The sequence below is a fragment of the Ralstonia sp. AU12-08 genome, from assembly GCF_000442475.1.
Taxonomy (GTDB): Bacteria; Pseudomonadota; Gammaproteobacteria; order Burkholderiales; family Burkholderiaceae; genus Ralstonia; species Ralstonia insidiosa.
Genome location: NZ_ASZV01000042.1, coordinates 1 through 56,228, shown reverse-complemented (window position 1 = coordinate 56,228; position 56,228 = coordinate 1). Strand labels below are relative to the sequence as shown.

57 protein-coding genes (1 of these 57 running past the window's edge) are annotated in these 56,228 nt (G+C 64.7%); 31 read left to right on the top strand and 26 right to left on the bottom strand.

Annotated elements, in window-relative coordinates:
- Together C404_RS49710 and C404_RS49705 are read right to left on the bottom strand one after the other, a co-directional pair.
- Positions 1-158, bottom strand: partial view of a hypothetical protein gene (locus tag C404_RS49710; RefSeq protein WP_021196290.1) — the beginning only. It extends 301 nt beyond the left edge of the window; the window shows 158 of its 459 coding nt (coding positions 1-158); its start codon is at positions 156-158; its stop codon lies off the left edge, out of view.
- 301 nt (positions 159-459) lie between these two features.
- Positions 460-732 (bottom strand): hypothetical protein, encoded by a 273-nt coding sequence (locus C404_RS49705; protein ID WP_031329795.1) that lies wholly within the window; start codon positions 730-732, stop codon positions 460-462.
- 231 nt (positions 733-963) lie between these two features.
- Here C404_RS49705 and C404_RS49700 point away from each other — a divergent pair, with 231 nt between their 5' ends.
- On the top strand, positions 964-1,353 hold the full coding sequence (locus tag C404_RS49700; RefSeq protein ID WP_052027482.1) for a LysR substrate-binding domain-containing protein: 390 nt from the start codon (positions 964-966) through the stop codon (positions 1,351-1,353).
- 58 nt (positions 1,354-1,411) lie between these two features.
- Here C404_RS49700 and C404_RS49695 read toward each other — a convergent pair whose 3' ends face one another.
- From C404_RS49695 to C404_RS49685, 4 genes are all read right to left on the bottom strand, one after another.
- On the bottom strand, positions 1,412-1,714 hold the full coding sequence (locus tag C404_RS49695) for a CBU_0592 family membrane protein (protein ID WP_021196288.1): 303 nt from the start codon (positions 1,712-1,714) through the stop codon (positions 1,412-1,414).
- Between the two features lie 63 nt (positions 1,715-1,777).
- Positions 1,778-2,587 carry a TorF family putative porin gene (locus C404_RS0130250; RefSeq protein ID WP_080981262.1) on the bottom strand — a complete coding sequence of 270 codons (810 nt, stop codon included), beginning with the start codon at positions 2,585-2,587 and terminating at the stop codon, positions 1,778-1,780.
- Entirely contained in the window at positions 2,587-4,320 is a 1,734-nt protein-coding gene (betA, locus tag C404_RS49690; protein ID WP_021196286.1) for a choline dehydrogenase, read from the bottom strand. The genes C404_RS0130250 and betA overlap by 1 nt, the downstream gene beginning before the upstream one ends.
- 16 nt (positions 4,321-4,336) lie before the next feature.
- Positions 4,337-5,860, bottom strand: a complete 1,524-nt coding sequence (locus C404_RS49685; RefSeq protein WP_021196285.1) for an aldehyde dehydrogenase family protein — start codon at positions 5,858-5,860, stop codon at positions 4,337-4,339.
- A 268-nt stretch (positions 5,861-6,128) separates the two neighbouring features.
- Between C404_RS49685 and C404_RS0130245 the strand changes: the two genes are divergently transcribed.
- From C404_RS0130245 to C404_RS49675, 3 genes are all read left to right on the top strand, one after another.
- The gene (locus C404_RS0130245) at positions 6,129-7,574 is read left to right on the top strand and encodes a helix-turn-helix domain-containing protein (protein WP_021196284.1); all 1,446 of its coding nucleotides are present in this window, start codon (positions 6,129-6,131) and stop codon (positions 7,572-7,574) included.
- A 198-nt stretch (positions 7,575-7,772) separates the two neighbouring features.
- Positions 7,773-8,861, top strand: a complete 1,089-nt coding sequence (locus tag C404_RS49680; RefSeq protein WP_021196283.1) for a DMT family transporter — start codon at positions 7,773-7,775, stop codon at positions 8,859-8,861.
- Complete coding sequence (locus C404_RS49675) at positions 8,858-9,160, top strand: hypothetical protein (protein WP_021196282.1); 303 nt, start codon at positions 8,858-8,860, stop codon at positions 9,158-9,160. Before C404_RS49680 ends, C404_RS49675 begins: the two co-directional genes overlap by 4 nt.
- A 189-nt stretch (positions 9,161-9,349) precedes the next feature.
- Here C404_RS49675 and C404_RS49670 read toward each other — a convergent pair whose 3' ends face one another.
- The 6 genes from C404_RS49670 to C404_RS49645 form a co-directional block, all read right to left on the bottom strand.
- On the bottom strand, positions 9,350-11,455 hold the full coding sequence (locus C404_RS49670) for a phosphocholine-specific phospholipase C (protein ID WP_031329789.1): 2,106 nt from the start codon (positions 11,453-11,455) through the stop codon (positions 9,350-9,352).
- Positions 11,456-11,896: 441 nt separating this feature from the next.
- Positions 11,897-13,087 (bottom strand): VanZ family protein, encoded by a 1,191-nt coding sequence (locus C404_RS49665; RefSeq protein WP_021196279.1) that lies wholly within the window; start codon positions 13,085-13,087, stop codon positions 11,897-11,899.
- Between the two features lie 89 nt (positions 13,088-13,176).
- On the bottom strand, positions 13,177-13,845 hold the full coding sequence (locus C404_RS49660; protein ID WP_021196278.1) for an ABC-type transport auxiliary lipoprotein family protein: 669 nt from the start codon (positions 13,843-13,845) through the stop codon (positions 13,177-13,179).
- 9 nt (positions 13,846-13,854) lie between these two features.
- Positions 13,855-14,826: an MlaD family protein gene (locus C404_RS49655; RefSeq protein ID WP_021196277.1), complete on the bottom strand. Its 972-nt coding sequence runs from the start codon at positions 14,824-14,826 to the stop codon at positions 13,855-13,857.
- A gap of 9 nt (positions 14,827-14,835) precedes the next feature.
- The gene (locus C404_RS49650; RefSeq protein ID WP_021196276.1) at positions 14,836-15,711 is read right to left on the bottom strand and encodes an ABC transporter ATP-binding protein; all 876 of its coding nucleotides are present in this window, start codon (positions 15,709-15,711) and stop codon (positions 14,836-14,838) included.
- Complete coding sequence (locus C404_RS49645) at positions 15,708-16,832, bottom strand: MlaE family ABC transporter permease (RefSeq protein WP_021196275.1); 1,125 nt, start codon at positions 16,830-16,832, stop codon at positions 15,708-15,710. The genes C404_RS49650 and C404_RS49645 overlap by 4 nt, the downstream gene beginning before the upstream one ends.
- Before the next feature lie 187 nt (positions 16,833-17,019).
- Here C404_RS49645 and C404_RS49640 point away from each other — a divergent pair, with 187 nt between their 5' ends.
- The 3 genes from C404_RS49640 to C404_RS49630 all read left to right on the top strand — a co-directional run bounded on the left by C404_RS49640 (position 17,020) and on the right by C404_RS49630 (position 19,636).
- Positions 17,020-17,904, top strand: coding sequence for a biotin--[acetyl-CoA-carboxylase] ligase (locus C404_RS49640; protein ID WP_021196274.1), 885 nt, complete (start codon positions 17,020-17,022; stop codon positions 17,902-17,904).
- Positions 17,901-18,767: a type III pantothenate kinase gene (locus C404_RS49635; protein ID WP_021196273.1), complete on the top strand. Its 867-nt coding sequence runs from the start codon at positions 17,901-17,903 to the stop codon at positions 18,765-18,767. The genes C404_RS49640 and C404_RS49635 overlap by 4 nt, the downstream gene beginning before the upstream one ends.
- A gap of 92 nt (positions 18,768-18,859) precedes the next feature.
- The gene (locus tag C404_RS49630) at positions 18,860-19,636 is read left to right on the top strand and encodes an SPOR domain-containing protein (protein ID WP_021196272.1); all 777 of its coding nucleotides are present in this window, start codon (positions 18,860-18,862) and stop codon (positions 19,634-19,636) included.
- 4 nt (positions 19,637-19,640) lie between these two features.
- On the opposite strand, the gene rfaE2 is transcribed toward C404_RS49630, so the two are convergent.
- Positions 19,641-20,138: a D-glycero-beta-D-manno-heptose 1-phosphate adenylyltransferase gene (gene rfaE2, locus C404_RS49625; protein WP_031329787.1), complete on the bottom strand. Its 498-nt coding sequence runs from the start codon at positions 20,136-20,138 to the stop codon at positions 19,641-19,643.
- An 83-nt stretch (positions 20,139-20,221) separates the two neighbouring features.
- Positions 20,222-21,082, bottom strand: a complete 861-nt coding sequence (locus tag C404_RS49620) for a ferritin (protein ID WP_021196270.1) — start codon at positions 21,080-21,082, stop codon at positions 20,222-20,224.
- Positions 21,083-21,522: 440 nt separating this feature from the next.
- On the opposite strand from C404_RS49620, the gene C404_RS49615 reads away from it, so the two are divergent.
- Positions 21,523-22,209, top strand: coding sequence for a glutathione peroxidase (locus tag C404_RS49615; protein WP_021196269.1), 687 nt, complete (start codon positions 21,523-21,525; stop codon positions 22,207-22,209).
- A gap of 4 nt (positions 22,210-22,213) precedes the next feature.
- On the opposite strand, the gene C404_RS49610 is transcribed toward C404_RS49615, so the two are convergent.
- From C404_RS49610 to C404_RS49585, 6 genes are all read right to left on the bottom strand, one after another.
- Entirely contained in the window at positions 22,214-23,398 is a 1,185-nt protein-coding gene (locus C404_RS49610; RefSeq protein ID WP_021196268.1) for a patatin-like phospholipase family protein, read from the bottom strand.
- A gap of 3 nt (positions 23,399-23,401) precedes the next feature.
- Entirely contained in the window at positions 23,402-24,301 is a 900-nt protein-coding gene (locus C404_RS49605) for a PhaM family polyhydroxyalkanoate granule multifunctional regulatory protein (protein ID WP_021196267.1), read from the bottom strand.
- Positions 24,302-24,339: 38 nt separating this feature from the next.
- Positions 24,340-25,161, bottom strand: coding sequence for an enoyl-CoA hydratase/isomerase family protein (locus C404_RS49600; RefSeq protein ID WP_021196266.1), 822 nt, complete (start codon positions 25,159-25,161; stop codon positions 24,340-24,342).
- Between the two features lie 62 nt (positions 25,162-25,223).
- Positions 25,224-26,393: an ABC transporter substrate-binding protein gene (locus C404_RS49595; protein WP_031329784.1), complete on the bottom strand. Its 1,170-nt coding sequence runs from the start codon at positions 26,391-26,393 to the stop codon at positions 25,224-25,226.
- Between the two features lie 100 nt (positions 26,394-26,493).
- The gene (locus tag C404_RS49590) at positions 26,494-27,147 is read right to left on the bottom strand and encodes a hypothetical protein (protein ID WP_021196264.1); all 654 of its coding nucleotides are present in this window, start codon (positions 27,145-27,147) and stop codon (positions 26,494-26,496) included.
- 92 nt (positions 27,148-27,239) lie between these two features.
- A complete protein-coding gene (locus tag C404_RS49585; RefSeq protein ID WP_021196263.1) occupies positions 27,240-28,244 on the bottom strand; it encodes an LLM class flavin-dependent oxidoreductase in 1,005 nt (334 codons plus the stop codon).
- Positions 28,245-28,350: 106 nt separating this feature from the next.
- On the opposite strand from C404_RS49585, the gene C404_RS49580 reads away from it, so the two are divergent.
- Complete coding sequence (locus tag C404_RS49580; RefSeq protein WP_021196262.1) at positions 28,351-29,271, top strand: IclR family transcriptional regulator; 921 nt, start codon at positions 28,351-28,353, stop codon at positions 29,269-29,271.
- A 3-nt stretch (positions 29,272-29,274) separates the two neighbouring features.
- Here the strand turns inward: C404_RS49580 and C404_RS49575 are convergent, their stop codons facing one another.
- Positions 29,275-30,267, bottom strand: a complete 993-nt coding sequence (locus tag C404_RS49575; RefSeq protein WP_031329783.1) for a fumarylacetoacetate hydrolase family protein — start codon at positions 30,265-30,267, stop codon at positions 29,275-29,277.
- 85 nt (positions 30,268-30,352) lie between these two features.
- Between C404_RS49575 and C404_RS49570 the strand changes: the two genes are divergently transcribed.
- The 4 genes from C404_RS49570 to C404_RS49555 all read left to right on the top strand — a co-directional run bounded on the left by C404_RS49570 (position 30,353) and on the right by C404_RS49555 (position 33,734).
- Positions 30,353-31,246, top strand: coding sequence for an IclR family transcriptional regulator (locus tag C404_RS49570; protein WP_021196260.1), 894 nt, complete (start codon positions 30,353-30,355; stop codon positions 31,244-31,246).
- The gene (locus tag C404_RS49565; RefSeq protein WP_031329781.1) at positions 31,212-32,318 is read left to right on the top strand and encodes a DUF3108 domain-containing protein; all 1,107 of its coding nucleotides are present in this window, start codon (positions 31,212-31,214) and stop codon (positions 32,316-32,318) included. Before C404_RS49570 ends, C404_RS49565 begins: the two co-directional genes overlap by 35 nt.
- Positions 32,315-33,154, top strand: coding sequence for an alpha/beta fold hydrolase (locus C404_RS49560; RefSeq protein ID WP_021196258.1), 840 nt, complete (start codon positions 32,315-32,317; stop codon positions 33,152-33,154). Before C404_RS49565 ends, C404_RS49560 begins: the two co-directional genes overlap by 4 nt.
- A 322-nt stretch (positions 33,155-33,476) precedes the next feature.
- Positions 33,477-33,734, top strand: a complete 258-nt coding sequence (locus C404_RS49555; protein ID WP_021196257.1) for a BTH_I0359 family protein — start codon at positions 33,477-33,479, stop codon at positions 33,732-33,734.
- A 150-nt stretch (positions 33,735-33,884) separates the two neighbouring features.
- Here the strand turns inward: C404_RS49555 and C404_RS49550 are convergent, their stop codons facing one another.
- Positions 33,885-34,277 (bottom strand): rhodanese-like domain-containing protein, encoded by a 393-nt coding sequence (locus tag C404_RS49550; protein ID WP_021196256.1) that lies wholly within the window; start codon positions 34,275-34,277, stop codon positions 33,885-33,887.
- A gap of 151 nt (positions 34,278-34,428) precedes the next feature.
- Here C404_RS49550 and C404_RS49545 point away from each other — a divergent pair, with 151 nt between their 5' ends.
- From C404_RS49545 to C404_RS49515, 7 genes are all read left to right on the top strand, one after another.
- Positions 34,429-35,469, top strand: a complete 1,041-nt coding sequence (locus C404_RS49545; protein WP_021196255.1) for a homocysteine S-methyltransferase family protein — start codon at positions 34,429-34,431, stop codon at positions 35,467-35,469.
- An 8-nt stretch (positions 35,470-35,477) separates the two neighbouring features.
- A complete protein-coding gene (locus C404_RS49540; protein WP_021196254.1) occupies positions 35,478-35,831 on the top strand; it encodes a bleomycin resistance protein in 354 nt (117 codons plus the stop codon).
- An 18-nt stretch (positions 35,832-35,849) separates the two neighbouring features.
- Complete coding sequence (metH, locus tag C404_RS49535; protein ID WP_021196253.1) at positions 35,850-38,567, top strand: methionine synthase; 2,718 nt, start codon at positions 35,850-35,852, stop codon at positions 38,565-38,567.
- Positions 38,568-38,806: 239 nt separating this feature from the next.
- Complete coding sequence (locus tag C404_RS49530; protein ID WP_021196252.1) at positions 38,807-39,235, top strand: hypothetical protein; 429 nt, start codon at positions 38,807-38,809, stop codon at positions 39,233-39,235.
- Between the two features lie 294 nt (positions 39,236-39,529).
- Positions 39,530-40,162 carry a response regulator gene (locus C404_RS49525; protein WP_009277190.1) on the top strand — a complete coding sequence of 211 codons (633 nt, stop codon included), beginning with the start codon at positions 39,530-39,532 and terminating at the stop codon, positions 40,160-40,162.
- A gap of 124 nt (positions 40,163-40,286) precedes the next feature.
- Positions 40,287-40,727: a response regulator gene (locus C404_RS49520; RefSeq protein WP_031329778.1), complete on the top strand. Its 441-nt coding sequence runs from the start codon at positions 40,287-40,289 to the stop codon at positions 40,725-40,727.
- 78 nt (positions 40,728-40,805) lie between these two features.
- Positions 40,806-40,946, top strand: coding sequence for an entericidin A/B family lipoprotein (locus tag C404_RS49515; RefSeq protein WP_021196250.1), 141 nt, complete (start codon positions 40,806-40,808; stop codon positions 40,944-40,946).
- Positions 40,947-41,024: 78 nt separating this feature from the next.
- Here C404_RS49515 and C404_RS49510 read toward each other — a convergent pair whose 3' ends face one another.
- The gene (locus C404_RS49510; RefSeq protein WP_031329777.1) at positions 41,025-42,473 is read right to left on the bottom strand and encodes a sensor histidine kinase; all 1,449 of its coding nucleotides are present in this window, start codon (positions 42,471-42,473) and stop codon (positions 41,025-41,027) included.
- Positions 42,474-42,723: 250 nt separating this feature from the next.
- Between C404_RS49510 and C404_RS59525 the strand changes: the two genes are divergently transcribed.
- Together C404_RS59525 and C404_RS49500 are read left to right on the top strand one after the other, a co-directional pair.
- Entirely contained in the window at positions 42,724-42,897 is a 174-nt protein-coding gene (locus C404_RS59525; protein ID WP_021196248.1) for a DUF1328 family protein, read from the top strand.
- A 154-nt stretch (positions 42,898-43,051) separates the two neighbouring features.
- A complete protein-coding gene (locus C404_RS49500; protein ID WP_021196247.1) occupies positions 43,052-43,480 on the top strand; it encodes a DUF883 family protein in 429 nt (142 codons plus the stop codon).
- Positions 43,481-43,661: 181 nt separating this feature from the next.
- Here C404_RS49500 and C404_RS49495 read toward each other — a convergent pair whose 3' ends face one another.
- Positions 43,662-43,982: a DUF1840 domain-containing protein gene (locus tag C404_RS49495; protein ID WP_021196246.1), complete on the bottom strand. Its 321-nt coding sequence runs from the start codon at positions 43,980-43,982 to the stop codon at positions 43,662-43,664.
- A 175-nt stretch (positions 43,983-44,157) separates the two neighbouring features.
- Here C404_RS49495 and argS point away from each other — a divergent pair, with 175 nt between their 5' ends.
- From argS to C404_RS49470, 5 genes are all read left to right on the top strand, one after another.
- Positions 44,158-45,942: an arginine--tRNA ligase gene (argS, locus tag C404_RS49490; protein WP_021196245.1), complete on the top strand. Its 1,785-nt coding sequence runs from the start codon at positions 44,158-44,160 to the stop codon at positions 45,940-45,942.
- A 69-nt stretch (positions 45,943-46,011) separates the two neighbouring features.
- Positions 46,012-46,743, top strand: coding sequence for an SPOR domain-containing protein (locus C404_RS49485; RefSeq protein ID WP_031329775.1), 732 nt, complete (start codon positions 46,012-46,014; stop codon positions 46,741-46,743).
- A gap of 135 nt (positions 46,744-46,878) precedes the next feature.
- Positions 46,879-47,535, top strand: a complete 657-nt coding sequence (locus tag C404_RS49480; protein WP_021196243.1) for a thiol:disulfide interchange protein DsbA/DsbL — start codon at positions 46,879-46,881, stop codon at positions 47,533-47,535.
- 115 nt (positions 47,536-47,650) lie between these two features.
- Entirely contained in the window at positions 47,651-48,442 is a 792-nt protein-coding gene (locus tag C404_RS49475; RefSeq protein ID WP_021196242.1) for an SDR family oxidoreductase, read from the top strand.
- On the top strand, positions 48,442-49,290 hold the full coding sequence (locus C404_RS49470) for a helical backbone metal receptor (protein ID WP_021196241.1): 849 nt from the start codon (positions 48,442-48,444) through the stop codon (positions 49,288-49,290). Before C404_RS49475 ends, C404_RS49470 begins: the two co-directional genes overlap by 1 nt.
- A gap of 71 nt (positions 49,291-49,361) precedes the next feature.
- Here C404_RS49470 and C404_RS49465 read toward each other — a convergent pair whose 3' ends face one another.
- Together C404_RS49465 and C404_RS49460 are read right to left on the bottom strand one after the other, a co-directional pair.
- Positions 49,362-49,748 carry an antibiotic biosynthesis monooxygenase family protein gene (locus tag C404_RS49465; protein ID WP_021196240.1) on the bottom strand — a complete coding sequence of 129 codons (387 nt, stop codon included), beginning with the start codon at positions 49,746-49,748 and terminating at the stop codon, positions 49,362-49,364.
- Between the two features lie 23 nt (positions 49,749-49,771).
- Positions 49,772-50,851 carry an MBL fold metallo-hydrolase gene (locus C404_RS49460; RefSeq protein WP_021196239.1) on the bottom strand — a complete coding sequence of 360 codons (1,080 nt, stop codon included), beginning with the start codon at positions 50,849-50,851 and terminating at the stop codon, positions 49,772-49,774.
- 163 nt (positions 50,852-51,014) lie between these two features.
- On the opposite strand from C404_RS49460, the gene C404_RS49455 reads away from it, so the two are divergent.
- The 4 genes from C404_RS49455 to can all read left to right on the top strand — a co-directional run bounded on the left by C404_RS49455 (position 51,015) and on the right by can (position 55,611).
- Positions 51,015-51,512, top strand: a complete 498-nt coding sequence (locus C404_RS49455) for a MerR family transcriptional regulator (protein WP_021196238.1) — start codon at positions 51,015-51,017, stop codon at positions 51,510-51,512.
- Between the two features lie 187 nt (positions 51,513-51,699).
- The gene (locus tag C404_RS49450; RefSeq protein ID WP_021196237.1) at positions 51,700-52,881 is read left to right on the top strand and encodes an isovaleryl-CoA dehydrogenase; all 1,182 of its coding nucleotides are present in this window, start codon (positions 51,700-51,702) and stop codon (positions 52,879-52,881) included.
- Positions 52,882-53,056: 175 nt separating this feature from the next.
- On the top strand, positions 53,057-54,907 hold the full coding sequence (aceK, locus tag C404_RS49445) for a bifunctional isocitrate dehydrogenase kinase/phosphatase (protein ID WP_021196236.1): 1,851 nt from the start codon (positions 53,057-53,059) through the stop codon (positions 54,905-54,907).
- 23 nt (positions 54,908-54,930) lie between these two features.
- Positions 54,931-55,611 carry a carbonate dehydratase gene (gene can, locus C404_RS49440; RefSeq protein WP_021196235.1) on the top strand — a complete coding sequence of 227 codons (681 nt, stop codon included), beginning with the start codon at positions 54,931-54,933 and terminating at the stop codon, positions 55,609-55,611.
- The last annotated feature ends 617 nt before the right edge of the window (positions 55,612-56,228 follow it).

Here is a 56,228-nt window from a genome sequence, read left to right as displayed (position 1 = left end):
GGGTCAGCCTTGGCGACAGCGCCTTGCGTGTAGGGATCAGCGCTTTGCACGGCAGCTGCAGCCGGTTGGGCCGACAGCAGTGCAGCAGAAGCGGACACAGTGGCCACCAGGGCCAGCAGGGTGTTGCGGGAGAAAGCGGTTGCGAGACGGGTGTTCATGATCGGCTCCTTTTATGTGCCTGGATGTTCGGTTGCGCTCAGTTCGTTGCGCTTGAGGTGAGAATAGATCGTTGCCACCGAAGAATAAATGGCACTTCAAAGAAAAGACTGTTCTTCCATTATCAACAATATGCCAACGCAGCAGACATTGGTGCAGAGGCGCTTGCATCACATGCTCACCGCATCACGGCAACTTGGTGCACAGAGCCGGCGTCGTCAGATCGCCGCGTGCAAAATGCCGCGCAAACAGAAAAGCCCTGGGTTTCACCTCCAGGGCTTTTTCTTTTTTTAAGCGACCGGATCAGGCACGCGCGTCAGAAGTCGTCGGATACGTCGTATCGCGGTTCCACGACAGGTAGCCATAAGTGTCGGCCTGGCGATCGGCACCATCGGTGTACGGGTCGACCTTGGCGGCGGCGCCATCCGTGTACGGATCGGCCTTGGCGACGGCACCTTGCGTGTACGGGTCGGCCTTCGTCTGTTCGGCGACGGCCGGTTGGGCCAGCAGTGCGGCAGAAGCGGACACGGCGGCCACTAGGGTCAAGAGGGTGTTGCGGGAGAGACGAGTGTTCATGGTCGGTTCCTTATATGGCTGGATATTCGGTGGCGCTCAACGTGTCGCGCTTGAGATCAGAATAGATAGTTGCCACCACCGACAAAATAAGAAACGTCCTAAACGATAGTTCCAAAAGCAGCATCAATACGTCGATGTGGTGGACGAAGCCAATGACGCGGTGACCCGCATCGCGCCGCTGGCCGACTCCGGCCTGATCGCGCAGGCATTGATGTCGTATCGGTTGGTGGTGTGTACCTCGCCCGCGTACCTCTGGCCGTGCACGGTACGCCGCGGCATCCGAGCGAACTGGCCGAGCACGAATGCCTGGGCTTTGCATACTGGGCGCTGCCCACCGCGCTCGACTGGCAGTTCACCAATGCACATGGGCCGGAACATGCGGTGCGCGTGAAAAGCCGCTTCTCGATCGACAACGGCGCCGGGCTGCGCATGGCGGCGCTCGAAGGGTTGGGCATCAGCCTGCAGCCGATGCAGAAATATCTTTCGAGCGGCAGGCTGGTCCTGCTGCTCGCCGATGATGAACCGCCGTCTCGGCCGATCCACCTGCTCTACTCGCCCGACCGGCGGCCGACGCCCAAGCTGCCCAGCTTCATCGATGCCGTGATCGCTGCATTCGGCTAATAGCGCGAGCGAAAAAAAACCGCGCTCGAAAGCGCGGTCTTGCCAAAACAACACGAACCTATTGCTGCGCTGGCTGCCCTGGGCGCGGCGCGCCAGGCGCTTCCGCCACCGGCCGCCCTGCCTGCTTGTTCCGCCACCAGCCCATCAGCGTCAACGCAAGCCAGAAGAATTGCGTCAGGAACGATGACAGGTTGAATGAACCCATCAGCGAAATCAGGATGCAGATCGGCCCGATCATGTTGAGCCGGACGGCAAATGCGCTGGTTGGCGATTTATGCAAGACCTGCACGCCGAAGTGCGCAGAAACATAAGCGGCGACGCCGACCAGACCGACAACGTCGGTAAAACCCAGGGAGGCCATGGTGTGTTGCTCTCAGAGCGAAGGTTGTGGGGAAAGGGTTGAAGGAAAGACGCCGCCTGCCGCTCAGTACGCCGCCGTCAGCTTGAGCACGACCGTGCGCCGGCCGAGCGTCATGCGGTCGGCGCCGTTACGCGCCGACTCCTGGTTGGCATAGGCAGACGCGTCAGCACCGGTGAGGGCAGCGGACAGCGTCAGGAACTTGTTGATGGGCCGCGACAGCTCGACGCGGTAGTCGGTAAAGCTGAATGCGCTGTGGTTGCGCACGTGCTCATGGCCGATGTGCAGGCCGAGCGTGAAATCGTTGGGCAGCGGCACGTCCCAGTTGGCCTCGGCATAGGTCGAGCCACGGCTGCCTTTGTCGATGCCATCGGCCAGCGAGTTGCCATCAAAGCCGAAGTAATTCGACAACGATGTCCACAGCTTGACCGACACGCCGCGCCAACCGGTGCCAACCATCCACTCCGTGTAGCCGTAGCCCGTGGCCGGGCCGCCCGCAAAGGCCTTGTCATAGCGGGCACCCGGATACCAGTAGCGATACAGCCCGGTAGTCAGCTCGATGTCGTGCGCGACGGTGGTCGCATAGCCCACGTAGGTGTCGATTTCCACATGGCCGCCGGCGATGACGTGGTCGCTGATCTGCGAGCCCCATGCGCCGATGTAGAGGCCGTTCGGCATCGTGTAGTCGACGCCCGCCTGCAGCGCGGGCTTGCCCCATGTCTGGCGCAGGCCGCGCGACACGTATTGCGAGACGACGGAAGCGTTGGCCGACCAGCGCTTGTCGTCGCTGGCCGGAGCCTCGTCGGCAAACACAGGCAGCGCGGCAGCGCATGCCGCCGCCCCGCCCAGCATCGTCGCGACCCTCGGCCAGCGCATCAGGCCGTCACCAGTTCGCTGGCAACCAGCGGCGCGCTCGTGTCCTTCTGCGGCGCCTGCAGTGGCGACTTGCCATGCACGTAGAACGCCGCATCCGAACGCGCCAGCGGCGCCACACCGCGAATACGATCGGCGATCTTCTCGGCCATCATGATCGTCGGCGCGTTCAGGTTGCCGGTGACGATGCGCGGCATGATCGACGCATCCACCACGCGCAGGCCTTCCAGCCCATGCACGCGGCCCTCGTTGTCGACCACGGCCATCGGGTCATCGGCCGAGCCCATCTTGCAAGTGCAGGACGGATGCAGCGCGGTCTCGGCATGGTCGCGCACGAAGGCGTCGATCTCGGCGTCGGTCTGCACGCTCGGGCCGGGGCTGATTTCACGGCCGCGGTATTGGTCGAATGCGCGCTGCGCGATGATGTCGCGCGTGATGCGCACGCCGGCGCGGAATTCGCGCCAGTCCACGTCGTGCGCCATGTAGTTGAACAGGATGCGCGGCTTGTCACGCGGGTCGCGCGAGGCAAGCTTCACGTAACCCGTGGACGGCGAACGCATCGACCCGACGTGGCACTGGAAGCCATGCATCTTTACCGGGTTGCTGCCGTCGTAGTTCACCGCCAGCGGCAGGAAGTGGTACTGGATGTTCGGCCACTCGAAACTGTCGTCACTGCGGATGAAGCCACCCGCCTCGAAGTGGTTGCTGGCACCGGCGCCCGTGCCATGCAGGTACCACTCCAGACCGACCTTCGGCTTGTTGTACCAGAGCGTGTTTTCGTAGATCGACACCGGACGCAGGCACTCGTACTGGATGTACATCTCCAGATGGTCCTGCAGGTTCTCGCCCACGCCAGGAAGATGCGCGACCGAGTGGATGCCCATGGCACGCAACTCATCCGCATTGCCCACGCCCGAGCGTTGCAGCAACTGCGGCGAAGCGATGGCGCCGCTGGTGACGATCACCTCGCGGCGCGCACGCCACGTTTCGCGGTTGCCATCCATCAGCGCTTCGACGCCCACGGCACGCGTGCCCTCGAAGATCACGCGATCCGCCAGCACGCGCGGCAGCACCGTCAGCGTGGAACGCTTGCGCGCGGTATCCAGATAGCAGAGCGAGGTGCTGGCTCGGCGCCCCTTGGCGGTCACGGTGCGGTCCATCGGGCCAAGGCCTTCCTGACGATAGCCGTTCAGATCGTCGGTGGCCGGAATGCCAGCCTGCTCACCGGCTTCGATAAAGGCGTGGAACAGCAGGCTGTTGTCCTGCTTGGGCGTGGTGACCTGCAGCGGGCCAGCATCGCCGTGCCAGTCGTTGGCACCCTTGTCGTACGTTTCCGACTTGCGGAAGTACGGCAGGCAGTCGGCGTAAGTCCAGTCCTCGAGTTGGAAGTCGCTCGCCCAGCGCTCGTAGTCCATCGCGTTGCCGCGGATGAAACACATACCGTTGATGAGCGACGAGCCGCCCAACCCCTTGCCGCGGCCCTGCGCCATACGGCGGTTGTTCATGTGCGGCTCGGGCTCGGTTTCGTAGGCCCAGTTGTACGTCGTGCCCTGCAGCGGATAGGCCAGCGCAGCCGGCATCTGCGTGCGGAAGTCCCAGCGATGGTCGGGGCCGCCCGCTTCGAGCAGCAGCACGGTCACGTCCGGGTCTTCGGTCAGGCGCGCGGCCAGCACGCAGCCCGCCGAACCCGCGCCCACGATGATGTAGTCGTATTCCTGTACGGTATTTGTCGTCAAAACTAGCCCTCCCTGGTTACGCAGCGTCCGTGCCAAACCAGCCCATCGGGGCCGGTGCGAGGTTGATGTAGCTGTGCTTGAGTTCGGTGTACTCGTCCAGGCCACCGCGGCCGAGTTCACGGCCAATGCCGCTGGCCTTGTAGCCGCCCCACGGTGCCTCTGGGAAGTACGGGTGATAGTCGTTCGCCCACACCGTGCCGAAGCGCAGTGCGCGCGAAACGCGGTTGGCGCGGTCCAGATCGCGCGTCCACACGGCGCCGGCCAGGCCGAATGGCGTGTTGTTGGCGCGGCGCACGGCCTCTTCTTCGGTAGTGAAGCGCTCGATGGTCAGTGCCGGGCCGAAGATTTCTTCGGTGGCGATCTTCATGTTGTCGTTCACGTTGGTGAGCACGGTCGGCTCCAGCCAGAAGCCACGCTCGAACTGCGTGCCTTCCGGCGCCTTGCCGCCACAGCGCAGCACTGCGCCCTCGGCCACACCGGCTTGCACCATGTTGACGATCTTCTGGCGCTGGAAGGCCGATTGCACCGGGCCCATCTGCGTGCCATCGTCAAAGCCGTTGCCGATGCGGATGCGCTTCACGCGCTCGACCAGCGCTTCGACAAAGCGATCATGAATGCCGTCTTGCAGCATCAGGCGCGAACCCGCCGAGCACACCTGGCCGGCGTGGAAGAACGCAGCGTTGACGGCGTGGTCGACAGCGGCATCGAAGTCCGCATCGTCAAAAATGATGTTCGGGTTCTTGCCGCCCAGCTCCAGGCCGATCTTCTTGAAGTTGCCGATGGCGGCATTCATGACCGCCGCACCCGCAACAGCCCCACCCGTGAACGAGACCAGATCCACGTCCAGGTTGCGCGACAACTCGGCACCGGCTTCACCGGCACCCGTGATCAGGTTGAACACGCCCGCCGGCACGCCCACTTCAATCAGCAGTTCGGTAAAACGGTGCGTGGTCAGCGGCGTCAGGTTGCTCGGCTTGATGACGATCGTGTTGCCCGCGCCCAGTGCGGGGGCGATCTTCCACGCGGCTTGCAGCAGCGGGTAGTTCCACGGCGTGATCAGGCCGCACACGCCCACCGGCTCGCGCAGCGTGCGGCTGATGACGTGCGACGGAGCTTCGTTGACGAGGCCCGACTCGGTGGCGACCAGGCCCGCAAAGTAGCGGAACGTGGCGGCAATGCCGTCCATGTCCCAGCGGCTTTCGATGATGGTCTTGCCGGTGTTCAGCGATTCGAGCGTGGCGAGGTTTTCCGCATCGGCGTCGATCGCGTCGGCAATGCGGTTGAGCAGGCGGGCGCGCTCGCGCGTGCCGGTGTTGCGCCACGGGCCTTCGTCAAAGGCGCGGCGGGCAGCGGCGATGGCGCGCTGTGCGTCGGCCACGGACGCGTCGGCGGCCTGCGTCAGGACGTTTTCGTTGGCAGGATCGACGATGTCGCGGTACACGCCGCCTTCGGGCTGCACCCACTGGCCGTCGATATACAGATCAAGACGGGGTGCCAGCGTGGCGGAACGAAAATCGGTGGAAAGAGAAGCTTGCGTCATATCCAGTAGCCCTGTTGATGGCTGGCGCACACAGAAGACGGCGCCCGAAATGCCGACACCGTAGCGCCTGAACAGGCGGGATTCGGTGCGGCGACCCATAAATTCACTGTTGGTGTTTTTATTTACCTTTAGAGAATTATGGACTAGTCTAGGAAAAATTAGTTGCCTCAGGCCAATCGTTAAGACCTATCAATCACATAATTGGATAGTTTTTCGCTATTTTTGAGGCGTTATACTGTCGCGAATTACTCTCAGTAAATTCCGCTCCATGACCGCTGCTTCACTCCCGTCGTCTGACGGACCGCTCGATGACGACAGCTTTGCCGGCCGCCTCAAAGGCGTGCTGACGCGCGGCCGCATCCAGCTCAAGCAGGTGGCGGCGGCGCTGGGGGTGTCGCCCTCGGCGGTGCATAAGTGGACGCGCGGCGGCGAGATCGAATACGCCAACCTGCTGGCGCTGGCGCGCTTCCTGAACGTGAACTGGCTGTGGCTGCGCTACGGTGATCGCGCGCTGGCCGACCTGGAAGCCAACCTGAGCACCGACACCCGCGCCCGTGAAGGCCGCCAGAAGCACCTGGCCGCCATCATGGAAAGCGAGGCACGTATGACCTTCGCGCAGGAGATTTCCGGCGTGGTCACGTGGGAGTGGAATCTGCTGACGGATGCGGTGGCGTATTCACCGAACGCCGCGCGCCTGTTCGGCCGGCCGATCCGTACGCTGGAAGATTTCTGGCACTGCGTCGCGGCCGAAGACGCGCCGGGTGTACAGGCCGCCATCGCGCAGAACCTGGCCGAAGGCGGTGTCTACGCCCATGAATTCCGCATCAACCCGGCGCCGGATACGGTGCGCTGGATCGTCTCGCGCGCCACGCTCGTGCGCGATGCGCAGGACCGCCCAGTCAAGATGATCGGCCTGAGCCTGGACATTACCGAGCGCCGCACGGCCGAGGCCGCGTTGCGCGATTCGGAAGCGCTGCTCGCCAAGGCACAGCAGATCGCCCGCCTGGGAAGCTGGGTCTGGGAGCCCGGCAGCGATGCCTGCCGCTGGACCGACGAGGCGTATCGCATCTTCGGCTGGGTGCCGCAGGCTACGCCGGTGACGATGGCACGCTACCTGGAAGCCATCGTTCCCGCCGATCGCGCTCGCGTGCAGGCCGTGCTGGACCAGGCCGTGACCACACGCCAGCCGTATCGCGTGGAATACACCATCGCCCTGCCCGATGGCACGCGCCGTCATATCCATGAGGAAGGCGAGGCGCAGGACCCAACGGCTGCCACGCCCACCATGATTGGCGCCGCGCAGGACGTGACCGCCGAGGTGGAAGCGCAGGCCGCCTTCCGCGACAGCGAAGCCAAGCTGCGCACGCTGTTCGAGCAAGTACCGGTCGGCATCGCGCAAGTCAGCCTGGAGGGCCGCTGCCTGCGCGCCAACCCGTGGCTGTGCAAGCTGCTGGGGCAGCCCGAGGCCGCGCTGCAGCAGCGCACGCTGCTCGACCTCACACACCGAGATGACCTTGCGCGCCACCTGCGCCAATACGGCGAGCTGCTCGCCGGCACGGTGCCAACCTATGCGCTCTCGCTGCAACTGGTACGCGGCGATGGCTCGGCCGTACCGGTGCGCGTGACCACCTCACTGGCGCGTGATCCGGCCACTGAGGCGCCGTTGCACCTCATCACCGTGGTGGACTTGGTGCCTGAGGCAGGTGCTTCCTAACGCACCACCGTCACTTGACGTTGCATACGTCAACTTCTGACAAACCCGTCAATCGTTGCGACTGATTTTCCGGCATGCCTGGAGGGCCGGCTTAGACTCACCCCGAAATACCTTCAGTTAATTTATGCACCTCCAGTAACTTACGCACCACCCGCATGATGCATCGCGGGCACGGCGCACAGAACAAGGAGACCGGTTTTGGCTTCATCTTCCGCCGCCCGCGCGGCACATCATCGACGTACGCTGCAGTGGGGCTACCGCTGGGCGCTATGGGCCGCGATTCTGTGGGGCGCCTGGTACGTGCCGGGCACGGCCGTCTGGCATGAATCGCCATTCGGTGCGCTGGACCTCTCCGATCCGCGCGTCTTCCTGACCTGCGCGGCCGTCATTACGGCATTCCACAGCTGCATGGTGGTGCTGTTCCAGTGGGTGTGGCTCGGCACGCTCGGCAAGCTGGGTGATTACTTCCGCACCATCGGCCAGTTCCGCAAGATCTCACGCTGGTACTTCATTGCCGCCGTGGCCGGCGGGCTGATGGCCAACTTCGGCTCGTACCTGGCGATGGGCTACGTGGGCGCGGTGTTCGCGGCGGTAGCCGGCCTCCTCTACCCCGTGGTGGGCGCGACGGTGGCCAAGCTTTGGTACAACGAGCGCATCAGCGCGCGGGCGGCGGTGGGCATCGCCATCATCATCCTGGGCGGCGTGGCGATCTACGCGCCGGCGCTGATGGCCGAGTCGCACAGCGGCGGCAACCAGTGGATCGGCTACCTGGGCGGCGCCATGGCCGCCATCGGCTGGGGGCTGGAAGGCGCGATCGTCGGCCGCGCGATGGACGTGACCGACCCCGACTGCGGCGTCTCCATCCGCTACACCGCCGAGGCCATCTACTGGGTCGTCCTCATCCTGCCGGCCATCGCGCTATTCGCACATGTGCCAGTGCCCGTCACAACCATCGTCTCCGGCATCGTGCACAGCAAGGCCCTGCTGTGGCTGGCGGTGGGCGGGCTCACCTTCTCGTTCTGCGCGGTGGCCTGGTACAAGTCCTTCCCGCTGATCGGCGTCGGGCGCGGGCAGGCGCTGGGGGCGTTCTACGCGATGTTCGCCACGATCTTCACCGCCGTCTTCACGCTGCAGTTTCCGGAGTGGTACTTCCTGATCGGGCTGGCGCTGGTGATCTTCGGCGGCTTCGTGATGGTGTCGGAAAGCTCGGAAAACCTTGAAGTGATCCGCGGCACGGCACCTGCCATTCCCACCACAACAACAGCAACCACGGAGACACACGCATGAAGCTGCACATGAAGGGCTACATCCTGCAATTGCTGGCCGACGGCGACGGCCTGTGGGACAGCGACATCGCCCATCGCACCTGCATCGAATACGGCAAACCCGAAGACGAGTACTGGACGGGCAGCATCCGCGCCATCCTGGCCGACCTGTACTCCGGCGGCCTGGTGCAAACCCCCGAAGACACGCTGGACGAAGCCACCGGCAAGGTGCACTTCCGCTATGTCATCACCGAGTTTGGCCGCCAGCGCATGGCAGACACCGGCCTGATCGAAGTCGAACCGAAGGAGACCACGCAATGAACTACTGGGGCTATCCGTTTGCCGACGTGCTGGCGATCGCGATGATCGTCGGGTTGAGTGCGCTGGCGCTGTATCAGGCACGCACGTATACGAAGCAGCTCTGACGCTGCGCATCCTATCGATGCAAGCAAAACGGCCCGCTGACGTCACTGTCAGCGGGCCGTTTTGATTGGGTTCTGCCGCTTCTTCTTAGGTGCCCAGTGCCGGGTCCGACACGCTCGGGCGATCCGTCTCGACGTGGCCGGCCAGGCGGCGCTGGAAGCCGGCATCGGTGCTGGCCGTGATGGTCAGGTCGTACCAGGCGTGCTGGCCGCGCAGGTCCAGGTACACCGAGGCATCATCCCCGCCACGCACTTCACGCTGCACGGTGGCGCCCGTATAGGCGTTCTTGATCGTGAAAGTCGTGTGCGCACGGCCGTGGTTGATCAGGCGCAGCTCCAGGTTGCCGTTGGCCACGTCGTAGCCTTCCTTCACTTCCAGCGCGCGGCGGCCTTGCGGATGCAGCAGGCCCGACAGCGTGAGCTTGCCGGCAAAGCGGCGCAGGAAGCCATTCGGGCCGTGCACCGTGAAGTCGTATGCGCCACCGGCACCCACCGGCAATTTGTCCGACAGGCGCTTACCGGCTTCCACCGTGTAGGTGCGCGGCGCATCCACGCTGCCGGCCGTGTAGACGAGGAAGGCCGCGCCCACGTCGCCCGTGTTGACGAAGTCGAGCTGGAACTTGGCAGCGGCCTCGTCGTGGCGGCCGCGCACGAACAGTTCATACGGCAGCGCGCGCGCCGGACGCACGCCGCGCTCTTGCTTGGGCACGGCTTGCAGCAGCGGCGGCAGCGGGATGTAGTCCGGATGACGTGCGTGGTCCTTCGGCACGTAGGCCGCGGTGCTTGGCAGCGCCGGCACCACCTCGTTGGGTGTGGCGAAGTTGAACGCCGACGTCAGATCGCCGCACACCGCACGGCGCCACTTCGAGATGTTCGGCGACTTGACGTTGTGCGTGCGCTTAAAGCGCTGCTCGATGAAGCGAATGATCGAGGTGTGGTCGAACGTTTCCGAGCAGACGAAGCCGCCCTTGGACCACGGCGACACCACCAGCATCGGCACACGCACGCCCAGGCCGTAGCTGCCCGCGCCGTACTTGGCATTGCCCGGGAAATACTCGCCCGTGGTGTCGACGGTGGACAAACCATTGCTGCCCGACGATGCGAACGGCGGCACGAGGTGGTCGAAGAAGCCGTCGTTCTCGTCGTAGGTGATGAACACGGCGGTCTTGCTCCACACCTCGGGGTTGGAGGTGAGGATCTGCAGGACCTGGTCGATGTACCACGCACCGTAGTTGGCCGGCCAGTTCGGGTGCTCGGAGAAGGCCTCTGGTGCGGCAATCCAAGACACCTGCGGCAGCGTGCCGTTCTGCACGTCGCGCTTGAGGATGTCGAAGTAGCCGTCGCCGGCGGATGCGTTGGTGCCGGTGCGCGCCTTGTCGTACAGCGGGGTGCCCGGCTGCGCGTTCTGGTACTGGTGGAAGTACAGCAGCGAGTTGTCGCCGTAGTTGCCGATGTAGGCGTCGCTCGTCCAGCCCCACGAGCCGGCGGCGTTCAGGCCGGTGCCGATGTCCTGGTAGATCTTCCACGAGATGCCGGCGGCTTCGAGCACCTCCGGGTAGGTGGACCAACCGTAGCCGGCTTCCGCATTGTCGATCACCGGGCCGCCACCGACGTTGTCGTTGCCGACATAGCCCGTCCACATGTAGTAGCGGTTCGGATCCGTCGACGTGGGTGTCGAGCAGTGGTAGGCGTCGCAGATGGTGAAGGCGTCGGCCAGCGCGTAGTGGAACGGAATGTCCTGACGCGTCAGGTAGGCCATCGTCGTGGTGCCCTTGTGCGGGACCCAGCCGTCGTAGCGGCCACCGTTGACGGCAGCGTGCGTGTCATTCCAGCCGTGCGGCAGGTCTTGCAGGAACTGCAGGCCCAGATCCGGTGCGCTCGGGCGAAACGGCAGCACTTCACCCACGCCGCCGGCCAGCGGCTGATGCCACACGCTCTTGCCCGTGGGCAGCGTGACGGTGCGCGTATCGCCATACCCGCGCACGCCCTTGAGCGTGCCGAAGTAGTGGTCGAACGAGCGGTTTTCCTGCATGAGGATCACGATGTGCTGCACGTCCTCGATATTGCGGTGCGCGTTATGGGCTGGAATTGCCAGTGCCTGGCGAATGCCCTCGGGCACCGCACCCATGGCTGCGGATGCAGCAGCCAATTGGGCGGCAGAACGGAGAAAACCACGGCGGCTCTTGGAGGTCATGTTCTCTACCTGTTGTCTGTGTTGGGGGGGTGGGGGAACAACACGGGGCAGCGTCTGACTGATCGGGGCGTCAGTCGACGGTATGCATTACGGGTGGCGCCAGGCCGTCGTGCGCAGCGGTGGGCAAAGCGGCGGCCCGCGTGGAAGACGGGGAAGACGAGATCGACGGGGAAACCTGGGATGGCGCCCGCACGACGGCAGGCACGTGCGGATCAGCGGCATCGCAGCCAGCCAACGCAAAAGGGAATGCCACCGCAGTCAGCAACACTGGGCGGAAGAGGCGTCGACTGGCAGCACGGCTTGCAGACACGGATGACCTCCTGATGACTCGGGCGGTCTGTCCATGCAGCGCGCGCCTGTCACTCAACAGGCGCTAAGGTAGAAAGGAATCGTGTCGGCCACGTGACGGCGGCGCACGCCATCGCGCAAGCGGATGCGGGGTCAGTCTTGGGGCCGGTTGGCACGCCGCTCCAGCTGGGTCTGCTCGGCCCGCCAGGCAAGGTAGCCGAGGCCGAGGAACGGCCACAGCCAGCCGATCCATTGCGACAGACTATTGAAATGGACGAAGCGCCCAAGCCGCCAGCTTTGCGCCGACACCCACGAGTACGGGCTCGGCGGCAACACGTTGGACAGCAGGATCAACGCCATCAGCAGCGTCATCGCCAGCGCGCCGCGCAGCCAGCGCGGCAGGCGCACCAGCAGCACCAGCACCAGCGAGCCCACCACCAGCCCGAAACGCGCGCCGGATGAGAGCCAATCCCACGCGCCGGCCAACGGAAACTGCAGCAGTGTCGCCCCGGCCTTCAACAGCAGCGCGCTCGCCAGCAGTGCCGCCAGCAGGCGCAACAGCGGCGCACCCCGGCGCATGGCCACGGTGGCCAGCAGCCCGGTGCCGATCCAGCTGCAGGCGGTAATGAGCGCCTCCAGCAATTCCTGACGCTGCAGGGCCTCGGGGTGTGCCTGCAGCCGGTCATGCCAGTCGAACAATTCCGGAAACCAGCTGTTGATGACGCTGGTGAGGAACGCGTCCGGCGACGGATCCAGCACGATGCTGCGGATCACCCCGCCCATGCTGAAGAGAAATTCCTGCGGAAAAATTTGCGCGAACGGCCACAGCAACAGCAACAAAATCGCAAAGGTGGCATGCGGCTCGAACCAGTGGCGGCGCAGGCGGCGCAGCCCGCCCCGGTCGATCAGCCGCGCCGAGAACGGCAGCATGACAATCGCCCCCAGCAGCGCGCCCAGCGTATTGGTCGCCAGATCCACGTTGGACGACACGCGCGTCGGCAGATACGTCTGGATGGCCTCCATCGCGCCCGAGAGCAGCAACCCGGCCCCCAGCGCGATCAGCACCGCGCGCCAGCCGGTGATGCGTGGATGCAGCGCCAGCACCGTCAGCATGCCCAGCGGCATGTAGCCCCACACGTTGGTGACCACGTCGAAGACGGTGTTGTAGCGCGGCAGCGGCGCGGTCAGGTACGCAAACGGCGAGACCCCTGTGTCCGTCCAGCCCGCAAACGGATACAGGCTCGCATAGACCACCAGGAAGACGAAACAGGCCAGCCCGGCGCGTGCGAGCGGCGAGTGGCGATGCGGGGTAGGCGTGGAAGGTTGTGTGTGGAGGTCCGGCACCGGCGGGAGCTGCAGTCAAACTGGGGCGCAATGCCCATGATACCGTCCGACGCCGCCGGACGCGGACGGTTCCCTCTTCCGGTGGAAGGTCAGCGCGCGCGCACGGCCGGTTGCGATGCCGCCGTGGGCGTGTGGGCAGCCAGCGGCAGCGCAGCCACCCAGTCGAGCACCTCGCCGATGGCACGATCGGATGCCTGCGTGAGCGCCGCCACGCCGCCGGCCGCATCGGCGCTCGGGGCGGGTGCGTCGGCCTGCACCACGCGCTGGTCGACCACCTCGCGCGACTTGAACACCGTCGCCCGCAGGCGTACCACCCCCCGGCTCGCACCCGGCTGGTCAAACACTTGCGAGAAGTCGACCAGTTCGACACGCAGCATCGGCACCTCCTGCCCGGCATAGCCGACCACCTGGCCGCGCGCGGCGGCGGCGTTGCGCAGGCGGGCGTCGAACAGGTTCACCGGCGATTCCACCCAGCGGCTGTTGGCATACGCGTCAGTACGCTGGCTTTGTGCGTAGGCGAGGCGGTAGTAGATGGCATTGCCATCCATCCAGCTCGGGCCGGCCACCTCGGCCACACGCAGTGCGGTGGGCAGGCGCACGCCACTGGCGGCCATGGGCGCGAGACCGAAATCGTAGAGCGCAGCCGGCGCAACCGGTGCGCTGGAGCACGCAGCCAGCGCCGTCACGAGCAACAGTGGGGCGGACAGCGCAAGCGCGCGGCTGAGTGTGGGACGCAAGACAGCAGACAACATCGACATGGATTCTCCTCAGGGCTGGCGGGCAGCGGGCGCCGTGAAACCGGTCTCGCCGGGGCCGGGCGATCCGGGCGCGGGACCAAACAGCACGCTTTGCGGCCGGGCGTTGAAGCTTGTCACGGCGTTGTCGAAACCGCGCACGGCCTGACGGGCCTCACGCGCAAAGCCGTTAAGCTGCGGCAGCGTCTCGTACGTCAGCACATTGGCGGCCGATTGCATCGACTGGGTGGCGGTGGCCAGGTCCGAGCCCGCGCCGGAAATTGTCGTCAGCAGCGGGCCCTTGGGGTCGGACAGCGTTTGCGACAGCTTGCGCGTGGACGTGATCGTAGCGTCCAGGTTGTCGGCAATCTGCGGCAACTTGCGCAGGGTCGGCTCGGCCTGTTTCGCGAGCGTGCTGTAGGCGTCCATGGTCGTCTGGAACGACTGCATCGTGTTGGTGAGCTGCTGGCGGTGCTCGTCGTCAAACATGATCGACAGCGAGTTCAGCGTCTGATCCAGCTTGGAGAGCATCTGGTCGCCGCGCTTGTCCAGTTCATCCAGGAAGCCCGCTTCCATGCGGATGCGTGCCGGCTCCTTGGCCGAGGTGGCGAGGTGCTCCGGATTGGGTGCGCGCTTGCCGCTGCCGTTACCCTGATCGAAACCGCGATCGTCCAGCTGCACATAGGCAAGGCCGGTCACGCCCTGGTACGCCAGCCGGCCATAGGTGGTGGTGGTGATGGGCGCATCCTTGTCCACCAGCACACGCACCACGATCTGCCCCGGCACCTTGTCGTCAAAGCGGATGCTGTCGACCTTGCCGACATCCAGGCCGCGGTACTTCACGGCGGCCTGCGGGTTCAGCCCGTTGACCGTCGAGCGGGTGACCACGTCGTACGGCACGCGCACGGTCTGGTCGCGGTTGAACCACGTCACGGCGAGCGCAACAAAGATCACCAGCCCGATCGTGAACAGCCCGGCCAGAAATGCGTGGGCTTTGTTTTCCATCAATCCTCCCTACTCGTCCTGCAGCGAAAGCGAGGCGGCGGCCACGGCTTCCGTCATCTCAGGGCCCAATGCCATCAGGGCCCGCTTGCCCCGCTCACCCAAGAAGTACTCCTTGATGAACGGATGGTCGATCTGAATGATCTGCTCCACCGGCTTGGCCGCCACCACCTTGCGGTCGGCCAGCACGGCAATGCGGTCGGACAGCGCCACCAGCGTGTCCAGGTCGTGCGTCACCATCACCACGGTCAGGCCCAGTTCCTGGCGCAGCTCGCGGATGAGGGCAACGTAGTCGTCAGAAGCGCGCGGGTCCAGGCCGGCGGTGGGCTCGTCCAGAAAGACGAGTTCCGGCTCCAGCGACAACGCCCGCGCCAGTGCCACGCGCTTGATCATGCCGCCGGACAGGTCCGACGGCATCTTGTCGGCGTCGGTGGATTTGAGCCCCACCATCTGCAGCTTGAGCATCGCCACCCGCACAATGAAGGCATCGGGCAGCGTACGCAACTCGCGCATCGGCAATGCTACGTTGTCGATCACCGACAGCGCCGAAAACAGCGCGCCATGCTGGAACTGCATGCCCCAGCGATTGCGCATCGACTGCAGATCGTTGCCGATCTGGCAGGTCAGCTCCTCGCCAAAGATGTGGATGGTGCCCGAGGTGGGCTTCTCCAGCCCAACCACCTGGCGCAGCAGCGTGGTCTTGCCACTGCCCGAACCGCCCACGATGGAGAGCACCTCGCCACGAAAAACATCCAGGTCGATGTTGTCGAGCACCGTTGTGTTGCCGTAGCGCTTGGTGACGCCGCGCACCTCGATCACGCGTTCGCGCGCCGGCGTGAGGGGCGGCGCGACCGGGTGTTCCAACTGGGGATGGCGTGGCCGCGTCATATGCCGACGTCCTTGAAGAGAATGGCGAACACCGCGTCCGCCAGGATCACGATGGTGATCGACACCACCACGGAGGTGGTCGTGCCCTCGCCCAGGCTCTGCGTGTTCGGCTGGATGCGCAGGCCGAAGTGGCATGCCACCAGCGCGATCAGCATGCCGAACACCACGCCCTTGCCGATGCCGAGCCACAGGTTGGCCACCGGCACCGCATCGGGCAGCGAGGTAATGAAATAGGTCGGACTGATGTCGAGCTGAAATTTGGCGGCCAGGATGCCGCCGCCCAGCGCCAGCAAGTCGGTCCACGCCACCAGCAGCGGCATGGCAATCGCCAGCGCAATCACCTTGGGCAGGATCAGCCGGAAACCGTGCGAGATGCCCATCACGCGCATCGCATCCAACTCTTCGGTCACCCGCATCACGCCAATCTGCGCGGTGATGGCCGAGCCTGAGCGCCCCGCCACCAGGATGGCAGCCAGCACTGGCCCCAGCTCGCGGATGATGGACATCCCCAAAATGTTGACGATGAAGATGCTGGCCCCGAACACGCGTAACTGATTGGCCGACAGGTAGCTCAGCACAATGCCGATCAGGAAGCCGACCAGTGCCGTGATACCGAGCGCCCTGTAGCCGGTGCTGTAGACATTGGCGGAAATCTCGCGCCAGGGGCCGAGGTGCGGCGCGCGCAAGAACCGCCCGAAGTCGAACATCAACTGGCCGACCATGGCGATGCCGTCGCGGGCATGGTCGAAGAAATCGAACATGCCGTTGCCGAGTATCGCCACCGGGTTGATGCGCGGCGCCAGGCGTTTCTTCCAGCCACCCGGGTCGAGCTTGGCGACGCGGTCGATCATGCGGCGCTGGTCGGGGCGGGCATCGAGGTGTTCGGGCCACGCGTTGCCCCAGGCGCGCCACAGGAGCTGCGCGCCAAAGTGATCGATGCGGCCGACTTCGGTCAGGCACCACGCGTTGGCGTTGTCCAGCCCGGCGCGAATCTGCTGGCGCGCGCTGCGCACGCCAGCCCGCTCGGCCAGCGCAAGCGTGGTCCAGTCGCCGGAGAGGAAGGCGACGGACTTCCCATCGACAACGCGAACCTCAAGCTGGGGCGTACGGCAGGTGATCAAACGGGGTCTCCGGGGGTCGGGTGATGCCGGGTGATGCTGAGTATCGGTCGAATTGTAGCCAACACACCGCCCGACACTGTCACACTGTGGGATTGATGCGCCGCTTAGTGCAAGCGCCGAGCCCCGGTTTGGAGGCCCCGCTCGTACAATGCGCCCATTCCCTGCGCGAATCTGATTGCCCTTTTTCATGTCTCTTGCCGAACCCTCCGCACGCTGGCGCCTCACGCGCGCACGCATCCAGCCCAGCGGCCCGGCTGCCGATTGGCCGGTCGAGGTGGTCGAGGCTACCGGCTCCACCAACGCCGACCTGATGGTGGCCGTGCGCAACACCGCTTGGCCTGCCCAGGCCGCTGGCCCAGGCCAGGCGCCGCTGCTGTCCGCCCGCGTGCTGGCCGCCCAGCGCCAAACCGCCGGGCGTGGCCGCCAGGGGCGCCCGTGGGATGGCGATCACGGCCTGACCTTCTCCATCGCCTGCGCCTTTGCCGGTGAACCGGCGCTGCTCGGCGGCCTGAGTCTGGCGGTCGGCGTGGCCGTTGCGGATGCCGTGGCAAGCTACGCCGAAACCCATGGCGGCAGCGCACAAGCCCTGACGCTCAAATGGCCAAACGACGTGCAGATCGCCGGACGCAAGCTGGCCGGCATCCTAGTCGAGACCGTACGCACCGCGCCCGGCCAGACCTGGGCCGTGATCGGCATCGGCCTGAATCTGGAGCGCCCGCACGTGCTGGAAAGTACGCTGGGCCGTGAGCTGTCGGGCGTGGAAGAACTGGCGGATGCGCCCGAGCCGAACGGGGTGTTTTCCGCACTGCTCACTGCGCTGGGGGAACACCTGCAGCGCTTTGGTGCGCAGGGCCTCGCGCCCTTCGTTGCGCCGTTCGCCGCACGCGATGCGTTTGCCGGCGAGCGCGTGCGCCTGTGGCAGGACGGCACCGTCGTGCTCGAAGGCGTGGCCCACGGTATTGATGCACAAGGTCGACTGGCGATCGAATCGGGCGGCCGCGTGCAGTGGATCCACAGCGGCGAGGTCTCGCTGCGCGGCGCGAAAGATGCGCAACTGCAGGAGCGGCCATGACAGGCCTGAAGGCTCCGCACTCGGCGCCCGCGCGGCCGCTGCTGCTGGTTGACGCCGGCAACACGCGCATCAAGTGGGCATGGATTGCCAGCGATGTCGATGCCCTGCCAGTGGAACCCGGTGATACGCCGTGGCAGCACGCTGGTGCCCGCTCACACGATCAGCTTGCCGAACTTGTTGAAGACTGGCGCGATTGCCATGCGCTGGGGGTCGCACCGCCCGAGGTGTGGATCAGCGCGGTGGCCGGCCCCGCGCTGCGCGACGCACTCACCGCACGCATCGCCCGCGTGTTCGACGGCGCGCGCGTGCGCATTGCCTCATCGGAAACCGAGACCGCCGGCCTGCGCAATGGGTATCGCGAACCCACGCAGCTCGGCACCGACCGCTGGGTGGGCGCGGTGGGCGCGCGCAGCCTGTGGCCCGACACCGCCCTGCTGCTGGTGACGGCCGGCACCGCCACCACACTCGACATCGTCTCGCCCGATGGCCTGTTTGCCGGGGGCCTGATCCTGCCCGGCATCACACTGATGATGCGCGCGCTCTCGCGCAACACGGCGCAACTGCCCGAAGTGGATATCAGCACCCTCAGCGCGCGCGATGCCGTTGCGCCGCCGTGGGCCGACAACACGCAGGACGCCATCGCCCTGGGCTGCGTCACGGCCCAGGCTGGCGCCATCGCGCAGACATGGCAGGCGCTGCAATCGCAATACCCCGGTCCGGCACGCTGCGTGCTGAGCGGCGGTGCGCGCTCGGCACTCGCTCCGCATCTGCGCATGCCGTTCCAGATGCACGATAATCTCGTGCTGCTTGGCCTGCAGGTACTGGCGCGCGCGAACCGGGAAGGGGCGGCGACGCTGGCATAAAAGGCCCAGCCCACCGTTTTCGTATTACCGTTGTTGCTGTCGCCGTGTTCCTGCATTCTGAGCCACCGTCCGAATCCCTCTCCGTCCGCACCATGACGCTTCGCCTCGCCCTGCTGCTCTTGCTGCTCGTCAACGGCGTGTTGCTGGCGGCCAATACCGGCGTGTTCGGGCCGAACGTGCCCTCGGCCTGGTTCGAAAGCGACCGCGAGCCCGAGCGCATGCAGCGCCAGATCCGCACCGAAGGAATCCGCATTCTTGAACCTGCGCCCGCCGCCGGCACTACGGCGCCTCAGACTGCGCCAGCGTCGTCGCCCGCAGCATCCGGCGCCTCGGCTGACACCAAGGCCAGTGCCGAACACACGGCGCTTGCCGCAGATACGGCGGGCAGTTGCACCGAACTCGGCGGCCTGACCGACGCGCAGGCTGCAAAGGGCCTCGATCAGCTCAAGCAAGTGGCTGGTGTACAGGTCGAACGCATCACGCGCCAGGAAGACAACCGCTGGTGGGTCCACATGCCTGCCCGCGACACGCGTGACGACGCCGAGCGCAAGGTGGCCGAGCTTAAGCGCCGCAACGTGGCCGATTCAGCCATCGTGCAGGAAGGGAATACGTTTGTGGTGTCGCTGGGCCTGTTCCGCGACAAGGAGCGCGCGCAACAGCGTCTGGATGAGCTGCGCGCCAAGGACGTACGCACTGCCGTGGTCACGCAAACGCGCCGGCTCGGCGCGCAGACCGCGCTGCGCGTGACCGCCACCGCTGATGCGGCCTCGGGCGTTGCAGCGCAACTCGCTACCCTCAAGAAGACACTCGGCGCCGATGAACTGCGCGCCTGTACCGCCTCTGCGGCAAACGTCACCGCATTGCGCTAAGCGCTCAGGACGTTGCGCGCACGCGCTTGAGCAGCGCGGTGGTCGAGCGATCGTGTTCGAACGGAATCGCCAGCGCCGTCCCGCCCCAGCTCCGCACCACACGCGTTTCTTCCAGCGCGTCGATGTCGTAGTCGCCGCCCTTGACGTAGATATCGGGGCGCACGCGCTGAATTAGTTCGACCGGCGTGCGCTCGGCAAACAGCACCACGAGGCTGACCGATTCCAGCGCCGCTAGCACGGCCAGGCGATCGTCCTGCGTATTGAGCGGGCGATCATCGCCCTTACCCAGCATGCGCACCGAGGCATCGGTATTCACACCCACCACCAGGGATGCCCCCAGCGCACGTGCCTGCGCCAGATACGTGGCATGTCCGCGGTGCAGGATGTCGAACACGCCATTGGTGAAGACGATCGGGCGCGGCAAGGCGCGCACGCGAGCCTCCACATCGGCGACGTCGCAGATCTTCTGTTCAAAGGCGGGTGCGGGCTGGCGAACGGTCATGGCGCAGAGAAAATCGGAGTGGAAAACAAAACGGCCCATCGAATCGATGGGCCGCCGCAGTTGGCACAGGCCAGTGGCAAGGATCAGGCCGCTTGTTCAGTGCCGGCCGAGCCGAGCAGACGTGCGTTGAGTTCCTTGCGGTAGCGGTTCAGGTCTTGCACGGTCTCGAAGGTGCGCTCGAACAGCAGACCCATGTTGTGCAGGATGCGCTCGATGACCTTCTTTTCCCAGCCAGCGTCGAACTTGATCTGCTCGTCGAGCCAGTGCTCGAGCCAGTCCGGGTTCGGCAGGCGGGATTGCACCGTGTCTTGCGGGAACAGCGCCTTGTTCACGTGCAGGTTGGTCGGGTGCAGCGGCTTTTCGGTGCGGCGGGCCGAGGCCATCAGCACGCCGATCTTGGCGAACGCGCTGCGGGCGTTATCACCGAACGTGCCCAGGTACTTCTTCATGTAGCGCAGGTAGGCGCCGCCGTGGCGGGCTTCGTCCTGCGACAGGTGCTTGTAGATCGACTTGATGACCGGCTCGGTGTGCCACTCGGAGGCACGGCGGTACCAGTGGTTCAGGCGGATCTCACCGCAGAAGTGCAGCATCAGCGTTTCCAGCGGCGGGGCCGGATCGAACTCGAAGCGCACGTTGTGCAGCTCTTCTTCGGTCGGCACGAGGTCCGGGCGGAAGCGGCGCAGGTATTCCATCAGCACCAGCGAGTGCTTCTGCTCTTCAAAGAACCACACGCTCATGAACGCCGAGAAATCGGAGTCGTGACGATTGTCGCGCAGGAACATCTCGGTGGCGGGCAGTGCAGACCACTCGGTGATGGCATTCATCTTGATGGTCTGCGCTTGTGCGTCGGTCAGCAACGACGCATCGAACGTGTCCCACGGAATATCCTTTTCCATATTCCAGCGGACCGCTTCCAACGACTTGAACAATTCGGGATAGAGCATGGTAAGCCTTTGAATTTGCAGGCGGATTCTAGCAGACATGCTTGACCGCTCCCGGTTTTTCATGGTCACCGGGGCAAAGAACGGTGTCTGCTCGTTTCCTCATCACAACAGGCCTGCCGGTGCCACGCATGCAACGTGGCTTGGCGACCCCCTTTGATACGCCGGGTTGTGGCGCATCGCCTCGCGGTGTGCCGCGATGTGATCGACGGCTATCTGGTGACCGTCGGGCCGTCGTCTTCTGTGGGGCGGGCCCATTCGTCATCTGGAACGTCGGGCACCCCCTCCAGTATAGGAAGCGCCGCGCCTCAGATGGGAGACAAGCGACGGTTGGCGTGCAATGCGCAACGCACTTTTGATGCGGTGCGGCCCCGGGGGCGTTATACCCTAGACTGAAGGCAAATCATGTATTGCCGCTGACTGTCGGCTTCTGGAGGCTCGCCATGTTGTTTTCCGCCATCGCGCTCACGTCCCACCGGCGCCTGTACCCGCACGGGTCAGGCGCACTGCGCCGGCACCACCTGCTGATCGTTGCCATCGCCATCGTCCTCGCCATCATTGCCCTGCTGCTGCCGCGCACCGGGCACGCGGCAACGGCGGAGCCCGCAGCACAACAGCCAACCGCTGCTGCGTCGGGCAGTTGCCCCGCCAGCCTGAACTTTCGCGTCAAACGGCTGCAAGACGACGCACCGCAAGACCTCTGCCAATACGCCGGCCGCGTGGTGCTGGTGGTCAATACCGCCAGCTACTGCGGTTACACGTATCAATACGAAGGGCTGGAAGCGCTCTATGCAAAATACCGCGACAAGGGGCTGACGGTGCTCGGCTTTCCGTCCAACGATTTCGAGCAGGAACCGGGCAATAGCAAGCAGATCGCCAGTTTTTGCTACAACACGTACGGCGTGAAATTCCCGATGTTCTCCAAGACCGCGGTGGTAGGCCCAAGCGCATCGCCGCTCTATGCGTGGCTGGCCACGCAGACGAAGCAGCCGCCCAAGTGGAACTTCCACAAGTACCTGCTGGACCGCAGCGGCCACGTGGTGGCGGTGTATCCGAGCAAGGTTGAGCCGGGCGACCCGACGCTCACCAAACGCATTGATGCGCTCTTGGCGGAACCGGCGCCGCATTGATGAATCAGGCCGCGCGCATGGTGTCGGGCACGACGCCATACAGAAACGCGGCCAGTTCATCGCGCCGCGTCTCAACGTCGCGCTCACCCAGGTCGATCAGTTCCTGCGTGTACTCCGGCTCGAACAACAGATAGCTGGCGAACGCCGCACCGCGCGCTTCAGTACCGCCGAGCGGCTTGAGCAGCGCGCGCACCGTGCTCGGCAGGCGCTGCACGTGGCGCGAGGCAATCAGCTCGATGCGCTCGGACGGCGCCATCACCAGCACTTCGATCTTGCGCCAGCCGTCGCGCGCGTCGGAAATCTCGGGGTTGCGGCTGACCATCGCGTTGATGTGCTGCAACCGCTCGATATCGGCTGACAGCCCATCGAGAAAGATGCTCGCCAGCGCCTGCCCGGCAATCTGCGCCAGTGACGGATAGCCGGAGGCCGGCACCGTGTCGTACCACCCCGGCTGCGAACGCGAGGCCGCCCCCACCACCAGAATGCGATTCGCGCCCAGGTGAATGGCCGGGCTCAGCGGCGACATCTGCCGCATCGTGCCGTCGCCAAACCACTCGTCGTTACCTTCAAGCTGCACCGGTTCCGCCGGAAAGATGAACGGGATGCTCGACGAGGCGAGCATGTGCGACACGCCAATCTGGTCGGCCACCGCAATCCGCTGCGAACGCCGCCACGGCAGTACCACGTGCGGCGACTGATAGAACGTGACATGGCGCCCCGTTGTGTACGACAACGCGGTGATGGCCAAGGCGCGCAACGCACCGGCATCGAATGCGGCCTGCACCTGCTGGCCGTCGTGCTGCGACGCCAGCAGTTCACGCAGCGGCGTGTTGTCGAACAGGGCACGCGGCGTATGGCCGGTCAGCCAGCCAAAAGCCAGCGCGGTCAGCCAGCGCGTACCGCTTGCGCCAACGCGGCCGACATCGGTGCGATAGACGCGATCCGCATGGAGGTTCGCCCAGAGCTCCGTGAGTGCCTCCGTAGCCTGCGTGAAGTCCTGCGCGCCGCGTGCCATGCCCAGACTGTTGATGGCTCCGGCTGAGGTGCCGCAGATCACGTCGAACGGCGTGCGCACCACGCCCGGTGCGTACTCGCGCGCAAGTCGCGCAATGCCGCGCAGCACGCCCACCTGATAGGCGGCACGGGCGCCGCCGCCCATCATCAACAGTGCGGTGCTGTCCGTCGACATCGATCAGGGCGTATCGTTGGTCGGCTTGTGCGGCGCAGTCTTGGCCGACGCCTTCTTGGCCGCGGTCTTGGCGGGGGCCTTCTTGGCGGCAGCTTTCTTCGTAGCCGGCCCGGCAGACTTGCCCGCAGGCGCCTTGGCGGCCGGCTTGGATGTCGCCTTGGCCGCTGCACGCTTCGGCGCGGCCGGCGCGGTCTTTTCTTCGATGTCCTCTGGCGTCGAGTCGAGCCCCTCCGCACCCGGCGCGCCGCCAAACCCAGGGAAGCCGCCGGGGAAGCCCGGCATCAGGTTCTGCGGCATGGGCATGGCAGCCGCGGCGGAACTGGCGATCTGGTTGAACTGCTGCTGCAGCATGTTCCACCACGGTGACGGGTCCAGCGCAGCTGCGGCTGCGCGCGCTGCAGCGTGGGCCTGAGCTTGCGCCTGCGCAGCGGACTGCGCCCGAGCCTCGGCTTCGTCATCGTCGGCGTCTTCGGCTTCGATCTCGGCTTCGTCTTCGGGGGTGGGCTCGTCGGCTTCGGCCGCCTTGGTGGCGGCGGTATGCGGCCAGGCCGGCTTCGGCTCGGCGGCAGGCTTGGCCTCGCTACCCGACAGCCCGTCGAACGTGGCTTTCATCGCATCGGGCGACAGCGCCGAGCCGAACGTTTGCAGTGCGACCAGCGTGGCACGCTGCACTTCCAGCCCCTGGATGGCGGTGCGCAGCAGGCTGGCGTTCAACTGCAGCCAGCTCTCCACGGCACGCAGGTCGTGGATGCGCTTGTCGAGCTCCTCCAGGTCCATCGGCGGCGCCGCAAAGTTGGCCATGCTGGGCATCGCGCCACCGGCCATCCCCGCCAGGCCGCCGCCCCACAGCTTGCGCAGAAAATCAAAGCCGCCTTCAGCGAAGTTGGGCATCTGGGTGAACATGGTGTCTCCTACAGGATCGGTCTTGGATCGGGCGCCGCTCAGGCGCCATCGAACGTGGGTGGTCGCTTCTGGCGCAGGCTCGCAATGCCCTCGCGCACGTCGGGGCCGGCAAACCCCATGAATTCAAGCGCCAGCGAGGTATCAAAGCTCGGCCCCGCCAGACGCAGCCAGTTGTTGAGTGCGTACTTGGTCCAGCGGATGGCCGTCTGTGAACCGGCAGCCAAACGCTCGGCAATCTCGAATGCGCGGTTGACGAGGTCCGACTCATTCACCGCCAGCGACACGAGGCCGATGCGTTCGGCTTCTTCGCCCGTCACGGATTCGCACAGCAGCAGGTAGTACTTGGCCTTGGCCATGCCGCACAGCAGCGGCCAGACAATCGCCGCGTGGTCACCCGCTGCCACGCCCAGGCGCGTATGGCCGTCAACGATGCGCGCATCCTTGGCGGCAATCGAGATGTCCGCCAACAGTCCGGCCACCAGCCCCGCGCCCACGGCCGGACCATGCATGGCGCTGACGATCGGCTTGTCGCAATTGATGAGGTTGTAGACGAGGTCGCGCGCTTCGTGCCAGACACGGGTGCGCACGTCAAAGCGATCGGCCATCTGCTCGACCAGGTGCAGGTCGCCGCCGGCCGAGAAGCCCTTGCCCTCGCCGCGAATGAGTGCCACGCGCACCGAGGGCTCGGCGGACACGTCGCGCCAGATCTCGGCCAGTTCGCGGTGCAGGTTGGCGTCAGCGGTGGAGAGCTTGCGATTGGCCGATTGCGCGGCACCCATCACGATCTCGAGGATGGGGCCATGCTGGACAAGCGTGAGCGCCTGGTAGCGGGCGAAGCGGGGAGCGAGCGAGGTCGTCATGATGGATCGGAATGTGAATCAAGCATAGCGGATGAGGCCGCGCCTGCAACGCCAGATGTGCGTCATGGCGACTTTGCCTCGTCAGCCAGACGCCATTCGCCACGGCGTATCTGCGCCATCACGCGGGCGCGCTGGTCCAGGCCGACGTGGTCCTGCGGGCTCATATTGACGACGCCGGTGCTGGTCGGCAGGTCACGCACATGTTCCAGCGCATCGCGCAGCGCTTCACGAAAGGCTGGCGTGCCCGGCTTGGCACGCTTGAGCGCCACCGGCACGGCGCGCTGCAGCAGCAAGCCAATGTCGCCCGTGTAGGCGGCGAAGATCGACACGGTGCGTTTGCCGAACGCCGCCTCGTAGCGGCGGGTGAAGTCGAGCGCCTGCGCCTTGGCCGGATTGCTGTCGGGCAACTGTGCGGCGACCATCACCGGGCCGGTGGGCACGTAGGCGCCCTCGCACTCCTTGCCGCAGAGCTTCACGAACTCGTTGTTGGACACGCCGTGGTTGAAGTAGATCTTGCCGGTGTAGCCGCGTTCGGCCAGCGCGCGTGCCGGCAGCGCGGCGGGCGTGCCCGAGCCGCCGATGACCACCGCATCCGGTTTGCTCGCCAGCAGGTGCAGCACCTGGGCGGTCACGCTGTTGTCGGTGGGCGAAAAGCGCTCGGTGTCGGTGATGCGGATGTGCTTGAGATCAGCAAAGCGCTGTACCTCGGTCAGGAAGGCCTCGCCCAGTGCATTGGCAAACCCGATATAGGCGATGGTCTTCACGCCATGGGCGGCGGCGTGCTCGGCGATGAGCGACGCCATGTGCGAATCCGAATGCGGTGTCTTGAAGATCCAGCGGCGCTGCGCATCCATCGGTTCGATCAGCCGGGCCGACGACGCCAACGAGATCACCGGCGTCTTGCCCTCGGCCGCCACGTCGATCATCGCCAGCGTGTTGGGCGTGGTGGACGAGCCGACGATCAGGTCCACGTTGGACTCGGTCATCAACTTGCGCGTGTTGGTAACGGCGCGCGTAGTGTCGGAGGCGTCGTCGAGCACGATGACCTCGACCTTCTCACCCGCAATCTCATGCGGCCACAGCTTGGTAGCGTTCTTCTCGGGAAACCCCAGCGATGCCTGCGGCCCCGTGGCAGACACCGTCACGCCGATGCGGATGTCCGCAAGCGCAGTGGATGAAAGCAATGCAAAACCAACAACTACGCCTGCATATCGCCAATTCGGTCGCTGCATCAGTCGCCGCATGGGTGTCTCCTCCCGTGGTTTTGGGAGAAAGCGTAGCGGTTTTGCGGCGGTTTGGCGATGCGGGTGCGCCCGGGCATCCAGCGCCTGCTTAGGCTGCCGCTGTTTGCTCCGGCACACGCTCGCCCAGTTGGCGCAATGCGTCGCCGTAGGCGCCGGCATCCATTTCCGCACTGGACTTGGCCAGGTAGTACGCCAGCCCAAGGCGCGACGACGTGCGCGTGAAGAGTTGATAGAAATCGCCCAGGTCATGCAGGCGCGCGACCTTCTGCCACGGGATCACCGCCGTCTTGCCGGTCGGCCCCTGCACCGATAGCGCGGCCGGTGACAGCTCCCAGCGGTGGAGCCCCTCTAGGCGCGCCACGCTGCGTCGGACCGACCGCCGAATGATGCGCGCGACAAAGGGGGCGATGGCCAGCTCAACTTTCGACCTGAACCTCAAGCCCAGACGTACGGTGAAACGCGTCAGCGCTGCGCGGCAGAACCACCAGAACACAACATAGAACAGCGAGACCAGTAGGTACTCGATGCTGAACAGGTGACCCGGTGGCCCAGCCAGCGGCCCCCAAACGGGAATCACAAGGGGGACCACCAGAAACCCAAGCGGCAGCCAGCGCAGCAGGAACGCCTCGATACGAATCCGTTCAGCGGCCTGCCGGCTTTCCAGCCGCGTGATGCGATTGGCTGTGATGCGGTCCGCCAGCGCCTGGCATTGCTCGGCACTGATCCGGAAACGTAGCTCCATGGCGCGTCCTCATTTGCGTTCGGCCGTGATTCTAGGGCCGCGCCGCCTGAATGAGAACAGGAGCGATTGCCGCAGCGTGTCCAGCCGTGGCACTACGCCGCCAGTGCCGTCAATCCAGCGCGCGGCAATGCCTCTTCCATCAATGCGCGCATCGATTCGAGCACGACCGCCTGCGGCATCAGACCGAAGTTATGCAGCGCCATGACGTGATCGACGCCCATGTCGGACAACCGCGCGAGCTTGTCGGCCACCGCATCCGGTGTGCCGAACAGGGACAGCCCGCTCGCCAACACGTCGTCATACGTTTGCCGGCGCGCATAGAGCCGCGTCGCGACATACAGGTCGAACGGCGCTGCAGCAGCCTCGCGCACCGCCGCTTCCGTCGGGCCGACATGCGTATGCAGCGCCACCGCCGCCATGCCACGCGTGTCGTAGATGCCGGCTTCCGCCAAACCGCGCCGGTAGTCGTCCATCAGCAAGCGAATCTCGTCGAAGCCCTCCACCGACGCATACGGCACGAACAACATGCGCCGCCCCTGCCGGCCGATGTGGTACGCCGCCTCGCGCCGCAGGATCGCCACGTGGATCGGCACCGTAGCCTGCACAGGCAGCACGTTCAGGCGCACGTCGCGCAGCGTGTGGAACTGGCCTTCGTGGCGCACGCGCTCGCCCGCGAGCAAACGTTGGACCAGCATCAGCGCCTCATCAAAGCGCTCGCGCTTGATGGCCGGGTCCACATCGTAGCCCTCGAACTCGTGCTTCAGATACCCCGAGCCCACGCCCAGCGACAGCCGCCCGCCCGAGAGCGCGTCGACCATCGCGTAGTTCTCGGCCACGGTGGCCGGATGGTGAAACGTGAGGATGGAGATGGCGGTGCCCAGCCGCAGCCGATGCGTGTGCGCGGCCAGGTGCGACAGGAAGACCGCTGGATTGGGTACGGCGCCGTATTCGTGAAAGTGGTGCTCCGCCACCCAGAAGGTGTCGTAGCCCAGCGCCTCCGCATGGCGCGCCTGGGCGATGACGTCTGCGTAGAGTTGCGGCAGACTGCGGTGCCGGTCCGGATAGTGGTCCTGCACGGAAAAGATCGACAGCTTCATGGCGTCTCCGGGGTTCTCGGTGTCTTTTCCAGCGCGCAGGGCCGCCGCGCTGGTTGTATCTTTTTACGTAACGCGTATCTTATAAAGCGACACCCGAGACTTCAAGATGCTTCCTGAAGACACCCTGCCGATTGGCGAATCCCCCGACGAACTGCCCGCGGAACCGCTGGACGAACATGCGCCCCCCGAGCGCACCAGCGCCGGCATCCAGTCCGCCGAAATCGCGCTGACGGTGCTCTCGGAGATGGCGCGCACGGGCGGCGCACACGCCGTCTCCGAGCTGGGCCGGCAGCTCGGCATGCCGCGTGCCAAGGTGCATCGCTATCTGGTGTCATTGGAGCGCATGGGCTTTGTCGAGCAGGACCCGGCCTCGGCACGCTACCGGCTGGGGGCGCAGGCACTGCAGGTGGGGCTGTCGGCGCTGTCGGACGTGGACTTCGTGCGCGAAGGCAGCAACATGCTGCCCAAGCTGGCCGAGCGGCTGAACGAGAGCGTGTTCCTCTCGATCTGGACCGAGCGCGGCCCGGTCATCGTGCGCTGGGAAGACGGCGGGCGGCCGGTGACGGTCAACGTGCGCGTCGGCTCGGCCATGCCGCTGCTGAACTCGGCGACGGGCCAGGCGTGCGCCGCCTGGATGCCCGAAATCCAGATCGTTTCGCTCATCGACCGCGAGCTGCGCGGCCCCGGCGCCGGCAAGGCCGGCCTGACCGATTGGCTGAACTGCCGCGCACGCTGGCAGACGGTGCGGCACGAAGGCGTGGCGCGCATCGCCGGCACGCTCATCAACGGGATCGACTCGGTGGCCGTGCCGGTGCTGGATGCACAAGGCAAACTGGCGGGAGCCATCACCGCGCTGGGGTTGTCCAGCGTGTTCGATGCCACCCTGGAGGGGCCAGCCTCACGGCTATTGCGCGAGGCCGGACGGGCGCTGTCGCTGCGCCTGGGCTACCACGGTCAGGCCATGACGGCCGGTGCTGCGCAACCCAAGCGCGGGCGCCGTGCAAAGGCTGCACCTGAATCAGCGTAATGCTCAGTTCTGCGTGCCGGGCGCGACGACTTCCTGGTCGATCGCCCCGAAAATCGATACGCCGTTGGCGTCGAACATCTCGATCTTTACCGTATCGCCATAGCGCATGAACTCTGTAATGGGCGCGCCGGATTCGATGGTTTCCAGCATGCGTTTCTCAGCGATGCAGGCGTACCCCTTGCTGCGGTCCACGTTGGAGATGGTGCCCGATCCGACGATGCTGCCCGCACGCACGTTGCGCGTCTTGCAGATATGCGCGATCAGCTGGCCGAAGTCGAACACCATGTCGGTGCCGCACTCGGGCTGGCCGACCTTCTTGTTGTTCCAGCGCACCGTCATCGGCAGATGGACCTTGCGCTCACGCCAGGCATCGCCCAGCTCGTCGGGCGTAACGGCCACGGGCGAGAACGCCGTCGCCGGCTTGCTCTGGAAGAAGCCGAAACCCTTGGCGAGTTCCGCCGGAATCAGGTTGCGCAGCGATACGTCATTGGCAAGCACGATCAGCCGGATGCTCTCGGCGGCAGCGGCGGCCTCGGTGCCCATCGGCACGTCGCCGGTGATGACGGCCACCTCGGCCTCGAAGTCGATGCCGAAGGCCTCGCTACGGCAGACGATGGGGTCATGCGCGCCAGCCAGGTCATCGGAGCCGCCCTGGTACATCAGCGGGTCGGTCCAGAACTCGGGGGGCATCTCGGCGCCACGGGCTTTGCGCACCAGTTCCACGTGGTTCACATAGGCCGAGCCGTCCGCCCACTGGTAGGCGCGCGGCAGCGGCGCCATGCAATTGGCCGCGTTAAACGCAAACGGATGCCGGGCACGGCCGGCGTTGAGCTGCTCGTACAGTTCCTGCAGTTGCGGTGCATAGAAGACCCAGTCGTCGAGCACGCGTTGCAGCGTCCCGGCGATGTGCGTGGCGTAGTGTGCGGTCTTCAGGTCGCGCGAGACCACGGCCAGTTGGCCGTCGCGCGAGCCATCCTTGAGGGTGGCGAGTTTCATGGGCGTCGTGTGCAGAGAAAGGCTGCGCGGATGGTACACCTTGCATCGGCTAAACTGGGCCGAACCGATCCACCGCACCTGCCCCATGTCCACGCTGCCCACCGACGCTGATCTCGACCTGGAGACCGATGTTGACGGCGACATCGCGTCCGACCTCATATCCGACGAGTTGCCTGCGCGCTCGGGCATCCAGTCCATCGAGGTCGGCTTCCGGCTGCTAGACGTGCTCACGCACACCAATGGTCCGATGATGCTGCGCGACCTCGCGCGCGCCGCGCCGATGAACCCGGCCAAGGCCCACCGCTATCTGGTGAGCTTCGCGCGCCTCGGGCTGGTCACGCAAACACCCGAGGGCCGCTACGACCTCGGGCCCTTTGCGCTGGAAATGGGCCTGGTGAGCCTGAACCGGCAAGACCCGATGCGCCGCGCCCGCCCCGCTGCTGCCGCGCTGCGCGACGAGATCGACCACACCATCGGCCTGGCCGTGTGGGGCAACCTGGGCCCGGTCATCGTGCACTGGGAAGAGGCCAGCCACCCCGTCACGGTCAGCCTGCGCCTGGGCGATGTGATGCCGATGCTCAACTCGGCCACGGGCCGCGTGTTCGGCGCCTACCTGCCACGCGCGCAGACGCTGCCCTTCATCCAGCGCGAGCTGGAACGCGCCGCCGCCAAGCATGACAACAGCGTGGACGACAACCCCGAACTGCCGCGCACACTTGAGGCCTACGACGCCCTGTGCGCGGACGTGCGCGCGCACGGCGCCTCGCGCATCCACGGCGGTGTGCTGCCGGGTATCAACGCGATGTCGCTGCCGGTGTTCGACGCCAACGGCCAGTTGTGTCTCGTACTGATCGCCCTGGGCGCACAGAGCACCTTCGACACCACGTGGAGCAGTCCGCTGGAGCGGCGCTTGCGGCAGGCCGCACAACAGCTTTCCGCCGACCTTGGATACGTTGCCCCCCTTGCCTCGCAGCCCTGAAGACCGAACGGCCGTGCGCGCACGCCACTGGCGCCGCTGGGGGCTGATCGCACTGGCCGTGCTGGTGGCACACGGCATTGCCGTCGTGTGGATCGCCCACAGCCACCAGATGGCGTGGCCGCCGGAACCGGAACAGATCATTCCGACCTTGCTGCTGCAGCCGGAACCCGTCAAGCCGCCAACACCACCCGCCGCCAAGGCGCAGCCGAAACCCACGCCGCCCAAGCCGCGCTCGGCACCGCCCCAGCCTGCGCCGGCAGCAGTGCCGGCCCCAGAAGATGCTGACATCCCGATGGGGGCCGCCGCAGGCGCCTCTGCCGACACCGGCATGGTCCGCGACCTGAGTGGCGAGGGTGGACAAGGCAGCGCGCCGGCCGCATCCGAAGCGAGCTTCTCTCCGCCGCCCTCGGCCACCCTGCACTACGCCACCTACGTCAACGGTGTGCGCAATGAAGATGGTGTGATCCGCTGGACCACGGACGGCAAAACTTACACGCTATCGGTCGACATTCCGCTGCCGCTGTTCTTCGGGTCCCTGACCTTCCGCAGCAATGGCACGATCGATACATATGGCCTGACCCCGGCACGGTACGAAGAAGTGCGCGGGCGCCGACAACCCGACGTGACGACCTTCCACTACGCCGAGGCGGCACCGGCGTCCGGCACAGCGGGCGCCCCCACCATCACATTCACGCGCACACCCAATGTGCTGCCGCTGCCGATGGGCACGCAAGATCGCTTCAGCGTGTTCCTGCAACTGACGGGGCTGGCGCGCAGCAACCCCGAGCGCTTCATCAGCCCGGGCCTGACACTGGAAATCCCCATCGCCGATACCGACAGCGTGGAAGTTGCGCGCGTGCAGCGCGCGGGCGAAGACACCATCGACACACCCGAGGGCGCGATCCGTGCACAGCACTTCGTGCGGCTGCCGCGTCGCGAGGGCGATCAGCGGCGCGTCGAAATCTGGCTGTCTGCCGAGCGCGGCTGGCTGCCCGTGCGCCTGCGCCAGACCGAGCCCAACGGCATGCAGTTCGAGCTCGTCTATCAATCCCAGGAAGGAGGCCAACCATGAGCGCCAACGCGGTCTCCAGCTCCGGCACCGTGCACGCCAACGGCATCGACATCCACTACCGCATCGACGGTGTCGATGGCCCCTGGGTCATGCTTGCGCACGCGCTGGGCGTTGACCACCAACTGTGGGACGGCATCACCCAGCACCTTGCCGCGCGCCACCGCGTGCTGCGCTACGACGCGCGCGGGCACGGCAAGACCACCGCTCCGCATGGCGCCTACACGCTGTTCCAGATGGCCGACGATGCGGCCGGCCTGCTTGACGCACTTTCGATTCAGCAGGTGCACTTCATCGGGCTGTCGATGGGCGGCATGGTCGCGCAGCTCATGGGCGTGCGGCATCCGGAGCGGCTGCTCTCACTCACGCTGTGTGACACCGTGTGTGTCACACCGGTGACAGCGCATGCGATGTGGGACGAACGCATCGGCCAGGTCGAGGCGCACGGCATGGCTGGCATCGTCGAACCCACGCTGCAACGCTGGCTGACCGCGCCCTACCGTGAAGCGCATCCCGATGTGGCCGAGCGCATCCGCACCCTGCTGCGTGCCACGCCGCCGCACGGCTACGTTGGCGCCTGCCTCGCCATCAAGGCACTCGACACGCGCAGCGGGCTCGCACGCATTGCCTGTCCCACACTTGTCATGACGGGTGAAGAAGATGCCGGCGCTCCCGTGGAAGTGGCACGCGAGATGGCTTCGCGCATTCCGAACGCGCGCTTGAAAGTGATGCCACGCGCAGCCCATCTCGCCCCCATCGAACAGGACGAGGCCTTTCTCACCGATCTGGATGAATTCCTCGGACACGCAGGCTGCGGCAGCCAGTGTGAAACGCCCTGACGGATGTTTGCCCTGCCGGTAGTTGCAGGCGCCACGCACACCGCCCGTCGTCTACCCGCCGAATGGCGGACAACGGCTTGCGCCTTTCGATGCAGACATGGAAAGGTCTTGTTACGCGATAACAACGCACGTCACACATTCCGCCTCGCGTTCGCGAACTTTATGACCAATGATTAGGCCCAAGGAGTAGATGGGGCAAACCACGATCTGGAACGCGGGAAATGATCGGCCCTTGAAGTCAGGATCGCGAGCCCCATCTACCCGGTGCAGCAGTAGAGCAGTCCCCACAACAGCAAGACGATTGACGCCTCGGAGGTGCACCATGCAAATGATCTACAACAGCGACAACTACTGTGTTGTCGAGTTCGGTGTAGACGGCCAACACGCCATGCTTGCCGCAGGCGGCTACGAAATCGTCGACAAGAACCTCAAGCGTGAAATCTTCCTCGGCGGCGAGCTTGCCGAGCATTTCCGTGAAGATGTGAAACGCCTGATCGCCAGTGAACCAACCGCAGAAGAAGTCGACGACTTTCTCGGCAAGTTCGACTCGGTGATGACGCAGCCGGTGACGATGCACTAAACAGCGTGCATCGAGGTGGCGGCGAGGTTATCCAACTGCGCTAACCGCGCCCGCCCAACGAACAAGAAAAACGCCCGGAGCATGGTGCCGCCGGGCGTTTTTTCATGTGTAAGGCAACTATCGCATTGATAGCGTCCGGCTAACTGCGGCCTAGCACTGCTCCCACGGCATGCCTGCGTGGCGCCAGCCATTGAGCGTGTTGCGATGGCGCGTGCCATCCAGATCGCCCTCAAACCCGTGACGAACGACACGGACATCGCGGAACCCCGCCTCCTCCAGCGCATGCGCCGCTGCCGACGAGCGATTGCCGCTGCGGCAGATCAGCACGATCGGGCGATCGGTACCGTGTCCGGAAAGCTTGCGCACGGTCGGCACGAACTCCGGATTCACCTCCCAGTGCGGACCGTCGTTCCACGAAACATGGTGCGAGCCGACCGGATGGCCGACAAACAGATGTTCCATTTCGCTGCGGCAGTCGATGAACAGCGCTGCGGGCGTACGTTGCAGAAAGGCGTGGGCGTCGGTGGGATCGAGCAGTTGCATGGCGGCTATCAGGGCGGGGCAAATGGCGTAATGTGGATTATAGGAGCGCGATTGCCCACAACGGCGGCAAGTCATTGATGCGACTGGTAAAATTCGCCTTTGGCCGCAAATTTTGAATATCTGACCGGCCGCTGCACCTCGGAGTCTCCCCATGACCGCGCCCCTGCCCTACACCCGTGCCGCCAACCTGCCCGCGCTGCTGCGCGAGCGCATCCTGATCCTGGACGGCGCAATGGGCACCATGATCCAGCGCTACAAGCTGAATGAGGCGCAATACCGCGGCGAGCGGTTCGCCAATCACCCGATCGACGTGAAGGGCAACAACGAGCTGCTGCTGCTGACGCGCCCCGAGGTCATCCGCGAGATTCACGAGCAATACCTGGCCGCCGGTGCGGACCTGATCGAAACCAACACCTTCGGCGCGACCACCATCGCGCAGGAAGACTACAAGATGGCGGACCTGGCCTACGAGATGAATGTCGTGGCCGCCCGCATCGCGCGCGAAGCCTGCGACAAGTACAGCACGCCCGAGCGCCCACGCTTCGTGGCTGGCGCCTTCGGCCCGACGCCCAAGACCGCCAGCATCTCGCCCGACGTGAACGACCCGGGCGCGCGCAACGTGAGCTTTGACCAACTGCGCGACGCGTACTACGAACAGGGCAAGGCGCTGCTCGAAGGCGGCGCGGACGTGTTTTTGGTCGAGACGATCTTCGACACGCTCAACGCCAAGGCGGCACTCTTCGCCATCGACCAGCTGTTTGAAGACACCGGCGAGCGCGTGCCGGTGATGATCTCCGGCACCGTCACCGACGCGTCCGGCCGCATTCTCTCGGGCCAGACGGTGGAAGCGTTCTGGAACAGCCTGCGCCACGCCAAGCCGATCACCTTCGGTCTGAACTGCGCGCTGGGCGCCGCCCTGATGCGTCCGTACATTGCTGAGCTGGCGAAGATTTGCGACGTTGCCGTGTCGTGCTACCCGAATGCCGGCCTGCCCAACCCGATGAGCGACACGGGCTTCGATGAAACGCCCGACGTCACCTCCAGCCTGGTCGACGAATTTGCCGCCGCTGGCCTGGTGAACCTGGTGGGCGGCTGCTGCGGCACCACGCCCGAACACATCAAGGCGATTGCGGACCGCGTCGCCAATCGCAAGCCGCGCGGCTGGCCGGGCCAGTACAAAGACGCCGCCTGAGGTTCGCAATGACCGCGCGCATCGACAGCACGATCCCCGTCCTGGCCTCGCTGGACCTGCAGGAGTCGGCCCGCTTCTACACGGAGCGGCTCGGCTTTACGCAGGCGCTGCTGGTCGAGGACTACCTGATCGTGCAGCGCGATGGCGCCGAAATCCATTTCTGGCCGTGCGACGACCGCCGCATTGCCGAGAACACCTCGTGCTACCTGCGTGTGCCGAACACGCAGGCGCTGTTTGAAGAATTCACCGCGCGCGGGCTTGATCTCGCGCCGCCGGCGGTGCGCTCGTGGGGCATGAAAGAGCTCTACGTGATCGACCCGCACGGCAACCTGTTGAAGCTGGGCGAACACGCCCCCGCCTGACCGAACTCCCGCACCATCATGACCGACCACCCCATGCGCCTCTCTGGCCTCGAACCGTTCAACATCGGTGAGAGCACGCTGTTCGTCAACGTCGGCGAGCGCACCAACGTCACCGGGTCCAAGGCGTTCGCGCGCATGATCCTGAACAGCCAGTTCGACGAGGCGCTGGCCGTGGCGCGCCAGCAGGTCGAGAACGGCGCGCAGGTCATCGACATCAACATGGACGAGGCGATGCTCGATTCCAAGGCGGCGATGGTGCGCTTCCTGAATCTGATCGCCTCGGAGCCCGACATTGCGCGCGTGCCAATCATGATCGACTCGTCCAAGTGGGACGTGATCGAGGCGGGTCTGAAGTGCGTGCAGGGCAAGGCGATCGTCAACTCGATCTCGCTCAAGGAAGGCGAGGAACAGTTCGCGCACCACGCCAAGCTGATCAAACGCTACGGCGCCGCCGCCGTGGTGATGGCCTTCGATGAGAAGGGCCAGGCTGACACGTACCAGCGCAAGACCGAGATCTGCAAACGCAGCTACGACTTCCTGGTCGAAAAAGTCGGCTTTGCGCCGGAAGACATCATCTTCGATCCGAACATCTTCGCGGTCGCCACCGGTATCGAGGAACACAACAACTACGCGGTCGACTTCATTGAAGCAACGCGCTGGATCAAGCAGAACCTGCCATACGCGAAGGTGAGCGGCGGCGTATCGAACGTGTCGTTCTCGTTCCGTGGCAACGACGTGGTACGCGAGGCGATCCACACCGTGTTCCTGTACTACGCGATTCAGGCGGGCATGGACATGGGCATCGTCAACGCGGGCCAGTTGGGCGTGTACGAGAACCTCGACGCCGAACTGCGCGACCGCGTGGAAGACGTGGTGCTCAACCGCCGTCCGGATGCGACCGACCGCCTGCTGGAAATTGCCGACCGCTACAAGGGCGGCGGCACCAAGCGCGAAGAGAACCTCGCCTGGCGCCAGGAACCGGTGGAAAAGCGCCTCGCCCACGCGCTCGTGCACGGCATCACCGACTTCGTGGTCGAAGACACCGAAGAAGTCCGCGCGAAAATCTTTGCCGCCGGTGGCCGTCCGATCCAGGTGATCGAGGGCCCGCTGATGGACGGCATGAACATCGTCGGCGACCTGTTCGGCGCCGGGAAGATGTTCCTGCCGCAGGTGGTGAAGTCGGCCCGCGTGATGAAGCAGGCCGTGGCCCATCTGATTCCGTTTATCGAAGAAGAGAAGCGCCAAATTGCCGCGGCCGGCGGCGACGTACGCTCGCGCGGCAAGATCGTCATCGCCACGGTCAAGGGCGATGTGCACGACATCGGCAAGAACATCGTCACGGTCGTGCTCCAGTGCAACAACTTTGAAGTCGTGAACATGGGCGTGATGGTCCCGTGCAACGAGATTCTGGCGAAGGCGAAGGTGGAAGGCGCGGACATCATCGGCCTGTCGGGCCTGATCACGCCGTCGCTCGAAGAGATGGCCTACGTGGCCTCGGAGATGCAGCGCGATGACTACTTCCGCGTGAAGAAGATTCCGCTGCTGATCGGCGGCGCGACCACGAGCCGCGTGCACACCGCCGTGAAGATCGCCCCGAATTACGAAGGCCCCGTGGTCTACGTGCCGGACGCCTCGCGCTCGGTGAGCGTGGCGTCGAGCCTGCTGTCGGACGAAGGCGCCGCGCGCTACGTCGAAGAGCTGCATGCGGATTACGACCGCATCCGCACCCAGCACGCTAACAAGAAGGCGCAGCCGATGGTGTCGCTGGCTGCGGCGCGCGCCAACAAGACGAAGATCGACTGGTCGAACTACACGCCGCCCAAGCCCAAGTTCATCGGCCGCCGCGTGTTCAAGAACTACGACCTGAACGAGCTCGCGCAGTACATCGACTGGGGCCCGTTCTTCCAGACGTGGGACCTGGCCGGCAAATTCCCCGACATCCTCAACGACGAGATCGTCGGTGAATCGGCCCGCAAGGTGTTCTCGGATGGCAAGAGCATGCTCGCGCGCCTGATCGCCGGGCGCTGGCTCACGGCCAACGGCGTGATCGCGCTGCTGCCCGCCAACACCGTCAACGACGACGACATCGAGATCTACACCGACGAATCGCGCTCGGAAGTCGCGCTTACCTGGCGCAACATCCGCCAGCAGAGCGAGCGCCCAATCATTGACGGCGTGATGCGCCCGAACCGCTGCCTGGCGGACTTCATCGCGCCCAAGAGCACCGGCATTGCCGACTACATCGGCCTGTTTGCGGTCACCGGCGGCATCGGGGTCCAAAAGCGTGAAGCCGCTTTTGAAGCTGATCACGACGACTACAGCGCAATCATGCTCAAGGCCCTGGCCGACCGCTTTGCCGAAGCCTTTGCCGAATGCCTGCACGCCCGCGTGCGCCGCGACCTGTGGGGCTACGCGCCGGAAGAAACGCTCGACAACGACGCGCTCATCCGCGAGGAATACAAGGGCATCCGCCCCGCACCCGGCTACCCGGCCTGCCCGGAACACACCGTCAAGCGCGACATGTTCCGCGTGCTCGACGCGCAGGAGATCGGCATGGACCTGACCGAAGCGCTGGCGATGACGCCAGCCGCCTCCGTGTCGGGCTTCTATCTGTCGCACCCGGAGAGCACGTACTTCACGCTGGGCAAGATCGGCCAGGATCAGGTGGACGATATGGTCGCCCGCAGCGGTGAAGACCGCCTGTTTGTGGAGCGCGCCCTCGCGCCGAATCTCTAATCTGTGACAAGACGTTTAGAACATGGCGAATCGTTCGCCATGTCTTACGACTGTGAAGCCTTGCCAGCATTGGCTTTGCAGGCATTTCAAGAGGGGTGATGCTTTCATTACAAAGGCTTACACCCCCTAACAGTCGTAACCGGAAGGGCTCCATACACTGAACCCATTCGCTCAACACACAGAGCGATGCCGCGACGAATCCCTCGCGTGGCCGTTCAGAGAACAAAAGGAGTCTCTCCATGAACAAGCTGCTGATCTCCCTGTCCGCCATCGCTATCGCTGCTGCTTCGGCTTACGCCAACGCACAAACCCCGTCGGCCAATGTTGGCGTGCAAGCCAACGGCACGGCAGCCGTCGCTCCTGCTGCTGCCCAACCGGCGCAAGCCAATGTCGGCACGGGTCTCAAGGCCGATGCCGGTGCCAAGCTCGACACCGACGCCGCCAAGCACCAACTGACCACCAAGGCCGAACACGGCGCCAAGGCTGCACACGAGCACAAGGCCAAGGCTGAAGCCGGCGTGGACAAGACTGCAGACAAGGTCGGCGAGTCGGTCGGCAAGGCTGAAAAGTCGGCCCACAAGACAGTGAAGGCTGCCAAGGCAGACGCTACCGGCAGCACCAGCGTCAACGCCAGCGTGAACGCCGGCGCGGCAGCGCAGAGCAAGTAAGCCAGCCGGACGGGCGCCGGGCTCCAAACCTGGCGTCAGTACGCAGTGGCCATCACGGGGCGGATACCACCGCCCCGTTTTCTTTTTTCTGAGCGCCCCCTGCATGTTGCGACTCGATCACACTCGTAGGCGCCGATGGAAGCCCAGAGAAAACCGCCGGAACCGGCGAGGCGAATCGAACACGCAGGCGACTCCGGTTTCACGCCACAGTCCGATACAATTGCTGTCGCATCGAACCAACAAGCGCAGCGCGCGCACCGGCATCTGCTGGGCGTGCCGTCCACGAGGAGCAGCATGATTCGCGTCCTGATTGCGGACGACCATGAAATCGTCCGCGCCGGCCTTCGGCAGTTTTTGTCTGAAGAGCGGGACATCGAAGTTGCAGGGGAAGCAGCGAGCGGGGAAGAGGTGATGGAGCAACTCCGCACCGGCGCCTTCGACGTGGTCGTACTCGACATCTCCATGCCCGACCGCAACGGCATCGATACGCTCAAGCTGGCACGCCAACGCCATCCGGATCTGCCTGTGCTGATCCTGTCCACCTTTCCGGAAGACCAGTACGCGATCAACCTGATCCGCGCCGGTGCTTCAGGCTATCTGACCAAGGAAAGTGCGCCGGATGAGCTCGTCAAGGCCATCCGCACCGTGTCGCAGGGCCGCCGCTATGTGAGCCCGACCGTCGCCGAACTGCTGATCGGCGGCCTGGAAAAGCCGACAGACCAGCCCTTGCACCAGACGCTGTCCAAGCGCGAATTCCAGATCTTCTGCAAGCTCGCGCGCGGGCAATCGGTGTCGATCATCGCGGAAGAGCTGTTTTTGAGCGTCAAGACGGTCAGTACCTACCGCACCCGCATTCTGGAAAAGATGGGCATGAAGTCCAATGCCGACCTGACCTATTACGCCATCAAGAACGGCCTGGTGGAGTGACGCTTCACCGGATGGAAAACCAAGGCAACACGGCCCGCCCAAAGGGCTAACCGGCCAGAAATCCTGTTGGCATGTAGGACAACGCCTGATACCACCCGGGCGGCCCGCTGGCTACCATCAACGCATGCTGGATCAAGCTGTTACCCTCTCCGCCCGTGGATTGCGCGTCCTCCTCATCGAGGACTCCCCTGTGCTTCGCGGCATGGTGCTGGAGTACCTCAAGGCATCCGCTTTCGTCGCGGTTGTCGAATGGGCCGACACGGAAGATTTGGCGCTGCGCCAACTGGCGCAAGGCCATTACGATGTCGTGATCGTCGATCTGCAATTGCGCCAGGGGAATGGTTTCAAAGTCCTCCAGACGTTGCGCGATCAAGCATCGCCCAGCGTGCGTATCGTCTACACCAATCACGCGCAGGTGCCGACCTACCGGCAGCGCTGCTTTGAAGCTGGCGCCAACTACTTCTTCGACAAGTCGCTCGAACTCGACAAGGTGTTCGAGGTCATCGAAGAACGTGCCGGCGTGGCACGCCCCCGTCAGCAGACCGTGCACCATCCGCACGCCTGAGACCTGCCCGCCAGCGGCCGCCATGCTGCGAAACCGAACATCGCCCACATTGCTTTCGACCCCCACAAGGAGCGTTTCATGAAGACCCTGTGTGCTGCAATTGCGTTGACGTGCATCTTCCTGGCCGGCTGCAACACCATGGCGGGTGCCGGTAAGGACATCCAGAATGGCGGCCAGAAGCTGGAAAACGCCGCCGACGATGTCAAGCAGAAGATGTAAGCGCCGCGTTGTAAGGCGCGCATGAAAAAAGCCCCTTAACCTGGTTAAGGGGCTTTTGCTTTTCTGTTGCCCTACTTTTCAGACCAGCGCGCCGCCCTCGCCCGGGCCTGGTGCCACACCACCGGGCAGTGTGTGCGGACCAGCAGGCCCGCTGTCGCTAACGCCCTCGCGATAGAACACCGCGTCAGTGGGCGGCAACTCGGCAATGATGGTCACACCACCGCCGGGCGTCGAATCGATGGTCAACGTGCCGCCCAGCGCAATGGCGCGCTGCTCCATGCCCAGCAGGCCGTGATGGCCCACCATGCGACGGCGTTCGATGTCGGCCGGAAAGCCACGGCCGTTGTCGCGCACGCGCAGGCGCACGCCCTCTTCGCTGGCATCGAGCGCCACGGACACCGTCGTCGCATGCGCATACTTCGAGGCGTTGGTCAGCGACTCCTGCACGATGCGATACAGAGCGATCGCCGCATCGTCGGTGAGCTTGGGCATCTCATCAGGCAGGCTGACCTCGGTATGCCAGCCGTTGCGCACGCCAACGTCCTCGGTCAACTGCGAGAGCGCTTCAACCAAACCCAGGTTGAGCAGGATGGTCGGGCGCAGGTCCTCAATCAGGCGACGTTTGATCTGGATGCCCTGGTCCACATGCGACATCACGCGCGTAATTTTTTCACCAACGGCCGGCTCGATGGACGTGATGCGTGAGCGCAGCCAGTGCAAGTCCATTTTGGTGGCGGTGAGGATGGCCCCCAGCTCGTCGTGCAACTCGCGCGCAAGGCGCGTCTTCTCGTCTTCGGTCACGCGCTGCAAGTGGGCGGCCAGGTCGGACAGCTGGCGCGTGCGTTCGCGCACCATGCGGTCGAGCTTCTGGCTTTCCTCTTCGAGCAGGTCGCGCTCCTGCTCGGTGGCGGCAAGACGCTTGGCGTGCTGCATGCCCAGCGTCACCAGCAAGATGATGTTGACTGCGGTGATGAGCGCGATGCCGTAACGCGAGAGCGCCAGATCGCGCTCGGCGTGCTCCAGGCTGCGGGCCACGGTGCCGATCTCGCGCTGGCGCAGCCGGTCCAGGCCCTGACGCACGGCTTCCATCGAAGCCTTGCCGAAATCGGTACGCACGAGGTCGAGCGCCACCTCCAAGTCACGCTTGCCGTAGATCAGCGTGAGTTCCATCTCCGTGAGCTTGCGGCTGACCTGCAGCGCGGTCTCCGAGAACAGCTTGAGTGCTTCTGGATCGTTGGCGTAGTGATCGCGGATCTCCGCCATCAATGCGTGGATGTGCGGAATCGCCTTGTTGTACGGGTCGAGGTATTCGTCCTTGCCCGTGAGCAGGAAGCCGCGCTGCCCGGCCTCGGCGTTGACGAGTTCGGCGAGCAGTTCGTTGATGGCGGTTTCTGCCTGCTGCGACTGGATCACCTGCCGATACCCTTGGCTCAGGCGGATGTTGCCCGTCTCCGAGGCAATCAGCACGCCCAGCGTCAGCAGAATGCCGCCGGCGAGCAGCAGGGTGGAGCGCAAGGATGACCGCATGGCATGCAGACCCATGTGAACGCATGAAACGCATCCGGCCGCCCGACGCGGCGCACGTTGCGTGTGTTTTTTTATGGCAATGCCCATGATACCCCGTGGGCGAGCCGGGCGACACCTAGGACGCACCCGCCCAGGCACGCGGTGTGCTTGGGAATACGCCAACAGGGAGCCTGGTCCTGGCGCAATGCAGCACAAGACACATCCTCTCTGCGATACACCACATTCCACCCCCCTATCCGGAGGCAACAACATGCTGAAGTGGGCACTCATTTTCGCCATCGTTTCTGTGGTGGCCGGCGTACTGGGTTTTACCGGCATTGCCGCGGGCGCGGCGAGCATCGCCAAGATCCTGTTCTTCATCTTTGTCGTGCTGTTCGTGCTGTTCCTGGTGCTTGGCGTCACGATCTTCAAGGCGGTTGATTAGCACCGGCTGCGCAGACGAGAAGGCACGGCCCACGTCTTGCTAGCTCACATGGCAGACGGCCCGCCTTTTCATGATGCGCAGGAGCCGAAATCGCAACTGACCCACTGCGCCGCCGGTACGTGCTTGCCGCGGCGCCACGACGAGGAGCTTCGCCATGTCTCTCTTTGCCAGCCAACGCATTCGCAACCGATTCGAAGACGTTAGCGAGCACGCGCGCCGCGCACTCAACGGCACCAGCGCGGCCGTCAATCACGCTCGCCATGCCGCGCGTCCTGCCGTGGAAGATGTACAGAGCCTGCTGCACTCGCTTGAAGACGCGATCGAAGCCCTCGCGGATGAGGGCAGTGCCGAGGCTAGTCGCGCCCGCCGCACACTGCGGGCGCGTGCCGACGCATTGCGCCATACCGCCAATGATCGCGCGCATCAGGCACGTGAACGGATGGACTGGGCGCTCGGCCGCACGCAGGAAACCATCAGCGCGGCGCCATTCAAGTCGATTGGGGTAGCGGTGGCGATCGGTGCGGCCATCGGCCTGGTCGTCGCACTGGCAGGCGGCGGCAGCCGTCGCGCAGAAGCGGAATAGCCAGATCGCTTGCGACGGGCCGCAGAGCCAACCCGGCTCTCGACAAGGAACCTGCAGACACTTTACGGAGGCGCGGGGACCGGCAGGCGCCGGCCCCACCTTCAGCATCCCCGCTACCGGCCCCCGTGGCCAGATGCCCGGACCAACCCGTTTGGCGGCCGGGCTTTTCTTTGGGCGAAGCTCAGACGCCCCAGAGCACATTGGCCTCTTCGGCCAGCGATTCCTCCAGCATGTGCAGCAGCGGGTACGCACGCTGACCGAGGTGCGGCGGCTCTTCCTCGCCGTCTTCGTCATCCTTGGCGGTCAGTTCGGCCACATGGATATGCGCCTGATGCGTATCGTCCTTGATGGCGCGCTTGAGGCGGTCGATGGCGTGGGGCATCTCTTCGGGCGTGATGACGCCGCGCTCGCCCAGCGTCTTGCCGATCACGCCCAGCAGCACCATGGCGAGATCCTTCTGCATGGAAAACTTTTGCGAAGCGTGCGAAGTAAAGGTGATCATGATTTCGTGGTTTCCCTGAGTTGGGTGGAGCCGCAGATTGCCACGGGGCGGACCGGATACCTCTAGGACCGTGGCGCACCTGATAAAATTTCGTACTTTTCCCCGAACAACGCAACTGGCGGCGCCGAAACTGGATTTCAACCGGTTTCAGCACTGTCGGCGTCATGGTTTCTTTATGCTGCCCTCCCACAAACAGACGATCGCCCAATTGTTGTCCGACGCCGTCGGCTCGCTGCTGCCCGAAGGCCAGGCCCGACCGGAGATCGTCCTGGAGCGCCCCAAGCAAGCCGCGCACGGCGACATCGCGTGTAACGTGGCGCTGCAACTGGCCAAGCCGCTGGGCAAGAACCCGCGCGAACTCGCTGGCAGCATTGCTGACGCCATCCGCGCCGATGCGCGCGGCCAGCGCCTGGTTTCCGCCGTGGAAATCGCCGGCCCCGGCTTCATCAACCTGCGCCTGTCGGCCGCCGCGCGTGCCGACGTGATTGCCGCTGTGTTTGCCGAGGGCGACCGGTTTGGCGCGGCCAACACGCATGACGGCGCGCCGGTGCTGGTGGAATTCGTCTCCGCCAACCCGACCGGCCCGCTGCACGTCGGCCACGGCCGCCAGGCCGCGCTGGGCGATGCGCTGGCGAGCCTGCTCGACTGGCAGGGCCACAAGGTCCACCGCGAGTTCTACTACAACGACGCCGGTGTGCAGATCCACAACCTGGCCGTCTCCGTCCAGGCTCGCGCACGCGGCTTCAAGCCGGGCGACGCCAACTGGCCCGAAGCCGCCTACAACGGCGACTACATTGCCGACATCGCCGCCGATTACCTCGCCGGCAAGACCGTACGTGCCTCCGATGGCGAACCCGTGACGGGCGCCGGCGACGTGGATAACATCGAGGCCATCCGCCGCTTTGCCGTCACGTACCTGCGCAACGAGCAGGACATCGACCTGCAGGCCTTTGGCGTGAAGTTCGACCGCTACTACCTGGAATCGTCCCTCTACACCGAGGGCAAGGTGCAGCAGACCGTCGACGCGCTCATCGCCGCCGGCAAGACCTACGAGCAGGAAGGCGCGCTGTGGCTGCGCACGACCGATGACGGCGACGACAAGGACCGCGTCATGCGCAAGTCCGACGGCGCCTACACCTACTTCGTGCCCGACGTGGCATACCACACCACCAAGTGGGGTCGCGGCTTCACGCAGGTCATCAACGTGCAGGGCAGCGACCACCACGGCACCATCGCCCGCGTGCGCGCCGGCCTGCAGGGCCTGAACATCGGCATCCCCAAGGGCTACCCCGACTACGTCCTGCACAAGATGGTCACCGTGATGAAGGACGGCGCGGAGGTGAAGATCTCCAAGCGCGCCGGTTCGTACGTGACCGTGCGCGACCTGATCGAATGGTCCAACGGCGATGCCGAATCCGGCGTCGACACCATCCGTGCTTGCGTAGAAGCCGGCGAGCCGAACTGGCCGTCGCACTTCACGCGCGGCCGTGACGCCGTGCGCTTCTTCCTGCTGTCGCGCAAGGCCGATACCGAGTTCGTGTTCGACGTGGACCTCGCCCTCAAGCAGAACGACGAGAACCCGGTGTACTACGTGCAGTACGCCCACGCACGCATCTGCTCGGTGTTCGAGCGCGCTGGCGTTGATGCCGCCTCGCTCACCAGCGCCGATCTGGCGGCGGTGACCGGCCCGGACGTCAGCCCCCAGGCAACCGCCCTGGTGCAGCGCCTCGCGGCCTTCCCCGACATGCTGGCCGATGCCGCACGCGAGCTGGCCCCGCACGCCGTGGCCTTCTACCTGCGCGACTTGGCGGGCGACTTCCACGCGTTCTACAACGCTGACCGCGTGCTGGTCGACGACGAGACGGTCAAGCGCGCGCGCCTCGCACTGCTGGCCGCCACGCGCCAAGTGCTGCGCAACGGGCTGGCGGTGATCGGCGTCTCCGCGCCTCAAAAGATGTAAAGCCCGCAGCGACGACCGCAGTGACGACACTCGGCGCTCTTATAATCGGGCGCTTCTAGAAGGATGGACATGGCACGCAATACGCAATCTTCCCGTGCCCGCTCGCAACGGGGCGGCACGTTTCTGGGTCTGGTGCTTGGCCTGATCGTCGGTTTGGCGATCGCCGTGGTGGTGGCGGTGTACATCACCAAGGCGCCGGTGCCGTTCGTGTCGCGCAACGGCGCGCAGCCCAAGCCGAGCGAGCCTGGCACTGTGGTCAACCCGTTGCCCGCGCCCGCGCCGGCCGCACCGCAGGCCAGCGCCCCGGCCGCCGATCCGAACGCCCCACTGTGGAGCCGCGTGCCGGCCAAGCCGGTGGACCAGGTGCCGGAGCCGAACGCCCCGCCGCCGGTAGCTACTACCACCCGCCCGACCGAACCTGGCACGACCACGCAGCCGGCCAGCACGCCTGCCGCGCGCCCGCCCAAGCAGACCACCCAGCCCACGCCGCCCGCAACGGCCTCCAACGAGAAACCCGTGGCGGACCCGATTGCCGAGATCGCGCGCCAGGATGCAGCCAAGACGGGCTATTTCCTGCAAGTGGGCGCTTACAAATCGGCCGATGATGCCGAGCGCCAGAAGGGCAACCTTGCCATGCAGGGCTTCGAGGCCAAGGTGACGCAGCGTGAAGTGAACGGCGCTACCATGTTCCGCGTGCGAATGGGCCCGTACAACTCGCTGGACGAGATGACCGCCGTGCGCAGCCGCCTGCAGGCGTCGGGCGTGGAATCGTCGGTTATCCGCTTCGCCCGCCAGCAGTGACATGAAAACACGCAGCCCGCTTGAACCCGGCGGGCTGTGATCTGTCAGAAACCTGAGATTCAGTTACGCTGGCACCCGCCTTGGGCTGCACAGATTCGGTTTCCCTGGCTTTCCCGCCTATTTCGTCCATTCGCCATGAAAAAACTCGCTGCTTTCCTGATCGCCCTCGCTACCGGCGCCGGTTTCCTGATGACCGCGCCGGCCCAAGCCGCGCCCACCGCCGGCAAGGAATACAAAGTGCTGCAATCGCCGCAGCCCGTGCCCGCAGGCAAGATCGAAGTCACGGAGTTTTTCTGGTACGGCTGCCCCCATTGCTACGACTTTGAAAACACCTGGACGGCCTGGGTGGCCAAGCAAGGCAAGGATGTGGTGATCAAGCGCGTGCCGGTGGCCTTCAACGCCAAGCTGGAACCGCATACCCGCATCTATTACACGCTGGAGGCGCTGGGCAAGCTGGACGCCAAGGATGCCAGCGGCCGCACGCTGCACGACCGCGTGTTTGACCAACTGCACAAGAACTACCGCTCGATGTCGGAGCTGGACGACATTGCCAAGTTCATGGCCGCCAACGGCGTCGACGAAAAGCAGTTCCGCGACGCCTACAACTCGTTCAGCGTGAACTCCAATACCAAACGCGCCGCACAGCTGGCCGATCAGTACAAGATCGAAGGTGTGCCGACCATCGTGGTGCAAGGCAAGTACACCACGTCGCCGGCCGATGCTGGCAGCAACGTGGGCGCTGCGCAGACGCTCGACTACCTCGTCCAGCAAGTGCGCGACCGCAAACTTTGATGGATGACCGCGCCTGGGGCCTCGCCCCGGGGCGGGATACCACCACCAACGCCCGCCTCCGTGCGGGCGTTTTTCGTGCCGACCTTCCCTGCCCTTCTTCGACAGGACACCCGACATGAGTCAAATCGTCTTCATCACCGGCGCTTCTAGCGGCATCGGCCAGGCACTCGCACGGCAGTACGCCGCCCAGGGCGCCACGCTCGGGCTGGTCGCACGGCGCGTCGACGTGATCAACGACTTCGTGCAAACGCTGCCGGCCGGCATCCGCGCGCATTGCTACGCCGCCGACGTGTGCAGCGCCGAGTCGATGCGTGCCACCGCTGAAGCCTTCATCGCGGCGGCCGGTGTGCCTGACGTGGTCATCGCCAACGCCGGCATTTCAGAGGGCACCGACCTGAGCGAACCGGGCGATCTGGCAGCGTTTGCCCGCGTGATGGACACCAACTGGATGGGCACGCTCAACACCTTCCAACCCTTCGTCCAACCGATGCTGGCGCGGGCCAAGCCAGGCGTACCGGGTGGCACGCTGGTCGGCATTGCCAGCGTGGCAGGCGTGCGCGGGCTGCCGGGTGCAGCGGCGTACAGCGCGTCCAAATCGGCGGTGATCAAGCTGATGGAAAGCCTGCGCGTCGAGTTCGGCCCGCGCGGTCTGCGCGTCGTCACCATCGCCCCCGGCTACATCCGCACACCGATGACCGCGCACAATCCGTATCCGATGCCATTCCTGACGCCGGTGGACGTATTCGCACAGAAAGCCGTGGAGGCGATCCACCGTGGCGTGCGCTTTACCGTGCTGCCGTGGCAGATGGGGATCGTGGCCAAGCTGCTGCACGTGCTGCCGCGCTGGCTGTATGACTTTGCCTTTGCGCGCGCGCCGCGCAAGCCCCGCAAACCAGAGAACGCCTGATGATGTTTACCGATGCGCTAGGCGTTGCCCACGCCCCCGTCGATACCACACCGCGCATCGCAAGCCTGGTGCCGTCCATTACCGACCTGCTGTTCTCGCTCGACCTGGGCGATCAGCTTGTCGCCCGCACCGGCTTTTGCATTCACCCGCGCGAGGCGGTGCGCAACGTGCCCAAGGTGGGCGGCACCAAAACGGTCAAGCTCGACAAGTTGCGCGAGCTGGCACCCACGCACGTCATCGTCAACATTGACGAGAACACGCGCCCGACCGTCGACAAGCTGCGCGAGTTCATCCCCAACATCATCGTCACGCACCCGTGCGCGCCGGAAGACAACCTCGCGCTATACCAGTTGCTGGGCGGCATCTTCCGTCGCGAGGCGCAGGCGCAGAAGCTGTCGGACACGCTCACGCAAGAGCTGGAAGCCCTGCGCGGCCGCCACTTCCTGCCGCACCGCGTGCTGTACGCCATCTGGCAAGACCCGTGGATGACGGTGTCGCGCGACACGTACATCTCGCGCATGCTCAAGCTCATCAATTGCCACACGTGGCCAGACGACCCGGCGCCCGTGCAATGCGGCACAGAGAAGAGCAGTGACTGTGCCCGCCCCAACCGCCCCGACACGCGCTATCCCACCTTCCGCTGGAGCGACGAGGTGGTGCGCAACATCGACTGCGTGCTGCTTTCCACCGAGCCCTACAGCTTTACCGAAGAGCACGTCGACGCGCTGGAAAAGCAGATCGGCAAGCCGGTCTACCTGGTCGATGGCGAGATGGTGTCGTGGTACGGCAGCAAGGCCATTGAAGGCGTGCGGTATCTGGCGCAGTTCGGAAAGACATTGCGCCTGTAGCGCAGCAACCGCCCAAAACAAAACCCGCCAGCAGGCGGGTTTTTCGTTGGTGGTGGGTCAAGTGCCAAGTGCTAGCGCAGGAAGTTGTAGTCGTACTCCACCTTGGCAATCCGCAGGTGATACGTCGCATACCACTGCTCACGCCCCATCTTCTGCGCGGTCAGGTGCTCGACCTGATTCTTCCACTCGCGAATGGCCTCCAGCGACGACCAGTACGACACGGTGATGCCAGGCCGCCCCTGCTCCGTTGCCCCTTCATCGCGCACGGACTCGATGCCCAGGAAGCCCGGCATATCCCGCGCCAGCTCGACCATGCGATCGGCCATCGCGCCATAGCCGTTGTCGCCATCGGTGCGCGTGGACGAGAAGATCACCGCGTAGTACGGCGCCACGGGCGTGTTGGCGGGAAACGGCAGAACGGCGGCGCTGTCATCAAGAACGTCGTGCTGGTCGGCCATGCTGGGCTCCGGTGGAATGCGCTTTAGGTTGCTACGTGAAAGCGGATGATGCCATCGGTGCCGGTCTCGCGCACCAACTCGCCCCGATGCCACAGGGCGTGCAGGTGTGCCAGCGCCTCGCCCATCGCAAACGTCATCTGGTGCACATCGAACTGGCGTTTGAAGATGACGTTGACGATGTCACGCGCGGACTGCGGCGCGGCCTTGCACGCGGCCAGCGTTTCGGCCAGACGGTCGACGTGGTGATCCCGGAGTTGGCGGATGCGCGTATGCAGCCCGCGGAACGGCCGCCCGTGCGACGGCAGGATCAGCACATCGGCCGGCAGCGGCTCGTACTTGCCGAGTGAATCCAGATACAGCGTTAGCGGATCAGCCTCGGGTTCCAGGTCGAACACGCTCACGTTGGTGGAGATGCGCGGCAGCACCATGTCACCGGAAATCAGCACGTTGGCATCTTCACTGTAGAGCGCGACATGCTCGGGCGCATGGCCGAAGCCGGTGATGACACGCCACTTATGCTGGCCGATGGTGACGACGTTGCCGTCCATCAGGCGGCGGTACTGACCGGGGACGCCCGGCACCAGCGTGCTGTAGTAATCCTTGCGGTTGCGGATGCCGTCGATAGAGGTGGGGTCCGTCAGGCCGTGGCGCTCGAAGTGGCGCGCGGCAAATTCGCCGCCGGCGTTCGAGGCGCCCGTACCGCCCACCAACATGCGCGCGAACGCATAGTCGCCCAGACTCATCCACAGGCGCACGTTCCAGCGTTTCTGATCGCCGCCCTCGCACAGCCAGTTGGAAAGGCCAACGTGATCGGGGTGGCAATGCGTCACCAGCACGCGTAGCACCGGCAGGCCGTCGAGATGGTTCGCGAAGATGGTTTCCCAGTACCCGCGAATGGCTTCGTGGTTGATGCCGCAGTCGACGATGGTCCAGCCGTCCTGCCCGTCCTGGTGATCGCGCAGCAGCCAGAGGTTGATGTGATCGAGCGCAAACGGCAGCGGCATGCGCAGCCAGTAGATGCCGGGGGCGACTTCAAACCGCGTGCCGCCTTCGGGAAGCGTGTCGCCAAAGGGATAGTCGAGTTGGTGTTCGAGCGCGTTCATGGGTGTGGTCTCAAGTGCCGCCTTCGGAAGGCAGTCTTCATGCATTGCGGTTTGACGCCATTGACGCTAACGTAAACGTCAATTCGTCGCCGGTCTCCCATCTTAAGCGAAAACTTAAATTGGCTGCCCGATGCGCACCCGCCATCACAGGATCACCCGCCGTATGTCTGCTTCCACCCCGTCTGCCGCCGCTGAGCTTGCCGCTGATCTCGAATCCGGCGAGAGCTGCGAACATGACGATGTCAGCTACACCATCACCGACCTCGCCCGCGAATTCGACATCACCCCGCGCGCCATCCGCTTCTACGAAGACCAGGGCCTGCTGGCGCCGGATCGTCAGGGCCCGGGTGGGCGCCGCCGTGTGTATTCCGCCGGCGAGCGCACGCGCCTGAAGCTGACCTTGCGCGGCAAGCGGCTCGGGCTGTCGCTGGGCGAGATCAAGGAGATCCTGGATCTGTACGAATCGCCGCGCGATACGGTGCCGCAGCTGGAGCGCTTTCTGGCGTCACTCGCGCAGCACCGCGCCGTGCTCACGCAGCAGATGGACGACCTGAACGCCCAGTTGGCCGAGATCGACCAGCACGAGCGCCAGTGCCGCCGCCTGCTGGAAGACGCCCAGGCAGGCACGGCCAAACCGCCGAAGCGACGCAAGGCAGCCTGATTCCGCAGTCTTACGTGGTTGACGCTTATTGACGTTTACGTAAACGTCAATACAATACGCAACACCCTGTAGCACCCTCCCGGCACCGGTGCGCCCGCCACAAGCGACACGCACTTCACAACGCCAGAACATTTACCCAGAGACACGCGCGGCCTGATTTCCGTGCACGCGCCCAAGGAGACCCACCATGATTGAACTGCCCGGCCTGAAATTCGACTTGGGCGAAGACATCGAGATGCTGCGCTCAGCCGTGCGCGACTGGGCGCAGGGCGAGCTGGCACCGCGTGCAGGCGAGATCGACCGCACCGACCAGTTCCCGATGGACGCGTGGCGCAAGATGGGTGAACTGGGCGTGCTCGGCATCACCGTGGCCGAGGAATACGGCGGCGCCAACATGGGCTACCTGGCGCACATGATCGCCATGGAAGAAATCAGCCGCGCGTCGGCGTCGGTCGGCCTGTCGTATGGCGCGCACTCGAACCTGTGCGTCAACCAGATCCACCGCAACGGCACGGCAGCCCAGAAGGCCAAGTACTTGCCCAAGCTGGTGTCGGGTGAATGGGTGGGCGCCCTCGCCATGAGCGAGCCGAATGCCGGGTCGGATGTCGTCAGCATGAAGCTGCGCGCCGAACTCAAGGGTGACCGCTACGTGCTCAACGGCACCAAGATGTGGATCACCAACGGCCCGGATTGCGACGTGCTGGTCGTCTACGCCAAGACCGAGCCCGAACTGGGCGCACGCGGCATGACCGCGTTCCTGGTCGAAAAGGGCATGAAGGGCTTCTCGGTGGCGCAGAAGCTGGACAAGCTCGGCATGCGCGGCTCGCACACCGGCGAGCTGGTGTTCGACAACGTGGAAGTGCCGGTGGAGAACATCCTCGGCCAGGAAAACGGCGGCACCAAGGTGCTGATGAGCGGGCTGGACTACGAGCGCGCGGTGCTCTCCGGCGGCCCGATCGGCATCATGCAGGCCTGCATGGATGTGGTTACGCCGTACATCCACGACCGCAAGCAGTTCGGCCAGAGCATTGGTGAATTCCAGCTCATCCAGGGCAAGATGGCCGACATGTACACCACGCTGCAGGCGTGCCGTGCGTACCTGTACACGGTCGGCAAGAACCTCGATTCACTGGGCCGCGACCACGTGCGCCAGGTGCGCAAGGATTGCGCCGGTGTGATCCTCTATACCGCCGAAAAGGCCACCTGGATGGCCGGCGAAGCCATCCAGATCCTGGGCGGCAATGGCTACATCAACGAATTCCCGGTCGGCCGCCTGTGGCGTGATGCCAAGCTGTACGAGATTGGCGCCGGCACGTCGGAAATCCGCCGCATGCTGATCGGGCGCGAGCTGTACGCAGAAACGATGTAAGGCGGGCGCCTGGCGGTCGTCGCGGACAGGCGGGTGGCACGAAGCCATCGGCCAAACGGATAAGGAGGCGGAACGGTTTCAGGGCGCGAACACGGCAGCAGAGGCCATACAATCTAGGTCTTCGTGGTTGGCTGCTTTTCTGATCGCTTTTCCGCCCTCCCCCCGCGCACACGCCATGTCCCATTTCCCCAAGCTCCTGTCCTCGCAGATTGCCTTCGACGTCGCCCGCACGATGCTCGACGGGTTCGACAAGCACTACCGCTTGTTCCGCGAAGTCTGCATCCAGGCCAAGGTGGCGTTCGAGCAGGGGGACTGGCCGGCCATGCAGCAACTGCAGCGCGACCGGATCGCCTACTACGACGAGCGCGTGCGCGAAGCATCGGTCATCCTGGAAGACGAATACGACGCCGAGAACATCGACGACGAGATCTGGCGTCAGATCAAGCTGCACTACATCGGCTTGCTGACCAACCATCACCAGCCGGAACTGGCCGAGACCTTCTTCAACTCGGTGTGCACGCGCATCCTGCACCGCTCGTACTTCAACAACGATTTCATCTTCGTGCGGCCGGCCATCTCGACGGAATACATCGAGAACGAAGAGTCGCCCACCAAGCCGACGTACCGCGCCTACTACCCCGGCTCGCGCGATGGCTTGGGCACCTGCTTCGAGCGCATCGTGCACAACTTCCAGCTCAACGCACCATTTGAAGACCTGAGCCGTGACGTCGGCTATCTGGTGCGCGCAGTGGAAGAGCAGTTTGGCGATTTCCGTATCTCGCCGAATTTCCAGGTGCACGTGCTGTCGTCGCTGTTCTTCCGCAACACGTCGGCCTACATCATTGGGCGCGTGATCAACGGCGACAAGTCCTACCCGCTGGCCGTGCCGATCATGCGCAACGCCGACGGCCAGTTGCGCCTGGACACCGTGCTGCTGCGCCCGGAACAGTTGATGATCCTGTTCTCGTTCACGCATTCGTACTTCATGGTGGACATGGAAATTCCGTCCGCCTACGTGACCTTCCTGCGTGACCTGATGCCGCGCAAGCCGCGCGCCGAGATCTACACCTCGCTCGGTCTGCAGAAGCAGGGCAAGAACCTGTTCTATCGCGACTTTTTGCACCACCAGCAGCACTCGTCGGACAAGTTCATCATCGCGCCCGGCATCAAAGGGCTGGTGATGCTGGTGTTCACGCTGCCGTCGTACCCGTACGTCTTCAAGGTCATCAAGGACTACTTCCCGCCGCCGAAGGAAACCACGCGCGAGCTGATCAAGAGCAAGTACCAGCTGGTGAAGCGCCACGACCGCGTGGGCCGCATGGCCGATACGCTGGAGTACTCCGACGTGGCCTTCCCGCTGTCGCGCTTTGATGAGGCGCTCATCAAGGAGCTGGAGAAGCACGCCCCCTCGATGGTCGAATACCAGCGCGGCGAAGACGGCAGCGAAGAAATCGTCATCCGCCACCTCTACATCGAGCGCCGCATGACGCCGCTGAACATCTGGCTACACGAAGGCACCGATGCGCAGGTCGAGCACGGCATCATCGAATACGGCAACGCCATCAAGGAACTCATCGCCGCGAACATCTTCCCGGGCGACATGCTCTACAAGAACTTTGGCGTGACGCGCCACGGCCGCGTGGTCTTCTACGACTACGACGAGATCGAATACCTGACCGACTGCAACGTCCGCAAGGTGCCGCAAGCGCGCACCGAAGAAGAGGAAATGTCGGGCGAGGTCTGGTACAGCGTCGGCCCGCACGACATCTTTCCGGAGACGTACGGCACGTTCCTGCTGGGCGATCCACGCGTGCGTGAGGCCTTCCTCAAGCACCACGCAGACTTTTTCGATCCGGCCATGTGGCAGTCCTACAAGGACCGCCTCCTGTCCGGACACATTCACGATTTCTACGCGTATGACGCAAGCGAACGCTTCGTCAACCGATACGGCACCGGCGCACAGGGGACAGCAGCCGAACACCCTACCGAACAGGTCACAACAACGCTACAGCGCGCCGCCGCCTAACTCTCTCAACACGACGGGAAACCATGCCTCATCGCATCAAAGAACTTTTTGAGAACAACCGGAAGTGGGTCGAGCGCGTCAACGCTGAAGACCCGGAATTCTTCTCCGCGCTTGCGAACCAGCAGAACCCCGAATACCTGTGGATCGGCTGCTCGGATTCGCGCGTGCCCGCCAACCAGATCATCGGCCTGCCGCCGGGTGAGGTGTTTGTCCACCGCAATATCGCCAACGTGGTGGTGCACTCGGACTTGAACTGCCTGTCGGTGCTGCAGTTTGCGGTGGAAGTGCTGAAGATTCGGCACATCACCGTGGTGGGCCACTACGGCTGCTCGGGCGTGAAGGCCGCGCTGACCAAGCAGCGGTTCGGGCTGGCGGACAACTGGATTCGTCACGTGCGGGATGTGGCGGAACAGCATGAGACGTACCTCGGCACGGTGGTCAATGACCAATCGCGACACGACCGCCTGTGCGAGTTGAACGTGATCCACCAGGTCAACAACGTGTGCCTGACGACGGTCGTGCAGGACGCGTGGGATCGTGGGCAGCAACTGACCGTGCATGGCTGGATCTACGGCGTAAAAGACGGGATGTTGCGCAATCTGGGCATGGCGGTGAATTCCAATGAGGAATTGCATGCGCAGCTTTCGGATGCGTGGCTGAACTATGGGAAGGATGGGAGTGCGCCGACTCCTACGGGGTACTGAGAGCGGGATTCTGGGGGTGGGTTTTGATTTTTGTGGTCCATCCCTGTTTCATCCCCTGCCGGGGCTGACTCACTTTCTTTGTCTTGCCAAAGAAAGTAAGCAAAGAAAGGCGCGCCCGAGATGGCGAAAGACTCCTTGAATTTATGTCGCAGGGAGGGGAAGGGAAAAACTCGCTTCGCTCAAACAGTTTCCCTTCCTTTTTCCTCCCTGCAACAGAAATTCAAGGCGCCATCTAGGGCATCAACGGCCACACCATCGGAGCGCCAACGCTGTAGTGAGTACGCGGCAAGACGCAGCACAAACGCAGTAACGAATACGCGGCAAAGCGCGAAGCAAACGGCAACACGGCAACACAGCAACACAGCAACACAGCAACACAGCAACAATCAAGAGCCTGACAGCGCACGCACACCAACGGTTTGGCCGTTGACGTTCCTGCCCTAGATGGCGCCTTGAATTTGTGTAAGCGGGCGGAAAAAAGATGGGGAACTGTCTGACCGAAGCGAGTTTTCCCCATCTCCGCCCGGTTACACAAATTCAAGGAGGGGGTCGCCATCTCGGGCNCGCCTTTCTTGGTTACTTTCTTTGGCAAGACAAAGAAAGTGACTCAGCCCCGG

Coding starts and splice junctions, on each gene's coding strand:
- C404_RS49570 (WP_021196260.1), top strand. CDS start 30,353: ATGTCCACGCTGCCCACCGACGCTGATCTCGACCTGGAGACCGATGTT.
- C404_RS49530 (WP_021196252.1), top strand. CDS start 38,807: ATGAACAAGCTGCTGATCTCCCTGTCCGCCATCGCTATCGCTGCTGCT.
- C404_RS49480 (WP_021196243.1), top strand. CDS start 46,879: ATGAAAAAACTCGCTGCTTTCCTGATCGCCCTCGCTACCGGCGCCGGT.
- C404_RS49650 (WP_021196276.1), bottom strand. CDS start 15,711: ATGACGCGGCCACGCCATCCCCAGTTGGAACACCCGGTCGCGCCGCCC.
- C404_RS49560 (WP_021196258.1), top strand. CDS start 32,315: ATGAGCGCCAACGCGGTCTCCAGCTCCGGCACCGTGCACGCCAACGGC.
- C404_RS49660 (WP_021196278.1), bottom strand. CDS start 13,845: ATGTCGATGTTGTCTGCTGTCTTGCGTCCCACACTCAGCCGCGCGCTT.
- C404_RS49545 (WP_021196255.1), top strand. CDS start 34,429: ATGACCGCGCCCCTGCCCTACACCCGTGCCGCCAACCTGCCCGCGCTG.
- rfaE2 (WP_031329787.1), bottom strand. CDS start 20,138: ATGACCGTTCGCCAGCCCGCACCCGCCTTTGAACAGAAGATCTGCGAC.
- C404_RS0130245 (WP_021196284.1), top strand. CDS start 6,129: ATGACCGCTGCTTCACTCCCGTCGTCTGACGGACCGCTCGATGACGAC.
- C404_RS49550 (WP_021196256.1), bottom strand. CDS start 34,277: ATGCAACTGCTCGATCCCACCGACGCCCACGCCTTTCTGCAACGTACG.
- C404_RS49640 (WP_021196274.1), top strand. CDS start 17,020: ATGTCTCTTGCCGAACCCTCCGCACGCTGGCGCCTCACGCGCGCACGC.
- C404_RS49675 (WP_021196282.1), top strand. CDS start 8,858: ATGAAGCTGCACATGAAGGGCTACATCCTGCAATTGCTGGCCGACGGC.
- C404_RS49525 (WP_009277190.1), top strand. CDS start 39,530: ATGATTCGCGTCCTGATTGCGGACGACCATGAAATCGTCCGCGCCGGC.
- C404_RS49705 (WP_031329795.1), bottom strand. CDS start 732: ATGAACACTCGTCTCTCCCGCAACACCCTCTTGACCCTAGTGGCCGCC.
- C404_RS49585 (WP_021196263.1), bottom strand. CDS start 28,244: ATGAAGCTGTCGATCTTTTCCGTGCAGGACCACTATCCGGACCGGCAC.
- C404_RS49500 (WP_021196247.1), top strand. CDS start 43,052: ATGTCTCTCTTTGCCAGCCAACGCATTCGCAACCGATTCGAAGACGTT.
- C404_RS49605 (WP_021196267.1), bottom strand. CDS start 24,301: ATGTTCACCCAGATGCCCAACTTCGCTGAAGGCGGCTTTGATTTTCTG.
- C404_RS59525 (WP_021196248.1), top strand. CDS start 42,724: ATGCTGAAGTGGGCACTCATTTTCGCCATCGTTTCTGTGGTGGCCGGC.
- aceK (WP_021196236.1), top strand. CDS start 53,057: ATGTCCCATTTCCCCAAGCTCCTGTCCTCGCAGATTGCCTTCGACGTC.
- C404_RS49495 (WP_021196246.1), bottom strand. CDS start 43,982: ATGATCACCTTTACTTCGCACGCTTCGCAAAAGTTTTCCATGCAGAAG.
- C404_RS49485 (WP_031329775.1), top strand. CDS start 46,012: ATGGCACGCAATACGCAATCTTCCCGTGCCCGCTCGCAACGGGGCGGC.
- C404_RS49615 (WP_021196269.1), top strand. CDS start 21,523: ATGTTGTTTTCCGCCATCGCGCTCACGTCCCACCGGCGCCTGTACCCG.
- argS (WP_021196245.1), top strand. CDS start 44,158: ATGCTGCCCTCCCACAAACAGACGATCGCCCAATTGTTGTCCGACGCC.
- C404_RS49510 (WP_031329777.1), bottom strand. CDS start 42,473: ATGCGGTCATCCTTGCGCTCCACCCTGCTGCTCGCCGGCGGCATTCTG.
- C404_RS49595 (WP_031329784.1), bottom strand. CDS start 26,393: ATGCAGCGACCGAATTGGCGATATGCAGGCGTAGTTGTTGGTTTTGCA.
- C404_RS49460 (WP_021196239.1), bottom strand. CDS start 50,851: ATGAACGCGCTCGAACACCAACTCGACTATCCCTTTGGCGACACGCTT.
- C404_RS49670 (WP_031329789.1), bottom strand. CDS start 11,455: ATGACCTCCAAGAGCCGCCGTGGTTTTCTCCGTTCTGCCGCCCAATTG.
- C404_RS49540 (WP_021196254.1), top strand. CDS start 35,478: ATGACCGCGCGCATCGACAGCACGATCCCCGTCCTGGCCTCGCTGGAC.
- C404_RS49685 (WP_021196285.1), bottom strand. CDS start 5,860: ATGACGCAAGCTTCTCTTTCCACCGATTTTCGTTCCGCCACGCTGGCA.
- C404_RS49630 (WP_021196272.1), top strand. CDS start 18,860: ATGACGCTTCGCCTCGCCCTGCTGCTCTTGCTGCTCGTCAACGGCGTG.
- C404_RS49610 (WP_021196268.1), bottom strand. CDS start 23,398: ATGTCGACGGACAGCACCGCACTGTTGATGATGGGCGGCGGCGCCCGT.
- metH (WP_021196253.1), top strand. CDS start 35,850: ATGACCGACCACCCCATGCGCCTCTCTGGCCTCGAACCGTTCAACATC.
- C404_RS49655 (WP_021196277.1), bottom strand. CDS start 14,826: ATGGAAAACAAAGCCCACGCATTTCTGGCCGGGCTGTTCACGATCGGG.
- C404_RS49475 (WP_021196242.1), top strand. CDS start 47,651: ATGAGTCAAATCGTCTTCATCACCGGCGCTTCTAGCGGCATCGGCCAG.
- C404_RS49455 (WP_021196238.1), top strand. CDS start 51,015: ATGTCTGCTTCCACCCCGTCTGCCGCCGCTGAGCTTGCCGCTGATCTC.
- C404_RS0130250 (WP_080981262.1), bottom strand. CDS start 2,587: ATGCGCTGGCCGAGGGTCGCGACGATGCTGGGCGGGGCGGCGGCATGC.
- can (WP_021196235.1), top strand. CDS start 54,931: ATGCCTCATCGCATCAAAGAACTTTTTGAGAACAACCGGAAGTGGGTC.
- C404_RS49575 (WP_031329783.1), bottom strand. CDS start 30,267: ATGAAACTCGCCACCCTCAAGGATGGCTCGCGCGACGGCCAACTGGCC.
- C404_RS49695 (WP_021196288.1), bottom strand. CDS start 1,714: ATGGCCTCCCTGGGTTTTACCGACGTTGTCGGTCTGGTCGGCGTCGCC.
- C404_RS49515 (WP_021196250.1), top strand. CDS start 40,806: ATGAAGACCCTGTGTGCTGCAATTGCGTTGACGTGCATCTTCCTGGCC.
- C404_RS49600 (WP_021196266.1), bottom strand. CDS start 25,161: ATGACGACCTCGCTCGCTCCCCGCTTCGCCCGCTACCAGGCGCTCACG.
- C404_RS49635 (WP_021196273.1), top strand. CDS start 17,901: ATGACAGGCCTGAAGGCTCCGCACTCGGCGCCCGCGCGGCCGCTGCTG.
- C404_RS49580 (WP_021196262.1), top strand. CDS start 28,351: ATGCTTCCTGAAGACACCCTGCCGATTGGCGAATCCCCCGACGAACTG.
- C404_RS49520 (WP_031329778.1), top strand. CDS start 40,287: ATGCTGGATCAAGCTGTTACCCTCTCCGCCCGTGGATTGCGCGTCCTC.
- C404_RS49555 (WP_021196257.1), top strand. CDS start 33,477: ATGCAAATGATCTACAACAGCGACAACTACTGTGTTGTCGAGTTCGGT.
- C404_RS49590 (WP_021196264.1), bottom strand. CDS start 27,147: ATGGAGCTACGTTTCCGGATCAGTGCCGAGCAATGCCAGGCGCTGGCG.
- C404_RS49465 (WP_021196240.1), bottom strand. CDS start 49,748: ATGGCCGACCAGCACGACGTTCTTGATGACAGCGCCGCCGTTCTGCCG.
- C404_RS49620 (WP_021196270.1), bottom strand. CDS start 21,082: ATGCTCTATCCCGAATTGTTCAAGTCGTTGGAAGCGGTCCGCTGGAAT.
- C404_RS49470 (WP_021196241.1), top strand. CDS start 48,442: ATGATGTTTACCGATGCGCTAGGCGTTGCCCACGCCCCCGTCGATACC.
- C404_RS49450 (WP_021196237.1), top strand. CDS start 51,700: ATGATTGAACTGCCCGGCCTGAAATTCGACTTGGGCGAAGACATCGAG.